The sequence below is a fragment of the Mucilaginibacter aquatilis genome (assembly GCF_009755275.1).
GTDB classification, from domain to species: domain Bacteria; phylum Bacteroidota; class Bacteroidia; order Sphingobacteriales; family Sphingobacteriaceae; genus Mucilaginibacter; species Mucilaginibacter aquatilis.
Genome location: NZ_WQLA01000008.1, coordinates 173,015 through 230,685 on the forward strand (window position 1 = coordinate 173,015; position 57,671 = coordinate 230,685).

Annotated in this window: 47 protein-coding genes (2 of these 47 running past the window's edge); 33 read left to right on the top strand and 14 right to left on the bottom strand. The window is 41.1% G+C overall.

The window, feature by feature from the left end; translation table 11 throughout:
• The 4 genes in view from GO816_RS18105 to GO816_RS18120 are tightly spaced (at most 37 nt apart) and all read left to right on the top strand, a layout consistent with a single transcriptional unit that may run on beyond the window.
• On the top strand, window positions 1-808 hold the 3' portion of the coding sequence (locus GO816_RS18105; RefSeq protein WP_157543368.1) for a glycosyltransferase family 4 protein. The gene continues 146 nt to the left of window position 1, outside the view; only the last 808 of its 954 coding nucleotides appear in the window; its start codon lies beyond the left edge, outside the window; it ends in the stop codon at window positions 806-808.
• A gap of 10 nt (window positions 809-818) precedes the next feature.
• On the top strand, window positions 819-2,111 hold the full coding sequence (locus GO816_RS18110; RefSeq protein WP_157543369.1) for a glycosyltransferase family 4 protein: 1,293 nt from the start codon (window positions 819-821) through the stop codon (window positions 2,109-2,111).
• 37 nt (window positions 2,112-2,148) lie between these two features.
• The gene (locus tag GO816_RS18115) at window positions 2,149-2,715 is read left to right on the top strand and encodes a D-glycero-alpha-D-manno-heptose-1,7-bisphosphate 7-phosphatase (RefSeq protein WP_157543370.1); all 567 of its coding nucleotides are present in this window, start codon (window positions 2,149-2,151) and stop codon (window positions 2,713-2,715) included.
• On the top strand, window positions 2,712-3,797 hold the full coding sequence (locus GO816_RS18120) for a glycosyltransferase family 9 protein (protein WP_157543371.1): 1,086 nt from the start codon (window positions 2,712-2,714) through the stop codon (window positions 3,795-3,797). The genes GO816_RS18115 and GO816_RS18120 overlap by 4 nt, the downstream gene beginning before the upstream one ends.
• Window positions 3,798-3,799: 2 nt before the next feature.
• Here GO816_RS18120 and GO816_RS18125 read toward each other — a convergent pair whose 3' ends face one another.
• The gene (locus tag GO816_RS18125; RefSeq protein WP_157543372.1) at window positions 3,800-5,512 is read right to left on the bottom strand and encodes an amino acid permease; all 1,713 of its coding nucleotides are present in this window, start codon (window positions 5,510-5,512) and stop codon (window positions 3,800-3,802) included.
• Between the two features lie 77 nt (window positions 5,513-5,589).
• Between GO816_RS18125 and GO816_RS18130 the strand changes: the two genes are divergently transcribed.
• The gene (locus tag GO816_RS18130) at window positions 5,590-6,249 is read left to right on the top strand and encodes a phosphatase PAP2 family protein (protein ID WP_157543373.1); all 660 of its coding nucleotides are present in this window, start codon (window positions 5,590-5,592) and stop codon (window positions 6,247-6,249) included.
• Window positions 6,250-6,314: 65 nt separating this feature from the next.
• Here the strand turns inward: GO816_RS18130 and GO816_RS18135 are convergent, their stop codons facing one another.
• Entirely contained in the window at window positions 6,315-8,261 is a 1,947-nt protein-coding gene (locus tag GO816_RS18135; protein ID WP_317163664.1) for a KUP/HAK/KT family potassium transporter, read from the bottom strand.
• Window positions 8,262-8,456: 195 nt separating this feature from the next.
• Between GO816_RS18135 and GO816_RS18140 the strand changes: the two genes are divergently transcribed.
• The 17 genes from GO816_RS18140 to GO816_RS18220 all read left to right on the top strand — a co-directional run bounded on the left by GO816_RS18140 (window position 8,457) and on the right by GO816_RS18220 (window position 23,673).
• The gene (locus GO816_RS18140; protein ID WP_157543374.1) at window positions 8,457-8,960 is read left to right on the top strand and encodes a T9SS type A sorting domain-containing protein; all 504 of its coding nucleotides are present in this window, start codon (window positions 8,457-8,459) and stop codon (window positions 8,958-8,960) included.
• A gap of 438 nt (window positions 8,961-9,398) precedes the next feature.
• Window positions 9,399-10,010 carry a fumarylacetoacetate hydrolase family protein gene (locus tag GO816_RS18145; RefSeq protein WP_157543375.1) on the top strand — a complete coding sequence of 204 codons (612 nt, stop codon included), beginning with the start codon at window positions 9,399-9,401 and terminating at the stop codon, window positions 10,008-10,010.
• A gap of 6 nt (window positions 10,011-10,016) precedes the next feature.
• Window positions 10,017-11,729: a peptidoglycan DD-metalloendopeptidase family protein gene (locus GO816_RS18150; RefSeq protein WP_157543376.1), complete on the top strand. Its 1,713-nt coding sequence runs from the start codon at window positions 10,017-10,019 to the stop codon at window positions 11,727-11,729.
• Window positions 11,730-11,746: 17 nt separating this feature from the next.
• Window positions 11,747-12,211, top strand: a complete 465-nt coding sequence (bcp, locus tag GO816_RS18155) for a thioredoxin-dependent thiol peroxidase (protein WP_157543377.1) — start codon at window positions 11,747-11,749, stop codon at window positions 12,209-12,211.
• Between the two features lie 103 nt (window positions 12,212-12,314).
• Window positions 12,315-12,869 carry an RNA polymerase sigma factor gene (locus GO816_RS18160; protein WP_157543378.1) on the top strand — a complete coding sequence of 185 codons (555 nt, stop codon included), beginning with the start codon at window positions 12,315-12,317 and terminating at the stop codon, window positions 12,867-12,869.
• 52 nt (window positions 12,870-12,921) lie between these two features.
• On the top strand, window positions 12,922-13,863 hold the full coding sequence (locus tag GO816_RS18165; protein ID WP_157543379.1) for a hypothetical protein: 942 nt from the start codon (window positions 12,922-12,924) through the stop codon (window positions 13,861-13,863).
• 9 nt (window positions 13,864-13,872) lie between these two features.
• Window positions 13,873-14,313: a hypothetical protein gene (locus tag GO816_RS18170; protein WP_157543380.1), complete on the top strand. Its 441-nt coding sequence runs from the start codon at window positions 13,873-13,875 to the stop codon at window positions 14,311-14,313.
• Between the two features lie 179 nt (window positions 14,314-14,492).
• A complete protein-coding gene (locus GO816_RS18175; protein WP_157543381.1) occupies window positions 14,493-15,230 on the top strand; it encodes a nucleotidyltransferase in 738 nt (245 codons plus the stop codon).
• 6 nt (window positions 15,231-15,236) lie between these two features.
• Entirely contained in the window at window positions 15,237-15,977 is a 741-nt protein-coding gene (locus tag GO816_RS18180) for a metallophosphoesterase family protein (protein ID WP_157543382.1), read from the top strand.
• Between the two features lie 57 nt (window positions 15,978-16,034).
• Window positions 16,035-16,346, top strand: coding sequence for a YMGG-like glycine zipper-containing protein (locus GO816_RS18185; protein WP_157543383.1), 312 nt, complete (start codon window positions 16,035-16,037; stop codon window positions 16,344-16,346).
• A gap of 190 nt (window positions 16,347-16,536) precedes the next feature.
• The gene (locus tag GO816_RS18190) at window positions 16,537-17,787 is read left to right on the top strand and encodes a BamA/TamA family outer membrane protein (RefSeq protein WP_157543384.1); all 1,251 of its coding nucleotides are present in this window, start codon (window positions 16,537-16,539) and stop codon (window positions 17,785-17,787) included.
• A 166-nt stretch (window positions 17,788-17,953) separates the two neighbouring features.
• Entirely contained in the window at window positions 17,954-18,631 is a 678-nt protein-coding gene (gene fsa / locus GO816_RS18195) for a fructose-6-phosphate aldolase (protein WP_157543385.1), read from the top strand.
• A gap of 104 nt (window positions 18,632-18,735) precedes the next feature.
• On the top strand, window positions 18,736-19,581 hold the full coding sequence (locus GO816_RS18200) for a transketolase (protein WP_157543386.1): 846 nt from the start codon (window positions 18,736-18,738) through the stop codon (window positions 19,579-19,581).
• A gap of 95 nt (window positions 19,582-19,676) precedes the next feature.
• On the top strand, window positions 19,677-20,633 hold the full coding sequence (locus GO816_RS18205) for a transketolase family protein (RefSeq protein WP_295767091.1): 957 nt from the start codon (window positions 19,677-19,679) through the stop codon (window positions 20,631-20,633).
• A gap of 168 nt (window positions 20,634-20,801) precedes the next feature.
• Window positions 20,802-21,836 (top strand): LacI family DNA-binding transcriptional regulator, encoded by a 1,035-nt coding sequence (locus tag GO816_RS18210; RefSeq protein ID WP_157543387.1) that lies wholly within the window; start codon window positions 20,802-20,804, stop codon window positions 21,834-21,836.
• 39 nt (window positions 21,837-21,875) lie between these two features.
• A complete protein-coding gene (locus GO816_RS18215; protein WP_157543388.1) occupies window positions 21,876-23,021 on the top strand; it encodes an MFS transporter in 1,146 nt (381 codons plus the stop codon).
• Window positions 23,022-23,220: 199 nt separating this feature from the next.
• Window positions 23,221-23,673 (top strand): RrF2 family transcriptional regulator, encoded by a 453-nt coding sequence (locus GO816_RS18220; RefSeq protein WP_157543389.1) that lies wholly within the window; start codon window positions 23,221-23,223, stop codon window positions 23,671-23,673.
• On the opposite strand, the gene GO816_RS18225 is transcribed toward GO816_RS18220, so the two are convergent.
• Entirely contained in the window at window positions 23,674-24,552 is an 879-nt protein-coding gene (locus GO816_RS18225; RefSeq protein ID WP_157543390.1) for a polyphosphate kinase 2 family protein, read from the bottom strand. It lies immediately after the preceding gene.
• A 107-nt stretch (window positions 24,553-24,659) separates the two neighbouring features.
• Here GO816_RS18225 and GO816_RS18230 point away from each other — a divergent pair, with 107 nt between their 5' ends.
• From GO816_RS18230 to GO816_RS18240, 3 genes are all read left to right on the top strand, one after another.
• Window positions 24,660-26,963 (top strand): penicillin-binding protein 1A, encoded by a 2,304-nt coding sequence (locus GO816_RS18230; protein ID WP_157543391.1) that lies wholly within the window; start codon window positions 24,660-24,662, stop codon window positions 26,961-26,963.
• 73 nt (window positions 26,964-27,036) lie between these two features.
• A complete protein-coding gene (locus GO816_RS18235) occupies window positions 27,037-30,264 on the top strand; it encodes a DPP IV N-terminal domain-containing protein (RefSeq protein ID WP_157543392.1) in 3,228 nt (1,075 codons plus the stop codon).
• A 93-nt stretch (window positions 30,265-30,357) separates the two neighbouring features.
• Complete coding sequence (locus GO816_RS18240) at window positions 30,358-30,972, top strand: fasciclin domain-containing protein (protein ID WP_157543393.1); 615 nt, start codon at window positions 30,358-30,360, stop codon at window positions 30,970-30,972.
• 27 nt (window positions 30,973-30,999) lie between these two features.
• Here the strand turns inward: GO816_RS18240 and GO816_RS18245 are convergent, their stop codons facing one another.
• Entirely contained in the window at window positions 31,000-31,353 is a 354-nt protein-coding gene (locus tag GO816_RS18245) for a GIY-YIG nuclease family protein (protein WP_157543394.1), read from the bottom strand.
• Window positions 31,354-31,437: 84 nt separating this feature from the next.
• Between GO816_RS18245 and GO816_RS18250 the strand changes: the two genes are divergently transcribed.
• The 4 genes from GO816_RS18250 to bioD all read left to right on the top strand — a co-directional run bounded on the left by GO816_RS18250 (window position 31,438) and on the right by bioD (window position 34,437).
• Complete coding sequence (locus tag GO816_RS18250) at window positions 31,438-32,211, top strand: XRE family transcriptional regulator (RefSeq protein ID WP_157543395.1); 774 nt, start codon at window positions 31,438-31,440, stop codon at window positions 32,209-32,211.
• Window positions 32,212-32,273: 62 nt separating this feature from the next.
• On the top strand, window positions 32,274-32,657 hold the full coding sequence (locus tag GO816_RS18255; protein ID WP_157543396.1) for a hypothetical protein: 384 nt from the start codon (window positions 32,274-32,276) through the stop codon (window positions 32,655-32,657).
• 57 nt (window positions 32,658-32,714) lie between these two features.
• The gene (locus GO816_RS18260) at window positions 32,715-33,839 is read left to right on the top strand and encodes an aminotransferase class I/II-fold pyridoxal phosphate-dependent enzyme (RefSeq protein WP_157543397.1); all 1,125 of its coding nucleotides are present in this window, start codon (window positions 32,715-32,717) and stop codon (window positions 33,837-33,839) included.
• The gene (gene bioD / locus GO816_RS18265; RefSeq protein ID WP_157543398.1) at window positions 33,829-34,437 is read left to right on the top strand and encodes a dethiobiotin synthase; all 609 of its coding nucleotides are present in this window, start codon (window positions 33,829-33,831) and stop codon (window positions 34,435-34,437) included. The genes GO816_RS18260 and bioD overlap by 11 nt, the downstream gene beginning before the upstream one ends.
• 85 nt (window positions 34,438-34,522) lie before the next feature.
• On the opposite strand, the gene GO816_RS18270 is transcribed toward bioD, so the two are convergent.
• From GO816_RS18270 to argS, 3 genes are all read right to left on the bottom strand, one after another.
• Window positions 34,523-36,007, bottom strand: coding sequence for a RagB/SusD family nutrient uptake outer membrane protein (locus tag GO816_RS18270; RefSeq protein ID WP_157543399.1), 1,485 nt, complete (start codon window positions 36,005-36,007; stop codon window positions 34,523-34,525).
• 11 nt (window positions 36,008-36,018) lie between these two features.
• A complete protein-coding gene (locus GO816_RS18275; RefSeq protein WP_157543400.1) occupies window positions 36,019-39,249 on the bottom strand; it encodes a SusC/RagA family TonB-linked outer membrane protein in 3,231 nt (1,076 codons plus the stop codon).
• Between the two features lie 297 nt (window positions 39,250-39,546).
• The gene (gene argS, locus GO816_RS18280; RefSeq protein ID WP_157543401.1) at window positions 39,547-41,313 is read right to left on the bottom strand and encodes an arginine--tRNA ligase; all 1,767 of its coding nucleotides are present in this window, start codon (window positions 41,311-41,313) and stop codon (window positions 39,547-39,549) included.
• An 84-nt stretch (window positions 41,314-41,397) separates the two neighbouring features.
• On the opposite strand from argS, the gene GO816_RS18285 reads away from it, so the two are divergent.
• Window positions 41,398-42,846: an arginine deiminase family protein gene (locus tag GO816_RS18285; RefSeq protein WP_157543402.1), complete on the top strand. Its 1,449-nt coding sequence runs from the start codon at window positions 41,398-41,400 to the stop codon at window positions 42,844-42,846.
• A 4-nt stretch (window positions 42,847-42,850) separates the two neighbouring features.
• Here the strand turns inward: GO816_RS18285 and GO816_RS18290 are convergent, their stop codons facing one another.
• Window positions 42,851-44,632: a chloride channel protein gene (locus GO816_RS18290; protein ID WP_157543403.1), complete on the bottom strand. Its 1,782-nt coding sequence runs from the start codon at window positions 44,630-44,632 to the stop codon at window positions 42,851-42,853.
• A 62-nt stretch (window positions 44,633-44,694) separates the two neighbouring features.
• Here GO816_RS18290 and GO816_RS18295 point away from each other — a divergent pair, with 62 nt between their 5' ends.
• The 3 genes from GO816_RS18295 (at window position 44,695) to GO816_RS18305 (ending at window position 49,842) form a co-directional block, all read left to right on the top strand.
• Window positions 44,695-45,870, top strand: a complete 1,176-nt coding sequence (locus GO816_RS18295; protein WP_157543475.1) for an AIR synthase related protein — start codon at window positions 44,695-44,697, stop codon at window positions 45,868-45,870.
• A 138-nt stretch (window positions 45,871-46,008) separates the two neighbouring features.
• A complete protein-coding gene (locus GO816_RS18300) occupies window positions 46,009-46,575 on the top strand; it encodes a DUF4251 domain-containing protein (protein WP_157543404.1) in 567 nt (188 codons plus the stop codon).
• A gap of 198 nt (window positions 46,576-46,773) precedes the next feature.
• The gene (locus tag GO816_RS18305; RefSeq protein WP_157543405.1) at window positions 46,774-49,842 is read left to right on the top strand and encodes an FAD-binding and (Fe-S)-binding domain-containing protein; all 3,069 of its coding nucleotides are present in this window, start codon (window positions 46,774-46,776) and stop codon (window positions 49,840-49,842) included.
• 46 nt (window positions 49,843-49,888) lie between these two features.
• Here the strand turns inward: GO816_RS18305 and GO816_RS18310 are convergent, their stop codons facing one another.
• From GO816_RS18310 to GO816_RS18335, 6 genes are all read right to left on the bottom strand, one after another.
• On the bottom strand, window positions 49,889-50,584 hold the full coding sequence (locus GO816_RS18310; RefSeq protein WP_157543406.1) for an arylesterase: 696 nt from the start codon (window positions 50,582-50,584) through the stop codon (window positions 49,889-49,891).
• Between the two features lie 13 nt (window positions 50,585-50,597).
• Window positions 50,598-53,165 (bottom strand): ABC transporter permease, encoded by a 2,568-nt coding sequence (locus GO816_RS18315; RefSeq protein ID WP_198171574.1) that lies wholly within the window; start codon window positions 53,163-53,165, stop codon window positions 50,598-50,600.
• Window positions 53,162-53,854 carry an ABC transporter ATP-binding protein gene (locus GO816_RS18320; protein ID WP_317163665.1) on the bottom strand — a complete coding sequence of 231 codons (693 nt, stop codon included), beginning with the start codon at window positions 53,852-53,854 and terminating at the stop codon, window positions 53,162-53,164. Before GO816_RS18320 ends, GO816_RS18315 begins: the two co-directional genes overlap by 4 nt.
• 176 nt (window positions 53,855-54,030) lie before the next feature.
• Window positions 54,031-55,701, bottom strand: a complete 1,671-nt coding sequence (locus GO816_RS18325; protein ID WP_157543407.1) for a sodium:solute symporter family transporter — start codon at window positions 55,699-55,701, stop codon at window positions 54,031-54,033.
• Between the two features lie 48 nt (window positions 55,702-55,749).
• Entirely contained in the window at window positions 55,750-57,078 is a 1,329-nt protein-coding gene (gene xylA, locus GO816_RS18330) for a xylose isomerase (protein ID WP_157543408.1), read from the bottom strand.
• A gap of 108 nt (window positions 57,079-57,186) precedes the next feature.
• Window positions 57,187-57,671 carry the final stretch of a xylulokinase gene (locus GO816_RS18335; RefSeq protein ID WP_157543409.1) on the bottom strand. It continues 1,009 nt past the right edge of the window, so only the last 485 of its 1,494 coding nucleotides appear in the window; its start codon lies off the right edge, out of view — the gene reads right to left on this strand; it ends in the stop codon at window positions 57,187-57,189.

Genomic DNA, 57,671 nt, shown 5'->3' on the forward strand with positions numbered 1-57,671 from the left:
CGAAATTCCGGCTGATGAAGTAAAAAATCACGAATTTGACTGTATACTATATCAAACCAATCAGAATTACTTAAAAGATCAATATGAAATTTTAAGTGACGAACAACGGGAATTACCTAAGGTTTATATAGAGCATGATCCTCCGCGCCAGCATCCTACTGACACTAAACATATTTTAGATACCACTGATGTTACTCTTGTGCACGTTACGCATTTTAACCGTTTAATGTGGGACAGTAACCAAACTCCTACGCGCGTAATAGAACATGGCGTAACAACATCACCAATAAGCTACAAAGGTGATATTGCCCGCGGCATAGTAGTAATTAATAATTTGCCAAGCCGTGGCCGCCTGTTAGGTCTTGATGTTTTTATGGAAGCACGGGAATACGTACCGCTTGACTTGGTGGGGATGAATACCGGAGACCTTGGCCTGGGCGAAGTTTTACACCCGGAGTTACCTGAATTTCAAAGCAGGTACCGCTTTTTCTTCAACCCTATACGCTACACAAGCCTTGGTTTAGCTATTTGCGAAGCCATGATGATGGGAATCCCTGTAGTTGGTTTAGCCACAACCGAACTATCGGCCGTAATTGACAACGGCTTTTCGGGATTTATACATACAGATATAAACTACCTCATCGATAAAATGAATTTGTTAATTGCCGATCCTGAACTTGCCCGCGAAATTGGAAACAATGGACGTGAAGTAGCATTAAAACGCTTCAACATTGAAAGGTTTACCAACGATTGGGAACAATTATTTGCCGAAGTAACTCAAAAAAATAAAAATGTTTTATCGGCATAATTAATTGCTTATGAAATTACAGCACAAAAAAATCGCCTTTATCAGCGAACATGCTTCTCCGTTAGCAAGCTTAGGAGGTGTTGATACAGGCGGTCAGAATGTTTATGTTGCCCAGCTTGCAAAGCATTTGGCAGCGCAGGGTTATCTTGTTGATATTTATACGCGCCAGGAAAGTACGACAACTCCTGAAGTTGTTAACTGGGTGCGCGGTGTTAGGGTAATTCACGTTACGGCAGGCCCTGCAGCGGTAATTGCAAAAGAAGAAATTTTGCAATACATGGATGAGTTTAAAGACAATATGATTGCCTTTATCATTAATCAGCAACTACATTATTCGCTGGTACATGCCAACTTCTTTATGTCGGCTTTGGTGGCTATGGGCATAAAAAAAGAATTGGATATTCCTTTTGTTGTTACTTTTCATGCATTGGGCCATGTACGCAAAATTCATCAGGCCGAAAAGGATAAGTTTCCTGAGGAGCGATTATCAATTGAAGAACAGGCAGTTTTGGAAGCCGATCATATAATTGCCGAATGTCCGCAGGATATGGATGACCTGATGCAATACTACAACGCACCTGTCAACAAAATGAGCATCGTTCCATGCGGTTTCAGCTCGCAGGAGTTTTATCAAATCGATAAAGAATGTGCGCGCAAAATTACCGGTCTTCCACAAAATGAACATATCATTTTACAGTTGGGACGTATGGTTCCACGTAAAGGCGTTGATAACGTTATACAGGCTCTATCGAAGTTAAAGAATGCCTCAAAACCGGTTAAACTGGTGATAGTTGGTGGCGAATCTGATCAGCTTACCGAAAGTGAAAGCCCGGAGTATGCGCGTTTGATGAATATAGTTCGCGATTTGAATTTGCAAGATTCAGTAATTTTTACCGGGCGTAAAAATCGCGATCAGTTGAAATATTATTACGCCGCTGCAGATGTATTTATTACCACGCCATGGTATGAACCGTTTGGTATCACCCCACTGGAATCAATGGCCTGCGGCACTCCCGTAATTGGTTCGGATGTAGGTGGCATTAAATATAGCGTAGCCGATGGAGAAACCGGTTGGCTGGTTCCTCCGCATGATCCGCAAGCATTGGCATCAAAACTTGCTGAGGTTTTAAATGATGAATCACTGCTTTACAACGCAGGAGCTAAAGCAGTGCAACGGGTAAATGACTTATTTACCTGGGCAGAGGTTGCCAAGCAAATTAACAGCTTATACAAAAAGTTGCAACCGGCTATTTTACGCCGCCATATTGTTGTGCCTCAGAGCAAAAGCCAGGCAGCTGCTTAGTGAAATATACTATTTAAAAACCTACGCTTAATCCTAAATGAATAAAGCCATTTTTTTAGATAAAGACGGCACGTTAATACCTGATATCCCTTACAACGTTAACCCCATCCTTATCACCATAAGTAATGATACCATTGAAGGCCTGCAGCGTTTAAGGGATGATGGATACTTATTTGTAATCATTTCCAATCAATCGGGCGTGGCGCGTGGGTTATTTGCCGAAGCAGAATTAAATGGTGTTTATTCGCGTTTACAAGAACTGCTTCAACCGTTTAGCTTGGCTTTATCCGGCTTTTACTATTGCCCTCATGAGGCGGTAAGCGAGGCAAATTCAGCATTTGCAACAGCATGTACTTGCCGAAAACCCGAGCCTGGTCTTTTAATTAAAGCTGCCGGTGAGTTAAATATTGATTTGACAGAATCATGGATGATTGGCGATATACTAAACGATGTTGAAGCGGGGAACAGAGCAGGCTGCAGAACGGTTTTGATTAACAACGGTAACGAAACCGAATGGCTGGCAGGGCCAATGAGATCGCCAAGCTTTGTATGCAGTTCAATAAACCAAGCTGCTAATGATATACTCACTACCCAACTTGCATGAAGTGGCAAAACTGTAAGAAAATACTGGTGATTCGCCCCGACAATATGGGCGACCTTATTATGAGCGGACCTGCCATTCGGGCGCTTAAAGAAACATTCAACGCTCATATCACTGTGTTAACTTCGGGCATGGCTAAAAATATTATCGCCCATATGCCCGAAATTGATGACTCCATAATTTTCGATCTGCCTTGGGTAAAAACAGCTGATACGCCACAGCCCGAAATGCTCAATGAGGTAGTAGCAACCATAAAACAAGGTAATTTTGATGCTGCTGTAATTTTTACCGTACTTAGTCAAAATCCGCTACCAACCGCTATGCTGGCTTACCTTGCCGGCATACCTCAGGTACTGGCCTATTGCCGCGAAAATCCTTACCAGCTAATTAATTGCTGGGTACCCGATAAAGAACCCTATGACGGTATTAAGCACCAGGTTCAACGTGATTTAGATTTAGTTGCGCATGTTGGTGCTTACACAAACAACAATGTTTTAAGTCTACTGAGCGATCACAATTTTTCTGATCTCACTCAAAAGCTGCAAGCCTATAACATCGAACTTCAAAAGCCTTGGGTAATATTGCATGCAGGCGTTAGCGAGCTTAAGCGTCAATATCCTCTGCATGAGTGGGCATTAGTGGGCAAAGAACTGGTAGAATTAGGATATCAGGTTTTACTGACAGGTGCATCGTCAGAAAAAGCGATGACCGATGATCTGCAAGAGTCTATTGGAGCAGGTTCATTTTCTGTAGCTGGTTTGTTGCCGCTAAATGAGTTCATTTGCCTTGTTGAACATTCACCGCTATTAATATCTGTTAATACAGGAACCATACATATTGCAGCCGCGTTTAAAACGCCTACCATAGTACTATACGCACAAACTAACCCGCAGCATACTCCATGGAATACGCCTGCAGCTATTTTAGAATTCAGCGTTCCTCAACACCTTAAAAGCAAAAATGAAGTAATCAGATTTTTAGATCGGAAGCTTTACAGCCAGCCGGTTCCATTACCTTCACCTGCGCAAATTCTTGATGCAGCCCGACAATTACTTCCCAAACAAGTAGAAAAGGCTTCGCTGTAAACTTATAGTGCTGCCTGATTAAGCTCTTTACCTAAACGGCTGTTTTTGTAGCTGTAGCTGAAATAAATAACCAGACCTATTATCAACCATACCAAAAAACGTAACCAGTTGGTGTAGCCCAACTCAGTCATGAGGTAAAAGCAGCTTAACAAACCCAGTACCGGGATAAGCGACAGATTTTTAACAAACGCAAGTACGGTTAATGTAGCCGATAAGATGATGAACAACGCGAATGGAAATTGTTCGTGCCTATTTTCGACCCTAAAAACTGCAAGCATAGGTTTCCAAAAGAATACAATGCCGGCAATAAACAAAACAGGCACAATCCATTTAGCATTTATGTAGGGTATTCTGAATTTGCCTGCACCTGCCTCATTTTTTGGCAATAGTAGCACACCGCCGCAAACCAGTACAAATGCAAACAAAGTACCGATGCTTGTTAAATCGGTAACCTCAGTAAGATTCATAAATAACGCTGGTACCGCCACAACAATACCAGTAATAATAGTGGCAAAAGATGGCGTTTGATAAACTGGATGGATGCGTGAAAATGCTTTCGGCAGCAAACCATCGCGGCTCATGCTCATCCAAATACGTGGCTGCCCCATTTGAAATATTAGCAGCACGCTTGCAGTAGCAATTACCGCACTTACCGAAATTACATAGCTTATTTTATTAAGGCCAACTTTGGCAAATACAAATGCAAGCGGATCGCCTACCTGTAAGTCTTTATAGCTAACCATGCCTGTTAATACCAGCGCAATAAGCACGTAAAGTATGGTACAAATAATTAAAGAATAAATCATACCCTTAGGCAAGTCGCGCTGAGGATCTTTACATTCTTCGGCTGTTGTTGATATGGCATCAAAACCTATGTAGGCAAAAAACACCCCTGAAACACCTTTCATCACTCCTTTAAAGCCGTTAGGCATAAACGGATGCCAGTTTTCAGGAGTTATATAAAAAAAGCCTAATACAATTACGGCCAGTACAACGCCTATTTTTAAAAGCACCATGGCGTTGGTAACCTTTTTTGTTTCGCGTATGCCAATGTAAACCAAATAGGTTATCAGCACTACAATAATTAAAGCTGGAATATTGGCAATAAGCTTTATGCCTCCAATTGAAGGAGCACTTGCCCAGGCCAATGCCCCGGTTTTAATTTGATCGGTTAGCTCGGCTACCTTACCACCTGCGGTAAGCTCTGCAAGCTTTTCGTGCGCCTTAAAAGCCGAAAAGTAATCCATTGTTAAATATTCGGGCATATGAATATTAAAGCCTTCCAGCAGGTTTACAAAATAACCACTCCATGAGATTGCCACTGCAATGTTACCAATGGCATACTCCATAAGTAAATCCCAGCCAATTATCCAGGCAATAAGCTCACCAAACGACGCGTAGGCATATGTGTAGGCACTTCCCGCAACTGGTATACGTGAGGCAAACTCAGCGTAACACATTGCCGAAAAACCACATGTTATAGCAGTAAGTACAAAAAGTATGGCTACACCGGGTCCGCCATGAAATGATGCTTCGCCAATTGTTGAGAATATTCCCGCGCCAACAACTGCGGCTATACCCATAAGGGTTAAATCTTTAGTACGAAGTTCTTTTTTAAGGTGGGTTCCGCCGGTATGTTCACTGTCACTAAAACCGCTCTGCACGTCGGCCAGAATTCTGTCAAGGGATTTTTTTCGAAATATACTTTTCGACATTGGAATGTTTAAACGTTAGCAGTATCAAACATAACCATTTTTTAACGTTAATACAGATATTGTATTTAATTTGTACCATGAACACCCGCATTACCGACGTTTTACGACAGATAAGATTATTCTTTTTACCATACCTTATCATCCTTATTGCTTGCCTTGTAATTAAACTTTCATATACCCGTGAGGCTATTTACTTTGCCGTTAACACACGCCACAGCAATTGGGGCGACTGGCTGTTTCCGTACGTTACCGATTTTGGCGAAGGATACATGGTAGTGACGCTCACGCTTGTAATGCTGCTTTTCAGCTACCGTAAAACGCTGTTGCTGATAACCAGCTTTGCTGTAAGCGGTATTACGGTACAAGTTATAAAGCACATAGTACAAGCCCCCCGCCCCGTTGTTTACTTTGAAAAAGAGCTTGCCGACATACATTTTGTAAAAGGGATTTCTTTACTTCATAGTAACAGCTTTCCATCGGGCCATACGGTTACGGCATTTTCGGCAGCAGTGGTGCTTTCATATTTTGCGGTCAACAAACGCTGGGGATTTATATTTTTACTAATGGCTATTGCCGTGGCCTATTCAAGAATGTACTTAAGCCAGCACTTTTTTGAAGACGTTACAGCAGGTTCAATAGTGGGTACTATATCAACAATTATTTGGATTACATTTATGGATAATCGCCCGTTTATGCACTCACAAGCCATGAGCAAAGGCTTACTTAAGCGCAAGTAAAGACACAAAAAAAGGCTGCCATGCATTAAGCACGGCAGCCTTCCTTATAAAGTTTAAACAACCGCTTAACTAACGCGATTAATAACAACCGTTTCCGGATCGGTAAGCATAAGTGGCACCTTTTCAAGTGTAACGAAGCTTAGGTCTAAACCAAAACCGCGCTCTTCAGATATACTCACTTTTTTCAGTTGCGCATATACCGCCATTATAACCCTTTCGTAAAACGATAAACTATGAGAACGTGACAACACCTTCTCAATTACCACAAAACGGAAGTCGCCTACGATTTTTCTCTTATTCAATGATTTGTAACGGCTGGTAATATCAACTTCGCCCTTTTTAACCAAATCCTCAACCACCTTACGGAAGAGTAAATTTATCTGCTGTTCTACTCTAAAGCCAAGTTTAAAGTCGATTCTTATTAACTTGTTAGGCACTAAAAAGTCTACCTCGTAATCGCGGGTGTATGGCTCGTCCATTACGTCAACGTGTACCAACCAGTAAACGTCTGCTCTTTTAGGTTGCTTTTGAAGTATGGAGTATATAATTTTCGATTCAACCTCAGAATTAAAGTTTGCACTGGTTAAGTAAACTAACTGCGATGAATATTTAGGTACTGTATCATCGTCACTCAACTCTTTAAGAATGTCGTAATAGTCTTCAATTTCAACAAACTTAACATAGCGGTTGCGTATGCGCCTTGCTGTATGCCAGCTCCACATTACGCCAAACAATAGTAAGCCAATGCTGAGCGTAAACCAGCCGCCATCAACAAACTTGCGCAAGTTTCCATATAAAAATATGCCTTCTACAAGTAAATAAATAGCTAAAAACAGGTTAATTAAATAACCTGGTACTTTACGTCGTTTTAAGAACTTAGAAACCAAAATGGTTGTCATTAACATAGCAACGGTAATGCTCAAACCATAAGCAGCCTCCATTTCGGCCGAGTGTTGAAACAGTAATACCACGCCAATACAACCGGCACACATAATCCAGTTAATGCTGGGTACGTACAGTTGTCCCTTTTGTTCAGATGGGTAATTGATTTTAACCTTAGGCCAAAGATTAAGCCTTACAGCCTCAGATATAAGTGTGTATGAGCCTGATATAAGTGCCTGGCTGGCAATAATTGCAGCAACCGTAGCTATACCAATCCCAAATATCAAAAATTGCTGCGGCATAATCTGATAAAACGGATTAAGCTTATTCAAATCAAGTATTTGGCCGTCGTGCTGCATTAGCCAAACTGCCTGACCCAGGTAATTTAGTATTAAGCAGGTTTTTACGTAAATCCAGCTTATTCGGATATTGGAGCGGCCGCAATGTCCAAGATCAGAATATAACGCTTCGGCACCTGTTGTACACAAAAACACGGCACCCAAAATGGTAAACGCCGCCGGATCTGTGCTTAACAAATGATACGCATAGTACGGGTTAAGTGCCTTAAACACCCAGGGCATTTGCGTTATGTATATTATACCTAATACGCCCATCATGGTAAACCATAAAAACATGATAGGCCCAAAAGCCTTGCCTACCAATGATGTACCAAACTGCTGTATGAAAAACAAGCCGGCTATAATTGCTATAACCACGCTCATTGTTGGCAAATTAGGATAAACAGTGTGCAAGCCCTCAATGGCCGATGATATGGTAATTGGTGGTGTGATTATGCCATCGGCAAGTAGCGCACAGCCCCCTAACACCGCAGGAACAATAAGCCATTTGGCCCTTCGCCTCACCAGCGAAAAGAGCGAAAATATTCCGCCCTCCCCTTTATTATCTGCCTGCAGCGTTATAACTACATATTTAATGGTCGTTTGCAGCGTAAGCGTCCAGAAAATACACGAAACACCTCCAAGAACAAGTGCTTCGGAAATGCGGTGGCCGCCTACAATAGCCTTGAATACGTAAAGGGGAGAGGTACCAATATCGCCGTATATAATACCTAAACTGATAAGCAGCCCAGCAGCTGTGAGCTTTTGCAGATCTTTATGATGTGATGACACTTTTAAAGTATAAATTTTACTGAAAAAAGAAAACGGTCATTCTACACTTAACCATTTGAATGCCTGTATAAACAAGTAATTATATTACCAAACCCGTATAATTCAATTTTGTTAAAAATTGTTAAAATTATAATATGTACTTTGTACACTGTAACGGGTTACTGTTTTATTAGTACCTTTGTATCAAATGTAAATATGGGGCAAAGATATACTTTTAATTATTTATGGATAACATTAATTGCAGCAGCAATATCCATAAACTTTGCCTTTACTTTAGGGTTGGGTAGCCATGCCAAAGCCGATACCATTTACGCACGTAAAACTAGGTCGGCTAAAAACTCCTATTTAAAAAACGGCTTAACGCCGGGCAGCATGCCCCAAATTAAGCCATCGCCATACAGTAATATAAAGCCAACCATTCCGGTTAGTACTGATAAGCTTTTAAACAACGTTCAAATTTTTCCAACAACGGTTGTTGATCAAATTAATGTTAAGTACATGGTTTCGCGCAATGTAAACGTAACCATTAAAATTGTTGATGTTTTAGGGAACAATGTTGCAACCTTGTTTTCAGACAGGGTTGAATCGGGCGAAAAAAAATTCACCTCGCCTTTACCCGGCAACCTTACCAGCGGCTTTTACTTTTTAAGAGTAATGGTTGGTACCGAATCGGTTATACGCCGTATAACTGTTCTTTAATCGCCTTTTCTTATCTGCTTTCCAGGGTGTTTTGAAACCTTGACGGATTTATGTAAAGCACATATCTTTTTGCAAAGCATGCGCTGCAAAAATAACGTCGTATTGGAAGAAAAAACAATAATGACTTAATCCACTTTGCGCGGGCAACGCGGTAACTAAACGGCTTTTTGCACTTAGGGCAACACAATACTTTTGCAGCCATAAAACACAATATTTATTAATCAACAATAAGGGAGCACCAATATACAATTATATTGTCCCAATAATGCGCATTTAGCATATTTAACAAGTATTTAACCTTAACCAAACGTTTGTTTCATCAACTCTAAAGCGTATTTTAACATATAATTAAATACAAGTAAACATATACCTGAGCTTTAAAATAATATTGGGCCGTAAATTGTATTATTTCATAGATTTGATTTTTACTCAAACACTATGAAAATTATAGCCATTGGCCGCAACTACGCCGAACATGCTAAAGAGCTGAATAACCCGGTACCTACTACCCCGGTTATTTTTATGAAGCCTGATACTGCCATTTTAAAAGATAACAAGCCTTTTTATTTACCTGAGTTTTCTAATGATGTGCATCATGAAATAGAACTGGTGCTTAAAATTAGCAAGGAAGGTAAATACATTAATGAAAAGTTTGCAGCCGACTATTTCGAAGAAATTGGTTTAGGTATTGATTTTACCGCTCGTGATATACAGGCACGCCACAAAGAGAAGGGTTTACCGTGGGAGCTTGCCAAGGGTTTTGATCATTCGGCCCCTATCAGTAACTTTTTGCCTAAAGCTCAATTTACTGATCTGTACAACTTAAACCTCAAACTTGACATTAACGGGCAAACGCGCCAGGATGGTAATACTAAAGATCTTTTATTTTCATTTGAACGCTTAATAGCGTTTGTGTCACAATACATTACGCTAAAAAAGGGCGACTTAATTTTTACCGGAACACCTGAAGGTGTATCGGCCGTAAAACAAGGTGACCACTTAGAGGGTTATCTCGACGGACAAAAATTACTCGATTTTCACGTAAAATAATTCTTGATGCTAAAAAAGCTATTTTGCCTGCTCGGATGTCTTGCCTCTTTACAAAGCATCCGGGCGCAAGAGGTTGTACAAACTAAAACTTATCAAAAAGGCGTTTTTCAATATCCGCTTGATTTGACACCCAGCACTGCCGGTTCTTTTGGTGAATTACGCGCCAATCACTTTCATTCCGGGCTCGATTTCAGAACTAATCGTCAAATCGGGTTTCCGGTGCATGCGGCCATGTATGGTTACGTATCAAGGTTGCGGGTACAATTAGGTGGTTTTGGTAACGCTGTATACCTTACCCATCCAAACGGGTTTACCAGTGTATATGCTCACCTTGATCACCTTACCCCCGAGCTTGCTGCTGCTGTACGCAAATATCAGTACGAGCATCAAAGCTTTGAGGTTGACTTTAAGTTGCAGCCTTTTCAGTTTCCGGTAACCAAGGGTCAACTTATTGCTATATCAGGCAATACTGGTGCTTCGGGCGGTCCGCATCTCCATTTTGAAATCCGCGACTCATTGACCGAGGAAACTATCAACCCTCAACTATTCGGGCTAACCATAGCTGATAACATTCCGCCAAGCATAAGCGGTATTAGCGTTTATCATTTGAATGGGAAACCTTTTAGTGAAAATACGTTCAGGGAGCCTTATGCTGTAACCGGTGCTTCGGGTAACTATCGCCTTACCAAATTACAAACGCTAAACTTAAGCGGCGAGATAGGTTTTGGGCTAACGGCTAATGATCTCAATAATTCCTCAGCAAACCGTAATGGAATTTACTCAGTTGAGCTTAAGCTTGACGGACGCACTGTGTACACTTTTGCCGTGGAACGCTTTGCATTTGATCAAACCCACGCTATAAATGGCTATATTGATTATCCGCAGTTCATCCAATACAAACGCTGGATCCAAAAGTGCTTTATTCCACCCGGAAGCCGTATTACGCTTTATCCTCAAAACGAAAACCGGGGAATCATCAATTTCCGTGATACGCTATTGCACGATGTGGAATACCTGGTTAAAGACGTTGCAGGTAACACTTCAACACTTAAACTAAAGGTGCAGTCGAGCATCCCCAAGGATAAGCCCGTGACAACTTACTCAGGGACTAAATTTTCATACAACCAACGTAATGAATTCAATAACGCGGCGGTTAAGGTGGTAGTTGAGCCGGGCAACCTTTATGATGACCTGGATTTTAAGTACAGCACCCTGCCACAAAAGCCGGGAATGTACTCGGCAATACATCGTATACATAACCGCCTCACTCCTATTCATGATCACATTAATCTATGGATTAAGCCCGATGCTTCAATTGGCTCGCTGGCTAACAAAGCAGTTATTGTAAACACTATGCGGGGCAGCTTAGGCGGAAAGTTTGAAGATGGCTACGTAAAGGCACAACCAGCCGTATTTGGTGATTATTATATTAAGATTGATACCACCGCACCGCGTATAGTTCCAATAAACATTAGTAACGGAGCCAATTTAGCAGCAGCGAAAAGCATTTCGCTGCGTGCCAGTGATGATTTGTCTGGCTTAAAATCGGTAGTTGCAAAAATTGACGGCAAGTGGATTTTACTTACCCAGGATTACCGCACACGTATATACAAATATACTTTTGATGAAAGCCTAAGTGCAGGCAAACATGAGTTTGAAGTAACGGTTACCGATGCCAAAGACAACGTTTCACAATATAGAGCTACATTTAATAAATAACATTTACACTGTACAATATGTCGAGTTTAAAACAAGGCGATAAAGCCCCTGAATTTTCAGCTAAAGACCAAAATGGTAACACGGTATCTTTAGGCAATTACAAAGGAAAAACTGTCATTTTATATTTTTATCCGAAAGATGACACCCCTGGTTGCACTGCCGAATCATGCGATTTCAGAGACAATTATGAATACCTTAGTTCGCAAGGATATGAGGTTATTGGTGTAAGCGTTGACGATGAAAAATCTCATAAAAAGTTTGAAACTAAATACAGCTTACCATTTACACTCATTGCCGATACCGAACAGAAAATTGTAAACGACTATGGCGTATGGGTTGAAAAAAACATGTACGGTAAAAAGTATATGGGCACCCAGCGTACTACATTTATTATAAACCCCGAAGGTGTAATAAGCCACGTTATTGAAAAGGTGGATACAAAGAACTCGTCACAACAGGTGCTTGACCTGTTGAAAGCATAGTGAGGTTAATTAAAACATTTTTATAACTTAGCTTTATTGTAAAATAAAGTGCTTTGGTATTAAACCTATCACTTTAGCATCCATCCAACAGATATATATTTAAATGTCAGCATCCGTTAGTGATACCGAGATACTCGCCAAGTTTCAGGACGAACGTACCCGAAATGAGGCTTTCAATTTGCTGCTTAAAAAGTATCAGCAAAAAATATACTGGCATGTTCGCCGCATGGTTATAGATCATGACGATGCAGATGACCTGGTGCAAGATGTATTCATAAAAATATGGAAAAACCTGCCAGGTTTCAGGAACGATGCCCAACTGTACACCTGGATGTACCGGATTGCCACTAACGAGTGCATTACATTTTTAAATAAGAAGAAACAAAAGAATAACATCCCGTTGGATGACGTGTCGTATGAGTTGTCAGAGTCATTGGCCGACAGCACTTACCTCAGCGGCGACAAAGTGCAGCTTAAGCTACAACAAGCGTTGCTCACCCTGCCCGATAAACAACGGCTGGTATTTAACATGAAATACTACGATGATATGAAGTATGAAGAAATTTCAGAAATACTTGGTACAAGTGTAGGAGCTTTAAAGGCTTCTTTCCATTTGGCAGTAAAAAAAATCGAAGCATTCTTATTATCAAACGATTAATTTTTCATTTATACATTAAACCTTTTAGTTTCATTTTAATCTAATGAGGGATATGGAAATCGATATAGAACATAAAGACCTGCCGGAAGACAACTCCTGGCGCCAAAAGCTGCCTCAACCAGGCAATGCTTTTGATGTGCCTGCAGGGTACTTTAATGATTTGAGCGAGCGGATCATATCGGGTGTACATTTAGAACAATTTAAGCAGAGCGATATTAGCGGTGGTTTTACAATTCCGGAAAATTACTTCACAGCTTTAGGCGATAATATTGTAAGCCGTATTGCAATTGAGGAAACGCTTACTGGTACAACAAATGCATTTGCTGTACCGGCAAATTACTTTGATGAACTTGCAGTTAATATTCAAAGTCGCATTACTATTGAAGAAGCTACAGATGCAAGCCAAGAAGCGTTTACCGTACCGCAAGGCTATTTTGAAAAACTAAACAGTAATATTCAAAGTCGTTTAGTAATTGAAGAGGCTTTTGCTGGTGAAAATGAAGGCTTTGAGGTACCACAAGGTTACTTTGAAAATTTAAGCGACAGCATTTTAAGCCGCATTGCTTTAGAAGAAGCTACCGAGCCTCAACATAATGCTTTTGAAGTTCCTGCCGGATATTTTGACACTTTACAGCAAAGCATAATAAGCCAAACTACCGGCGAGAGTGAAGCTAAAGTTATTCAAATGCCATCTAGGCCGGTTGGTGTAGTTCGCAAGCTGGTATCAACTGCAGCATTTAAATATGCCTCAGCTGCTTGTTTTGCCATTATAGCGGGTGCTGCACTATATTTTAGCGACGCGCCTTTGTTAAAATCACACGGACAGTCGTACCTGCATCAAGAACTTTCAGAGATACCTTCTGATGATATCAGAAACTTTTTGGAAACACAAACCGAAGCTACCGAAACAGAGCATAGAGTAATTGCCGACGGCACGCAGATAGACAGTAACGCTTTAAGAGCGGCCATACAGGATTATGTTGATTTGCAATAATTAATTAAGATGAAGTTACTATTGAAATATTTATTGTTTACGTTGATGATTTTTGCCGGTTATGAGGTGTTTAGCCAGCCACCGGCATCTTTCAGAAGCACATCGGCGCCATCAAAAAAACTCAACCTCATACGCGAGGGATATATTGAAACTCAAATTAAGCTGAGTAATGATGAGAAAGCCAAGTTTTGGCCGGTTTATCGTGAGTATAAAGAAGAAGTAAATTCTATACGTAAAGCCAAACTGCAAAACCGCCTTAACAAGTCAAAAGATCAGATTCAGAAAGACCTGGAATACGATCAGCAATTGGTTGATGCCAAAAAACATTATACAAAGGAGTTTTTAAAAATATTGCCCCCTGATAAAGTTAACCGCGTTTTTCAAAGTGAGCGTGAATTTACCGAAGAATTGATAAAGCAATTAGGTGAACGCGGAACACCCGATAAATAAGCTTAGTTATTAAGTTATAAAAAGCGATTTGTGAAGCCACAAGTCGCTTTTTTGTTTATCAAAACAATTCAATTTGAGCAAATAGGGTATTAACTGTAAAACACTAAGTATTGTATTAAGGTTATGTTAAAGAGAATGCAGTATTCAATAGCGCAGTACTGTTTAACAAATACCTAGAAATGAGAATTAACGACGATGAAGATTGCATAGCATTTTACCAGGAAGCTCTTGACCATTTAAGAGACAGCGGCATAGAATATATGCTTGGCGGTGCATTTGCCATATTTCATTACACAGGAATTTACCGCGATACAAAAGACCTTGATGTATACTGCAAATCAGTTGATTGCCCGCGGATAATGAAATACTTTGGCGATTTAGGATATGAAACCCAATTTACTGACGCACGCTGGTTGGCCAAAATTTTCAAAGGCGAATACTTCATCGATTTAATATTTGATACCGTAAACAACATTTGCAAAGTTGACGATACCTGGATAGAGCGTGCAGTTGATGCGAGCTTTTTTGACAGGGATGTAAAACTGCTCGGTCCTGAGGAGTTAATATGGAGTAAAATATACGTACAAAACCGCGAAAGGTATGATGGAGCAGATTTGAACCACTTACTGGTACAGTACGGAAAAAATTTAGACTGGCACCATTTACTTTTCAGGCTCGATCAGCACTGGCAGTTGCTTTTAGGTCAGCTGATTAATTTTCAATTTGTTTACCCCGCCGATTATCAAAACATAATACCACGCTGGCTTTATGATGAATTGCTACGCCGCGCGGCCGAACAGTTTGACTTGCCTTCACCCGAAGAGAAAGTTTGTCGTGGCCCAATGATTGACCAAACACAATACAGTGTCGATGTAAAAGATTGGGACTATAAATCATACACCATTAAAACCGTTTAATGAATTATGGACGATAAAAAAGTAACCCGCATAGCTGCCGTTGGAGACATACATGTTAAAGAAACTGACAAAGGAAAATGGGTAAGTTACTTTAAAGAAGTATCGGCTAATGCAGATGTACTGATTATTTGCGGTGATTTGACTGATACAGGTGATGAAGACGAAGCGGCTATACTGGCGGCTGAACTACATGCCTGCACCATACCGGTAGTTTGCGTGCTTGGCAACCATGATTACGAAAAAGGCCGACATAAACTTATAAGGCAAGCTATACAAAGTACAAACGTACACGTACTTGATGGAGAAGCTATTGTAATTGGTGGTGTTGGTTTTGCGGGTGTAAAAGGTTTTGGCGGTGGTTTTGATCGTTACCTGCTTACCATGTTTGGCGAAGACGCCAACAAGGCTTATGTTCAGGAAGCTGTAGATGAAGCATTACACTTAGAGCGTGCGCTAAACAAACTCGATAGTGAGTTTCAGGTTAATAAAAAGATAGCCGTTTTACATTATTCGCCTATTAAAGCTACAGTAGTTGGCGAGCCGCCTGAAATTTATCCATTCCTGGGTTCATCACGTTTAGCCGAGCCGCTGATCAGAAACAATGTAACTGCCGCTTTTCATGGCCATGCTCATGCAGGTACGCTTGAAGGTTCAATAAGTAACAGTGACATCAAGGTTTTTAACGTTGCTAAACAGGTGTTAAGCAAAGCCGGTTACCAATGCCCCTACTACTTACTTGAGGTGTAACAAGTAAAGTTGGCTTACAATTTGTAAAGTAATGCATAAACACAACTATACACTACCATGAAGAAGACGCTATTTTTATTCAGCCTTATACTAACAATAATCATTAGTGCTACCAATTCATCATTTGCTCAAAAGCGCAAAAAAGGGATGAGTTCACAAGCTAAAGGTGCTATTATTGGCGGCGCAGGTGGCGCTGTAGCAGGAGGACTAATTGGGGGCAACGCTAAAGGAGCAATAATAGGCGGAGCTGTTGGTGCCGGTGGCGGTTACATAATAGGCAATGAAAGCCGCAGGGCAAAAGAAAAGCGTGCAAGAGCCAACCGCAAAGCATATCGTAGCAAAAAAAATTATCATCCCGGAAGACTATAGTCCATTCAGGTTTGAACGAGCAAAAAGGTGTAATGCAGCTGCATTGCACCTTTTTTGGTTATAAGGTTGCTCTTATATAACTTTTAGTTACTCATTCACGTTAAACATTTAATGTCATACTATTGCAATATTGGCTTATAATTTGTTAATTACAATTTGCAATACTGACTCGTTACTTGCTTAAATATTGATGGCCCTAAATAAATTATTGATTCTATGGATACTGTTGCTTGCTCCGGCTTTACTGGTAGCTCAAGACACTAGTACTATAGTATCAACCTTTAAGCAAAAAAACATTGACACAACGGGTCAAAAAGATTTGATTGACGTTTTCAGAACTGTGTTTAAACCAAAAACTAAACGCAATGATATAAAGCTTGATCAAAAAGAGGACAAAGTGTATTTCTCATTTTTACCCACAGCATCAGCATTGCCGAGCGGTGGAGGAAAAATGTTTGTTACCTCTACCACAGCCAGCTTTTACATGGGTAACGAGCAAACTACCAATATTTCAAATATCAGCTTTACTCCATACTTTAACCTCAACGGCAGGTTTGGCTTACCATTACGCTCAAGTGTTTGGCTAAACGATAACAAATGGTACATAGCGGGCGACACGCGTTTTTTGGTTTATCCGCAAGACACCTGGGGTCTTGGCGGCGGCACCCCCGAAAGTGCGCGTATGCGCGTTGATTACAAGTATATTCGTTTTTATCAAAGTTTACTTAGGCGCATTAAACCTTATTTTTTTGCAGGCGTAGGTTATAATCTCGATTACCACATGCGCATAAAAACCAATCATGATGCGCCCGAACTTGACGATGCATCAGGCTACATATTTGGAACTGCGCAAGGTCAAAACTCATTTTCATCAGGTGTAACTCTTAATTTACTGTATGACACCCGCAATAATTCAATCAATCCTCTACCCGGCTGTTATGCTAATTTAGTTTATCGCTACAATTCAACCTTACTTGGCAGCACCAGGCCGTGGTCATCACTTTATGCCGACGTAAGAAAGTACATTGCACTTGATGAAACCAAACCATCGCGCCAAAACACCCTTGCTTTCTGGACTTATTTCTGGACAACGTTAGACCGTGGCACTCCTTATCTTAGTTTGCCGGCTGTGGGTTGGGATTTTTATAATACATCAGGCCGGGGTTTGGAACAAAACCGTTATCGCGGACAAGCATTATGGTACACCGAAGCTGAGTATCGTCGCAGCATTACACGTAACGGCTTGCTTGGCTTTGTGCTATTTGCAAACGTAACTACCGTGAATGAGCCTGATACCCGGCAGTTCAACTACTTTCACCCGGCGGCGGGTGGCGGTTTACGCATTAAGGTTAACAAGGCCTCAAATACCAATATTGCCATTGACTATGGCATGAGTAAAGGTTTCTCATCAATACGTTTTGGATTGGGTGAAGCTTTCTAAAATGTTCATGATTATGTGGAAATACAAACAACACACTACGCAATCGATTGCAGAAAATATTTAGGTAACGCCAAAAATTAATTGCATTTTTACGCCGCATTCTTTAGCTTTAACAAATTTAAAATAAGTGTTATTCTGACATTTAATTCAATACATACCATTAATTATGAAGTTTTTTATCGACACGGCCAACCTGTCTCAAATTAGCGAAGCCCATGACATGGGGATTTTAGACGGTGTAACCACTAACCCATCACTCATGGCTAAAGAAGGTATTACCGGCCATGAAAATGTAATTGCTCATTATAAAGCTATATGCGATATTACCGATGGTGATGTTAGCGCAGAAGTAATTGCAACTACCTATGATGAAATGGTTGCCGAAGGTTTGGCTTTGGCCGAGCTGCACGAACGCATTGTTGTAAAAGTGCCCATGATTAAAGATGGTGTTAAAGCCATTAAATACTTTACCCAGCAAGGTATTAAAACTAATTGCACACTGGTATTTTCGGCTGGTCAGGCGTTATTGGCTGCTAAAGCTGGTGCTACATACGTATCACCGTTTATTGGCCGTTTAGATGACGTATCAACAGATGGTTTAACTTTGATTGAAGATATCCGTTTGATATATGATAACTACGGGTACGAAACTCAAATTCTTGCAGCATCAGTTCGTCATGCTATGCACATCATTAATTGTGCTAAAATTGGTGCCGATGTTATCACCGGCCCACTTAGTGCTATAACTGCTTTGTTAAAACACCCGTTAACTGACAACGGCCTGGCTCAGTTCCTGGCAGATCATGCTAAAGCTGCTGCAGCGGGCGTTGAGCCGGTTAAATAACTTTGAGTTTATGGTTCATAGTCAATAGTTCATGGCAGCTCAGGCCCCGGCTATAAACTATGAACCATCAACTATAAACTAACATCAATCAACTAATACTAAAAATGACACAAGATATTTCAGAGCTTAAAAATATTGCCTCACAAGTACGCCGCGATGTTGTGCGCATGGTGCACGGCTGTCAAAGCGGCCACCCGGGAGGCTCACTAGGCTGTACCGATTATTTGGTAGCCTTATATTTTTCAATCATGAAAAACGATCCGTCTTTTAACATGGATGGCGTTGGCGAAGACCTTTTCTTTTTATCAAACGGACATATATCTCCTGTTTTCTATTCGGTACTGGCCCACGCCAGTTACTTTGACAAAGCAGAATTAGGAACTTTTCGTAAGTTAGATTCAAGGCTGCAAGGCCACCCTACTACGCACGAAGGTTTGCCAGGCATTCGCATGGCATCCGGGTCATTAGGCCAGGGCCTATCGGTTGGTATTGGTGCTGCGTTGAGTAAAAAACTTAACGGTGATGACCGCCTGGTGTTCACCCTTCATGGTGATGGCGAATTGCAGGAAGGTCAAATTTGGGAAGCAGCAATGTTTGCTCCACATAATCGTGTTGACAACCTTATTGCTACAGTTGACGTTAATGGTCAGCAAATTGATGGCCCTACCAAAGTAGTATTATCATTAGGCGACCTGCGCGCTAAGTTTGAAGCGTTTGGTTGGGAAGTTATGGAAATGCAGGGAAATGACATGGCCTTGGTTGTTGAAGGACTGCAAAAAGCTATTGGCCTTAGCGGTAAAGGCAAACCGGTAATGATATTAATGCAAACCGAAATGGGTGCCGGCGTTGATTTCATGATGGGCAGCCACAAATGGCACGGCGTTGCACCTAACGATGCCCAGTTACAGCAGGCGTTAGATCAATTGCAGGAAACTTTAGGAGACTATTAAGAATAGAGCCAGGAGTGGAAAATAAAGTTTTCAATTCCTGATTCTTGTTTCCAACAAAAATTAACTGAATAACTCAATCACTTAATAATAAAACAGTGACCAAGTATACATATACAGAGAAAAAAGATACGCGTTCGGGCTTTGGAGCAGGTTTGCTTGAGGCTGGTAAACGCAACCCTAAAGTTGTTGCCCTATGTGCCGATTTGGTAGGCTCACTTAAAATGCAGGATTTTATCAATGCATTCCCTGAACGTTTTGTACAGGTAGGTATTGCCGAAGCTAACATGATGGGTATTGCAGCCGGTATGACAATTGGCGGCCATGTTCCATTCACCGGTACTTTTGCTAACTTTTCAACCGGCCGCGTTTACGATCAAATTCGTCAATCAATAGCCTATTCTGATAAAAACGTTAAAATTTGTGCTTCACACGCCGGTTTAACCTTGGGCGAAGATGGTGCAACCCACCAGATACTGGAAGATTTGGGTATGATGAAAATGCTTCCGGGCATGACCGTTATTAACCCTTGTGATTATAACCAAACCAAAGCAGCTACAATTGCCATTGCCGAGCATCATGGCCCGGTTTACTTGCGTTTCGGTCGCCCGGTAGTTCCTATTTTCACCCCTGCCGATCAGGTTTTTGAAATTGGCAAGGCCTGGATGGTTAGCGAAGGTACTGATGTTACCATTATTGCAACCGGCCACCTGGTTTGGGAGGCTATACAAGCAGGTGAGCAACTGGAAGCTATGGGTATTTCAGCTGAGATTATTAACATACACACCATCAAACCTTTGGATGAAGAAGCCATTTTAAAATCAGTTAGCAAAACACGTTGCGTGGTAACAGCCGAAGAGCACAACCGCTTAGGTGGTTTAGGTGATTCGGTTGCACAGGTATTAATCAAAAACCTGCCGGCACCACAAGAGTACGTAGCAGTTAATGATTCATTTGGCGAATCAGGTACACCAGAGCAACTGATGCAAAAATATAAGCTTAATGCACCTGCCATTGTTGAGGCAGCACAAAAGGCTATACAGCGTAAAGGATAAACAAATCCGCTATCCTAAAACAGAAAAAGCTGCCTTCATGGCGGCTTTTTCTGTTTTACAGTATATCAACCACCAGGCCTACAATACGTATGCATCCAGCAAACCGTAAATTTATTATACAACTATAAACGCTACATTTACATTATCAATAACAATGGATTTAATGAAATGAGTATCCCTGATAAAGAAATTACGATATACGACATTGCCAAAGCTTTAAATATTTCAGCGGCTACTGTAAGCCGTGCGTTAATGGATCACCCCTCGGTAAATATTAATACCAAAGCGAAGGTGCAGGAGGCGGCAAAAAGCATGGGATACCGCTCAAACCAAATGGCCAGTAACCTGCGTAAGCGTAAAAGTAATATCATTGGCATTATAGTAGGTAACCTCAACAGCAGCTTCATGTCAAACGTTATTGCCGGTGCTGAGAAAGTGCTCAGTGAGGCAGGCTATAATCTAATCATCAGTCAATCCCTTGATAATGTTAGCAAAGAAATTAACATAGCGCAGGCTATGTACAATAACCGGGTTGATGGGTTGCTGGTATCTTTAGCTTATGAAACGGAGAATGCCGACCATTTTGAAAGTTTTGTAAAACGCGGAATACCGCTGGTATATTTTGACCGTGTTTGGCCGCACCCTAAATGCCCGGGTATTGAGATAGACAATGTAAAGGCTGCTTATGATATTACCGAGCACTTAATTACACAGGGCTGTAAACGCATTGCGCATATTACTGCATTTAAAATAAGTAGTGTAGCAGCCGATAGGTTTACCGGCTATAAAAAGGCATTGGAAGATTATAATATACCTTTTAATGAAAGCTTAGTTATTAAGACAGACCTTACCATGAATGCTGGGATTGATGCCGCCCATCAAATAATGAATATGGAAGAGCGGCCTGATGCTGTTTTTGTTACTAATGATGCCTGCGCCGTAGGCTGCATGCAGGAGACGAAAAAATTTGGCATACGCATACCTCAGGATATTGCCTTTGCCGGGTTTAACAACGATACTGAAGCAAGTATAATTGAACCAAATTTAACAACCGTAAATTACAGGGGCGATATAATGGGCGAAGAGGCTGCCCGTATTCTTATTGACCGCATAAACAACGCGTCAGCAGCTGCTCAACCTGCAAAAAAAATCATGCAAAAATCCGAAATAATAATCCGGGATTCATCAGTTAAAAGGAAGTAAAGGCCAAAGAAGCCGCTTTAATGCTTATTTTTGCGGCGCATGGCAGAGTTCGTCAACAAATCGCCTCGTGATTTACGCATAGGGTGTGCAGTCTTCTTTTTTATTTCAGGTTTTGGTTATTCATCATGGGCGTCGCGTATACCAAGTGTACAGCATGATTTGCATTTGAATGAAGCTCAGTTAGGTTCATTACTTTTTGCACTTCCAATTGGCCTCATGGCAACTATGCCCGTTACCGGCCGACTGCTTAGCCACTACACCAGCCGCAGTATAATGATGTTTGGCGCGTTGCTATTTAACGCCGTACTGCTGTTTTTGGGGCTTGCCACTACAGTTTGGCAATTTGCCGTAATATTGTTTGCACTTGGCTCAGGCCGAAATTTGCTTAATTTATCTGTTAACGCACAATCCGTAGGTGTACAATCACTCTATCCAAAGTCTATAATCACAACCTTTCATGGTATTTGGAGCATGGCCGGTTTTGCGGGTGCTGCCGTTGGATATATAATGGTAAGCTTTAATATCGGTTTACTTTATCATCTTGGCGCTGTAAGTTTACTGCTTTGTGCGGCTTCAATATATTACTATCCATCAACATTTCACCAGAAACCAAAGCCTGTTGAACGTAAACCATTTTTAATACTGCCCGATAAGCACATGCTTAAGTTTGCAGTTATCTGCTTTGCCTGCATGGCTTGCGAAAACACCATGTACGATTGGAGTGCCATTTACTTTGAAAAAGCCATTAACACAGGCAAGGCCACGGCAACAGCCGCTTTTGTAGGCTACATGGTTGCCATGACCATAGCGCGTTTTGTTGGCGATAAGGTTGTTACGCGCATTGGCATCAAAAACATGCTTAACTATAGTGGTTGGTTTATATTTGCCGGGCTGCTGCTTGCCGTATTAGTCCCTTACGCTATACCTGCCGCTATAGGCTTTATGCTTGTGGGCCTTGGGGTTGCCTGTGTTGTACCGCTGGTTTTTAGCATTGCAGGTAAATCGGCCACGTTAAGTAGCGGGGCCGCTATAGCTTCTATTTCTACTATAGGTTATTTCGGTTTCTTACTTGTACCGCCATTTGTTGGCTACGTTGCACAAGCGGTTGGCCTGCGCTGGTCTTTTGGCTTTATAGCCATATTAGGCGGTTTAATTGTAATCATGGTACAAAAAATTAAAGAATAATATTTTGTTTGGCAAATAATCCATAATTTTAGTAGATCTTGCTGCTATTTTGATGTATATCAATCGTCTTATAAAATGTTTAGGAGACTACTGTATTCATACATGGCTTTAAGGTGATATTTAAACCAAAGATTTGCTTGCAACGGTCAATTTTTTATTTGGCTGCATTTTTTCCTATAATTGTACCTCACTTTTAACTATGCTATCTAAGAAAACCAAGTATGCCATTAAGGCGCTGATTGTTTTGGGAAAAAACAAAGACAATCCGCCGATGCAGATTGCCCAGATAGCAGAGCTGGAAAAAATACCCAAAAAGTTTCTTGAGGTTATACTGCTTGAATTACGCAAAGCTGGCTTTTTGTACAGTAAAAAAGGAGCTGGTGGCGGCTACGCCATAAACAAAGACCCTAAAGACATATTTTTGGTAAGTATACTTCGCATTACCGATGGGCCCATTGCAATGGTACCATGCGTGAGCCTTAACTTTTATCACCGTTGCGAAGAATGCCACAATGAGTCGACCTGCGGTATCAGAAGTATGTTTATGGACATCAGAGATGCGACGCTAAAAATACTTTCTGAAACCAGCATCGCCGACTTAATCACCAAAGAGGTTTCCCTTGGTGACTCTGCATTAATAGATCTTAATTAATTATTCGCCCATTAGTTGTTCCTTGCTTTGTTGCAAACGGTCGGCTTCGTCCTTTGGCAACACCGGGTATTGCAAGTCTAAGCTTTTTAGCGTTTCCACAATTACGCTTGATATAGCTATGCGTGAAAACCACTTTTTATCAGCCGGTATAATATACCATGGAGCATCATCATTGGCAGTTTCGCTTATGGCTTGTTCATAGGCCTCCATGTAATCCTTCCAGTATCCCCGCTCTTTTATATCAGCCGCACTGAATTTCCAGTTCTTTGACGGATCGTCGATACGTTGCAAAAACCTCTTTTTCTGTTCCTTTTTTGATAGGTGCAGAAAGAATTTAATAACTACAGTTCCGTTGTTATGCAGGTTTCGTTCAAAGGCTCTTATGCCCTTATAACGCTCGTTCCAAAACTTATCGTCAATATCCTCAACCTTATGTATATCAGGCAAATTCTCTTTCAGAACATTTTCTGGATGTACCTTGCTAACCAGTACATTTTCATAATGCGACCGGTTGTGAATGCCTATACGACCGCGCTCGGGTAAAGCTTTACTGTGGCGCCATAAAAAATCATGGTTGTACTCCTCAGTACTTGGCTGCTTAAAACTATAAACCTGGCACCCTTGCGGATTTATGCCCGACATCGTGTGCTTTATAGCTCCATCTTTACCGGCTGCATCCATAGCCTGAAATATAAGCAGCAGGCTGTATTTATTGGCTGCGTATAGCTTATCCTGTAAATCGGCTGTTTCTTTAACCAACGCTTTTAAAATTGCTTTTGCATCTTCTTTTTTTACATCAGCAGTATAATCTGTATCGAAATTGTTAAGAGAAATTTTCTTATTACCGGTAATTTTAAAATTGTTAGTTATATTTTGCATGATTAAAATAGCTTTGTGCGATGTTAGCATAAAATTTACAACACATATTACCGTTATTGGTATTGTTTGGTGGCTTTATGTTACTATATAACTTACAATTTTAGCCAATGTTTAAACGTGTCCGCAATCCTATACTGCGTTACCTTCTGATATTTATATATTTCGTCATTATATTCTTCTGCTCCATAGAGTTAAACCTGTTCGGAATATTTGGCTACTCGCCAAGTTTACAGGATATTAAAGACCCTACCCTATCATTATCATCAGAAGTTTATACCGCCGACGGGAAACTGCTTGCCAAGTTTTACAAGGAGAACCGCTCGCCTATCGAGTACAAAGATCTCTCGCCAAATCTTATCCATGCCCTTGTTGCTACTGAAGACGTTAGATTTTACAAACATGGCGGTGTTGACTATTATGGCTTTTTTACCAGCTTAATATCTACTGCCACGGGCGACAGGCGCGGCGCCAGTACTATAACGCAACAACTCGCCAAAAACCTTTTTAAAACCCGTAAACGCAAGGCTCAAGGTTTCATCAGGCATATTCCGCTGGTACGTACCGTGGCCTTTAAGTTTAAGGAGTGGCTTACCGCATTTAAAATTGAACACCTTTATAACAAGCAACAAATACTTACCATGTATTTTAACACGGTAACATTTGGTAACAACTCGTTTGGTATAAAAACCGCTACTTTAAAGTATTTTAACAAAAACCCTCAGCAAGTTAATGCTGCCGAAGCCGCACTGTTAATTGGTATGCTTAAGGCAACATCAACCTACAACCCTATACGTTATCCTGGTAAAGCGGTTGAACGCCGCAACGTAGTGTTAGGGCAAATGGAAAAATACGGCTACCTGAAAAAGGCTGAGTATGATGTTAACATTAAACAGCCAATAGGGCTTGATTTAAGCCACATTGAAGAGGTGGGGCAGAGTGACTCTTACTTACGCAGGGCGGTTGAAAAGTGGCTTGATAAGTGGCTAAAAGAAAACGACTACGATTTGTATGAAGACGGATTAAAAATTTATACCACTATTGATTCAAAGTTACAGGGTTTTGCAGAGGAGGCTGTCGCCGAAAAAATGAAAATGCTGCAGCGCAGGTTTTATAATGTATGGCGGGGCAAAAATCCATGGCGCGATTCAAAGGGCAATGAAATACCCGACTTTTTATGGAAAGCCAAGCAAAAGTTGCCTATTTACAGCTTGTTGAAGAAGAAATATAACGGTGATACAGTTGAGATAAACAAATACTTTGATAAGCCTAAACAAATGAAAGTTTTTACCTGGAAAGGTGAACGCGATACTACCTTTTCAACAACTGACTCAATTATTTATTATACCAAGTTACTAAATACCGGCATGATGACTATTGAGCCATCCACCGGGAAAATAAAAGTTTGGATTGGCGGAATTGACAACAAGTACTTTAAGTACGATCACGTTAACCAGGCCAAAAGACAAGCCGGCTCAACGTTCAAGCCTTTTGCTTATTTAACTGCAATTGATAACGGCCACTCACCTTGCGATAAGTTCACCGATAAACCGGTATCAATTTCATATGATGATAACGGCAAGCCTGAAGTTTGGGAACCTAAAAACGCTGACTTTCATTTCTCATACCGTGAAATGTCTTTACGCTGGGCCATGGGAAAATCGGTAAACTCAATTACCGCACAAATTACGCAGGAAGTTGGCTGGGATAAGGTGGTTGAATACGCTCACAAGTGCGGTATCGAAAGTCCTCTGAAAGCCGTTCCTTCAGTATCTTTAGGATCAAATGACGTATCAGTTTACGAAATGGTCAGGGCTTACAGTACATTCTTGAATAAAGGTGAAAGAATTGATCCGCTTTTAGTTACAAAAATTACTGATCATAATGATAACGTTATAAAGGAATTCGGACTTAAAAGCACACGCGTTATCAGTGAGGAAACAGCCTGGCTAATGCTGTATATGTTCCGCGGTGGCATGGAAGAACCGGGCGGCACCTCACAAGCACTATGGGAATATCCAATTTTGTGGAAAAAAGCCAGTAATCAAATTGGAGGCAAAACCGGAACCTCATCTGATTATGTGGACGGATGGTACATGGGTATAACCAAAGATTTAATAACAGGAATTTGGGTTGGTGCCGATGACCGTAGTGTACACTTTAATTCATCTGAAACAGGTGAAGGATCACATACTGCGCTACCTATTTTTGGTTCATTTATGGAAAAGGTTTATTCTGATCCTACATCGGGCTACACCTATGGTCCTTTTCCTAAACCTTGGTCTAAAATAACTAAAACTTACATGTGTCCGTCACCACGTATAAGGGTTGATACCTCATCAGTAAGTGATAGCACAAGCGCACCGGCCGATAGCGGTATTATTGCACCGCCTGATACCACTGCGCAACAATAATTGCTAACCATTACGCAATTTGCCGTAATTTGAATAAATTTAACCTGTTCTTTTACAGTTATAACCGTTGTATATGAGTAAATTATACTTTGTGGTAAGCAAAGTTAAAAAGGTTTGCCTTCTGCTTGTTTTCGTTCTGAGTATTGTGTTCATGAGCCAACCGGCCCAGGCTCAGTATTTTGGGCAAAATAAGGTTCGATATAAAAATTTGAAGTTCAAAGTATTCAAAACTCCCCACTTTGAAATTTACTACTACATGAAAAACGATAGCTTGCTCAAGCGTTTTGCGCAGGAAAGTGAGCTATGGTATACCCTGCATCAACAGGTTTTCAGAGATACCTTCAAACGCCCTAACCCTATTATATTATATGCCGACCATCCCGATTTTCAACAAACAACGGCTATTGATGGTGATATAGGAGTAGGTACAGGCGGTGTTACCGAAGGATTAAAAAACCGTGTGGTTATGCCTATTATGGAGACCAACCACACTACCCGCCATGTATTGGGCCATGAGTTGGTACACGCATTTCAGTACCACATACTTTTGGAGAGTGACACAACCGGCCAAAACAATATTAACAACCTGCCACTATGGATGATTGAAGGTATGGCTGAGTATTTATCGTTAGGTAAAAAGGATGCATATACAGCAATGTGGATGCGCGATGCCTACTTGAATAACGACATACCTACCATACGCGATTTGACGGAAAGCGGCAAGTATTTTCCATATAGATATGGTGAAGCTTTTTGGTCATATTTAGGTTCAACCTATGGCGATACCATTATCGTTCCTTTTTTCAAAAATGTTGCCCGTTTTGGGTTGGAGTATGGTATACGGCGTACGTTTGGATATGATGATAAAACACTATCTAACTTATGGAAAAACTCCATAGTAAATATGTACAAGCCATATTTGAAAGATACAACACAGTTTTTGGCCGGAACGAAGGTGATTGACAACAAAAATTCTGGTGAAATGAACGTCGCGCCATCGGTTAGTCCTGATGGAAAGTACATGACGTTCCTTTCTGAAAAAGATTTGTTTTCGATTGATTTATTTCTGGCCGACGCTAAAACCGGTAAAATTATACGGCGACTCACCAGCAAAACGTCTAATACGCATATAGATGAATTCAACTTTATCGAATCGGCAGGAACGTGGTCGCCTGATGGTAAAAAGTTTGCGTTCAGCGTTTTCAGCGGTGGAAGAAACCGTATGCTTGTTGTATCGGTACCAAGCGGAAAAGTTCTTCAAAATATTTCAATGGGGCGTGTGGGTCAATTCAGTAACCTTACCTGGTCGCCTGATGGTAATTTAATAGCCTTTCAGGGTCTTGCTAATGGGCAGAGTGATTTGTATATGTATAACTTCAACAGTAAAGAAGTTACACAGCTAACCAACGATAAGTTTTCAGATTATCAGCCAGCATTTTCGCGCGATGGTAAGAAGATAATTTTCACCAGCGATCGCACCACTTATGATGTTTCAACAACGCAAGCCATAACTTTTAACCTGGCCGAGCTCGACTTGGCATCACGCAAAGTTTCTGATCTTAAAATTTTTGATGGTGCCAACAACATGAATCCGCAATACTCGGGCGATGGGAAACAAATTTATTTTCTCTCTAACCGAGATGGATTCCGCAACCTTTACAGGCTAACATCAGCCACCGGAAATGTTGAGCAAATGACTCATTTGTTCACCGGTATATCAGGCATAACCGAATTTTCACCTGCTTTAAGCGTATCTGCAAATGATGATGTATTGTACTCCTATTATCGTGCGCAAAAGTATACCCTTTATAACGCAAAGGCCAGCGACTTTAAAAATGTAAAAACCGTTGCTGCCAATGAAACTAATTTTGAAGCAGCACTATTGCCACCACCGCGTGCCGTTGGTGTTGATTTGATAAACTCCAACCTTAACAATTTCTTGTCGTACCAGCGTATTGCTATTGACTCTATACAAAACGTTCCGTATCGCCCGCAATTTAAACTCGATTACCTGGCCAGCAGCGGTGTTGGTGTTGGTGTGGGCATAGGTGGTGCAGGCAGTTATGGTGCAGGTTTATCAAGCGGCATACAGGGCATATTTAGTGATATATTGGGCAGAAACCAAATATATGCAGGCGCATCTGTTAATGGTGAAATATATGACTTTGGTGCACAGGCGCTATACATTAAGCAAACAGGCCGCTGGAACTTTGGCTTTGGCTTGTCGCACATACCCTACCAGCTTGCAACTTATAACATTGTACCAAGTAAGTTCACTTACCAGAATAACTCAGGACAGGACGTGACTGTTGACGCTGTTGAAGAACGGTTTGACATTATACGCATATTTCAGGATCAGGTAAGCGCGTTTACAGCTTATCCATTTTCAAAAACTACACGTGCCGAATTTGGTGGTGGCTTTTCGCATAACTCTTACATGGTTCATCGCTTTAGCACTTACTATCCAGATGGTGGTGGCATCTACCGCGACAGGCGCAGACGCGTATCATTAGATGATTATAACAATGATCAGTATAACAATGTAGGATACTTGCGGTCGTTTTCACTAGCCCAAATAAGCGCGGCTTTAGTTGGCGACAATTCATATTTTGGCATTGCATCGCCATTAAGCGGCTTCAGGTATCGCCTACAGGCTGAATATAACGTAGGCTCGTACCGCTTTTTTTCTCCAACGATTGACTTGCGTAAGTATGAGCGCTTAAAGCCTATAACACTGGCAGCACGCTTCAATTCATTCGGACGCTTTGGGCAGGAAACCGGCTTATACCCATACTACATTGGTTACCCTTTCCTTATAAGAGGTTATGAAAGTCAAACGTTTTACAACAACGCCACACAAGGATCAAATGGGTTTACTATTGATCAGTTATCAGGATCAAGAGTAGCGGTGTTCAACTTTGAAATCAGGTTACCGTTCACTGGTCCTGAAAAGCTATCGGCAATTAAATCGAAGTTTTTATTTAGCGAGTTGAACCTGTTTTTTGACGCAGGTTTAGCCTGGAACAGCGGCAACACCATTAAATTTCAAAAAGCACCTGACTTATTATATTACCAGCCCCGTGTTGATGATAACAACAGACCGGTGTTAGACAGTGAAGGAAAACCTATCCTTGATGGGGTTTACAACACCAACCAACGGGTTCCGGCGTTAAGTGCTGGTGTATCATTAAGAGTGAACCTCTTTGGTGCGCTTATATTAGAACCGTACTATGCAATTCCATTCAACCGTACCGATGTTAAAAAACCGGTGTTTGGCCTTAACTTTACCCCCGGCTGGTAATCATGCTTAAATTATAACTTTGAAAGCGGTCTTAGGGTCGCTTTTTTTTACAAAACAAATTTTATAGCAATCAGTAATATAAATACCTACACTATGAAATACTTACTACTGCTTATAGCTACTATACTATCGGTTGCTGCCTCAGCGCAAACCATACCCACGCGCGGCTCTTCATACCAGGACTCGGTAAGGGCAAGCGCTGCTGAAGGAAAAGTGATAATGGTTAATGGGGAGCCTGTTAATAAGGCTATGGATTTCATAGAAAATTTAACAGCATCAAAATCAAACGCAATTTTTTTAAATGCGCTAAGAGTATCAGGGATGTACGGAACCTTAAAAAGCCGTGGGCCTCTTACCCTGCTGCTACCGGCCGATAGTGCTTTGAAGCAACAACTTGCAGCCCGGTTAGATACATTGTTGAAGCCAGCTCACAAATATGAACTGGTAAACCTTTTAAGCTATCATATATTACCCGGCCGTTACACAAGTAAAGACCTGATAAAACTTATAAAAGATACGCAGGGCACGGCTACAATTTTAACGCTTGCAGGCAGTAAATTAACAGCTACCATAAACGAAAACCGAAACCTTATTTTGACCGACAACTCCGGCGGCAAAAGCGTAATTAGTTTGTTCGACATTGAAGAAAGTAACGGCATTATGCATACGTTAAGCAAATGCCTTATCCCTCAAGACCGGGCTTTATAGTGGCCCTTAATTTATATTGTAGCTGTATTATACAGCAAAAGCACGCCTTCTGGCAGCAAGAGATGGTCTTAGCAAAGGTCTCACTCTGGTGTTTTCCATTTGTAAACCAATAGTTAAATCAATCCAATCGGGGTTTACTGCTCTTATCATCTTTTCTTTTTGCGCGCGGGTGAATGTGCTTAAAAGCTTAAAGCGTTCCATTGCCTGCTCTTCTGTGTTAATCTCTTCAAAATATACTAATCGATTTAATTGCTGCGCCTTGTCAAAAAAAAGCGTTGGCATCTCATCATAAAATTTAATTGTTTTTAATATATCGGTGCATAACCCAACATGAAGATTATTGCGATTCCTATCAGTAAGGATATAGATGAAGTGTTTCATTTGATAATATATTTTGCTAAATAGAAATTTGTTACTAATTTTATGAGCATAAATTTACTAACAAATTTAGTATTTCCAAATTTTATGTCAATAATTTCATCCAATATTAAATTCCTTAGAAAGAAGAAAGGTCTTACCCAACAGCAATTTGCCGACGAAATTGGCATTAAACGCTCCCTGGTTGGTGCCTACGAGGAAGACCGTGCCGACCCCAAATATGATTTACTAAAAAAAATAGCATTGTATTTTGAAGTCAGCGTAGATGATTTTATCAATGAAACTATTAACGAAAAATGGGCACCAAAGCCAAAGGGCAATCCGGCTAACCTGCGCGTTTTAAGTATTACAGTTGATAAGGATGAAAATGAGAATATTGAGATGGTACCGGTTAAAGCCAGCGCGGGTTACCTTAATGGCTACGCAGATCCGGAGTACGTATCAAATTTACCGAAGCTGTATTTACCTATGTTTAAACAAGGTACTTACCGTGCATTTGAAATAAAAGGCGACTCGATGCTGCCCTTGGTATCAGGCACTGTAATTATAGGTGAATATGTTGAAAACTGGGCAGATATAAAAGCTGGTGAAACCTATGTTGTATTATCAAAAAATGAAGGCGTGGTTTATAAACGCATTGGCAACAAATACCGCGACAACAAAAAGCTAAAGTTACTGTCTGATAACCCGGCTTACGAGCCATATGAAATTGGCGGAGAAGACATTTTAGAGATATGGAAAGCAAAAGCATTTCTATCTACACATTTGCCCATGCCTACACCTGAGCCCAGCATTGAAAACCTGACCAGCATGATGGCCGAAATGCAAAAATCCATTTCACGTTTGCAAAGCAACAATTAAGTTACAGGCTTGTTATTAAACTCATAGCCAATATCTTTATCAAAAAACTAAACAAACTTAAAATGAAAAAGATCTTTTTGATGTGCTTTTTCCTACTTGGAATTAGCGCTGTAAGCTTTGCCCAAGGTGGCGGAGGCAGAATGGGTGGCAATCCGGAAGAACAAGCTAAACGTTTACAAGCACAGCTTAAGCTTGATGATGCGCAAACCGCAAAAATTAAAGCAATTTACGAAGTGCAGGCAAAAAAACGTGATAGCCTAATGACGGCTACCAACGGTGACCGCCAGGCTATGATGCAGGCATGGCGCCCAATGATGGAAGCATCTAACGTTAAGATTAAAGAGGTATTAACTGCCGATCAGAAAGCAGCCTTTGAAAAATGGCAGGCTGAAAGAGCAAGCAGAATGCGCCAGGGCGGTGGCAACCCTCCCCCGGCACAAAAGTAATTTTAAAAAAAAGCGGCACTTAGCCGCTTTTTTTATTTTTGTATAAAATCAAAGCCATTGGGAGCAAACGCTTACATCGAGAAAAAATTACAGCAGCGGATTGAAAATCAATCATACAGAGAGCTAAAAGCTGAAAGTCATTTGATTGATTTTTCTTCAAATGACTACCTTGGTTTTGCAAGATCACCTCAACTAAAACAGCTTATAGCAGATGAACTTATCGCCCACCCAAATCACTTAAACGGTTCATCAGGCTCCAGACTACTATCGGGCAATACAACGTATTCCGAAGAACTTGAGCTCATGATTGCTGACTATCATAATGCTCATTCCGCTTTGCTTTTCAATTCAGGTTATGACGCCAATCTTGGGCTCCTGTCCTCAGTACCACAGCGTGGCGATACCGTAATACATGATGAGCTTGCACACGCATCAATCATAGATGGTGTAAGGCTTAGCCATGCCGACAGGCTTTCGTTCAGTCACAATGATATTCATGATCTTGAAAGAAAGCTCAGTAAAGCAAAAGGCACCATCTTTATTGTAGTTGAAAGTGTGTATTCAATGGATGGGGATATCGCTCCATTAAAACAACTATGTGAGCTTGCAGAAACGTATAAGGCCGAAGTAATAGTGGACGAAGCGCACGCAATTGGCGTTTTCGGTAAAGGCTTAATATCAAATTTGGGTCTCGAAACAGCAATTTTTGCACGAGTGATAACTTTTGGAAAGGCTATGGGCTGTCATGGAGCAGCAGTACTTGGAGACGCTGTTTTAAAACGTTACCTCGTCAATTTTGCAAGGTCTTTCATCTATACAACCGCAGCATCATTTCATCAGCTGGCAGCAATTAAAATGGCCTATAAGATGCTGGATTTAAACAGTGACGAGTTTTTGAAATTGCAGAAGAATATTGCGCTGTATAACGATCTTATTAACCAAGAAGATCCCAGTCAGAACCTGACTGAAAGCGCAATCAAAACAATAGTCATCGGTGGCAATGATGCCACGAGGCGAATGGCTGAGTTAATTCAGCAAAGCGGTTTTGACGTACGGCCTATTTTGAGTCCTACTGTAAAGGCCGGCACTGAAAGATTACGGATATGCCTGCATTCTTACAACACCAGCCATGAGATGACTACTTTAGTTCAACTAATACAACAATTACATAATGAAAAATAAAGCTCCGCTGTTTGTTACCGGCATTGGTACCGATGTTGGAAAAACAGTAGTATCGGCCATACTGGTCGAACACCTGAAAGCTGACTACTGGAAACCCATACAATCAGGCGACCTGGATAACAGTGACACCATGAAAGTTAAGGCACTAATATCAAACCCAGTTTCGAAATTTTACGAAGAAGCATATCGGCTAAATCAACCATTTTCGCCCCATAAATCGGCACGGTTAGATGGCCTAGAAATTGATCTTGAAAAAATAATTGTGCCAGCAACCGAAAATCAATTAATTATTGAAGGAGCCGGCGGGCTGATGGTGCCATTAAACAATAAACACTTTATTATTGATTTAATTCAAAAGTTCAATGCAGAAGTTATTTTGGTAGTTAAACATTATTTAGGAAGCATTAACCATACGCTGCTCTCACTAGAACTTCTTAAGGCAAGGGGTATACCTGTAAACAGAATTATATTTAACGGAGATAGAGATGAGGATAGTGAAAGTATAATTTTAAGTCATGTAGATGATGCGAAAGTTTACTATACGCCTTTAATTCAAAACATCTCTAACGAGGCTATAAAACTGATTGAATTTAAGTAATCGAAAGGTTCTCGTAACAATTTCGACTAAACGATGAAGGGCAATCTTAAAAAGATTGCCCTTCATTTTGTAAACAAAAAACGGTTTATGGGTTTTGCTCAACCAGAGTATTATTGTTAATCTCTGCTTGTGGAATTAACCATTCCCATCTCACATCTCCTGCCGGAACCTCGAATATACCTGCTAAAGTACCGTCATGGTTTGCACCGTTACGATTAAGAGGTAAATTTAAGCGCTTAAGATCAAGGAAACGGAAACCTTCACCCCAAAGCTCAACACGTCTTTGAGTAAGAATTTCGTTGATTAAAGCATCACCTGAATTTACAGACGTTACATAGCTTGCATCTCTTTGTTTAGCAACAGTAAATAGAGCAGTACGTGCTGCAGCGGTATTGCCTAAACGAGCTTGCGCTTCTGCTTCAATAAGGTACATCTCGCTTGAACGCATAAACGGCATATCTCCCCAGCTATTACTTGCACTGTTAGCCAAAAACTTACGGTTCATGTACGGATAGCGTGATCCACTTGGAGGAACAGGGTAAGATGTGTTAGCTGCCGTTGGATCCCATAATTGCTTTCTTACGTCTGTAGCTGAAATTTGATTATACAATGCTGAATTAATAGCCTTTGGATTTGAACGGATGTTGGTTGAGTTAAAGTTAACCGACATGTACGCAAAGAATGAATAAAAGAAGGTAGTTTGATCAGCAATGTGATTAATACCCCAAATCCACTCTTGATTGGCTAAGTTATTAAAGCCAGCTAAATAGTCAGCATTTGACATTAGCGGATAGCCGGTACGGGCAGCAACAGCCATTTGTGATGCTACAGCGTAGTTACCCTGAGTTAAAGCTACACGAGCTTTGATACCCTGCGCAACGTTCAGGTTAATGTGTGATTTTGTAGATCTCGCGGTTGCTCCGGTTAAAAAGCCAATGGCAGCATCTAAATCTGTATTTATTTGCGCATAAACTTGTGACACGGTTGAACGTGGAAGAGCTGCAACATCAGGGGTAATAAGCAAAGGCACACCCAATTGCGGGTTAGCAGTGTTCTGATCACCATTCCACCTTTTAGCAAATATTTGCACAAGCTTAAAGTGTGCATAAGCACGCATTGCCAATGCCTCACCTTTAATAACACGCTTCTCGGCTTCAGAACCGGTCGCTGCATCAATTTGGTCTAATATTTTATTGGCATTAGCAATAAGGCGGTAATGATAACGGTAAACAAAGTCTACCTGTCCTGCATTCACGGTCCGGTGAGTAATCCATCTGTAAACACTGTTAAACCAACCGTTACCGGCGTTGGTGTTAACAAGGTCCTCTCCCATCATATCCATATCAATCATTACCGACCCTTCACCACCTTCATCCTGGTTACTGTACTGGCTATACATGGCACGATAGATACCATTCATTGCCGACATAGCATTTTTAGTTGTTGTGAACAACAACCCGGGAGCTACCTGGTCGGTAGGTGCTGTATCTAAAAATTCTTTGTTACATGAAGGCAATATTGCAGAAGCAGCCATCAATGCACAAAAACTGTATATAAATCTCTTTTTCATTTTCTTCTGTATTATAAAGAAACATTTAAACCTAAACTAAGAATACGTTGTGGAACGTAAGCATTTGTTACAGTACCACCAACAGTTTGCGAAGCGTCCATGCCTTTACGTGAACCTATCATATAAAGGTTTTCGCCGCTGAAGAATATACGTGCATTTTTAACCTCAACTTTGCTGATAAGTGACTTAGGTAAGTTGTAAGTTATAGTTGCATTTCTGAACCATAAGTAAGATGCACTGGTTAACCAACGGCTTGAACCTGCATACAAGTTAGCAGCATTCGCCTGATCTAACCTTGGGATGCTGGTAATATCGCCAGGATTGTGCCAGCTGTTCAACGCGTCTTTGTGTATACCACCACCGTAGCTACCAACGCTCATCAAGCTTGCATAATTAGTATCATAAATTTTACCACCTAATTGGTAATTTACCAAGAAAGAGAATGTAAAATCTTTATAAGTGAACGTGTTAGTTACTGCACCTGAAAGATCAGGTAGTGCAGAGTCACCAGTGTAATCTAACAGAGCATCACTTTGGCTGGTAGTTACGCTTTCGCCGTTAACAGTACGTAAATTAGCAGCAGCAGTGCCTGGTTTAGGTACATATAAAGCAGCACCATCAGCAGGGTCTACACCTTTATAAATACGGGTGTAAAAATCATAGCGAGATCTTCCTTCTTCCAAACGAACAATACCGTCAACAATTGGAGCAGCATTAGGTAATTCTAACACTTTGTTTTTCAAACGGGTAAAGTTTGTATTAAGATTCCAGTTAAAGTTTTTAGATCTAACCACATCTCCTGATAAGCTTAACTCAAAACCACGGTTTGAAAAACGGCCAATGTTATCATATTGGTTAAGGTAACCGCTTGATCTTGGAAGCGGCACAAGGAACACCAAGTTGTTTGTACCTCTGTCAAAGTACTCAAATGTACCTTGTAGCCTGTTTTTGAATAAACCAAACTCAAGACCAATATCAGTCATGCGCTGAGTTTCCCATTTGATGTTAACGTTTCCTAAGGTAGTTGCTGCTATAAAGCCAGGCTCTAAAGCGTTGTTTGCAGGGTTATAAAAGGTTTGGTAACTATATAATCCAGGGATGTCTTTGTTACCTACTGTACCCCAGCTGCCACGAAGTTTTAACAAATCAACCCAGCTAACTGCTCTCATGAAATCTTCACGATCAATTCTCCAGCCGGCACCAAATGATGCAAAGGTACCCCAACGGTTCTCAGAAGAAAGTTTAGAAAGACCATCTCTTCTAACGCTGGCTTCTAATAAGTACTTATCATCATAGTTATAATTAAAGCGAGAGAAGTAACCTTCAATACGGAACCTGTCTTTATATGATGATACGTTACCTGTAGTAGTAAAGTTATTTAATTCAGAGTTGCCTGGTAAAACAACGTTTGTACGACCTGCAGTTAATTGATCTTCGAAAGTTGAATAGTTTTCATGACCAATTAAAGCAGTAATACCATGCTTATTTATGTTTTTAGTATAGGTTAAAGTTTGGAATAAGTTGTAAGTAGTATTCAGCGTACGTGTTCTGAAAGCACGACCGGCAGGAGCACCGTCACCTACTACTTCATTATCGTAAGAGTCGTCATACAAATTGCTGTAATCGGCTGCAATGTTTTGTGTGAACTTGAAATCTTTTAAGAAAGTTATCTCAGCATATGCACGCGCAGTTAACACGTTACGACGTAAATTGGCTTGATTCAATTCAGTCTCTTGAACAATGTGACGTCCAGGGCTAGCACCTGATGCACGACCTGGAACACCTAAAGCTGTTAATCCACCTAAATCATATATACGTTTACCGGTACCGTCAAGCAAGTATTCGCCAGTAGTTGGGTTATGGGCGTACACATTATAGATAGGAGCAATATTACGGCTGAAGTAGAATGGGTTAACGTATGAAGTACTACCGCTACCTACTAAGTTTTGCTCAGTAAAGTTGCCTGATAAGTTAGCACCTGTTTTTAACCATTTAACCGGCTGAATATTTGCGTTGATACGACCGGTGATTCTTCTGAAATCAGATTTACGTGCAAAACCGTTTTCTTGGGTGTAACCCAATGAAGAAAAGAAATCGCCTTTGTCAGTACCTGAACCATAGTTTACAGAGTAGTCTTTACGGTCACTGGTTCTTTGAGTGGCTTTTAACCAATCAAGATCATCATAACGCAGTTGAGCAGCAGGATTTAAAACACCGTTAACATCAACAAGTTGTGTACTTGGAACATTGAAAGGATTGTTGCTTGCAGCATATCTTCCGCTTAACACTAAAGAACCTAATACCTGAGATATATCTTGATAAGTACGGCCATTTAATGTTTGCAGGTTGTTTGCATTGCGAGTTCCTAAACCAGATGCGATAGTATTTGCCTGGTCGCGGGTTAGAGGATTACTTGCTGCGTAAACTAAACTGTTACGGTAAGTTTCCCAGGCTACAGGATAGTATTGGTAAGCATCTAAGCGGTCATACTCAGGAATGGCACGTGAAATAATAGCTTGTGTAGCTTTAACGCTTAACTGAGATGTACCTTTTTTACCTCTTTTAGTAGTAATCATAATTACACCGTTAGCAGCGCGTGCACCATATAAAGCAGTAGCACTTGCGTCTTTCAACACGGTCATGTTCTCAATATCTTCAGGGTTGATGTTTGATATCGCACCTTCATACTGAACACCATCAACTACATACATTGGGCCGTTGCCAGAGTTGAATGATCCAACACCGCGGATACGGATGGTTGGCGTGCTGCCCGGAACACCTGAAGATGGCAATACCTGCACACCTGGGGTAATACCGGCAATAGCATTCAAAGCATTTGATACTGGACGATTGCCTATATCTTTTGCTCCAATTGCAGCAGCGGAACCAGTGTAAGTATCCTTTTTAGCAGTACTGAATGGAAGTACAACAACTTCGCTCAGTTGGTTGGGAACTGCCGAAAGGGTAACGTTCATTCCGCTTGACGCAGCTACTTCTTTAGTAGCAAAACCAAGAAAAGAAAATACAAGTGTACCATTTTGAGGCACTTGAAGGGTAAAACGACCATCTGCACCTGTTTGAGTTCCAAACTTAGAGCCTTTGATGGTTACACTCACCCCTGCCAAAGGTAAGCCGTCATCATTTCCGGTCACTTTGCCGGAAATTGATTGATTTTGCGCATAAGCCTGTATAGAGCTTACGACAAACAAAACCCAGAAGAATTTGAGTAAAATTCTCTTCATTTGTTAATTGTTTGAGTTAATAAATAGTTTTCAAAAGTGAAAATTATAAATTCGATTCGATAAATCATAGAAATTTTGAAGATATTTTTAAAAAAAGTCCATTTTTTTGGAAATCGTAGAAATTTACACCCCATTTTACTCACGGACTGCCGATTTTGTGTAAGTAAATATCCAAATCATAAAGATTTAATTAAAAAAGCGGATAGTTAATACTATCCGCTTTCAAATTTGACAATAGAAAGTCTATTGTAATAAAAATGTGATACTAAACCTTAGGTAAATTAGGAAGTTTTCAAATTACATCCGTTCTGGAACCTCAATTCCTAACATTTGCATACTTTTTGACAGAATTTGTGCTGTTTTTTTTGATAATCCACCTCTGAAATAGACTAAATTTTGAGATTCGGCTTGTAATACTGAATGCTCATGATAAAATTTATTATATGTTTTAGCTAATTCATAAGCGTAATTAGCAACAGCAGACGGATTATATTCCTTAGCAGCTTGTAAAATCACGTCAGTAAACTGAGATTGTAAAATAATAAGGTCTCTTTCCTCGTTTTGCAATGAGGCTGGTAGCGAAATATCTGATCCAATATTCTGAATTTTACTGAGTACCGACTTTATCCGTGCATGAGTATACTGAATAAACGGACCAGTATGACCTTGAAAATCAACTGACTCATTTGGGTCAAATAACAAACGCTTTTTAGGATCAACTTTTAAAAGGAAGTATTTTAAAGCACCCATACCTATTATATAATACAAGTGTTGCTTATCAGCTTCTGCCAAATCACCTGTTTTACCTAGCGCTTCAGTTTGCTCTTTAGCAGTGCGCTCCATTTCGGCGATCAAGTCATCAGCATCAACCACTGTACCTTCTCTTGACTTCATTTTGCCGGATGGAAGATCAACCATGCCGTATGAAAGATGGTACAATCCGTTTGCCCAGGCTTTGCCAAGCTTTTGCAGAATCAGGAAAAGCACTTTAAAATGATAGTCTTGCTCGTTGCCTACAACATATATCGACTCATCCATTCCAAAGTCATCATACTTGAGTTGGGCAGTGCCTAAATCCTGCGTTATATATACTGATGTACCGTCGGCACGAAGAACTAATTTTTGGTCAAGACCGTCTTCAGTTAAATCAATCCATACCGAGCCATCTTCTTTTTTAAAGAACACGCCTTTTGCAAGTCCTTCCTCAATAATATCTTTACCTAGTAAATAGGTATTGCTTTCGTAATAGTATTTATCAAAATCAACGCCCAATTTTTTGTAGGTCTCGGTGAAGCCATCATAAACCCAGGTATTCATGGTCTTCCAAAGCTCAATTACCTCTTCATCGCCCGCCTCCCATTTTTGTAGCATTTGCTGAGCTTGTAAAATAAGTGGTGCCTGCTTTTTCGCTTCTTCCTCAGTTTTTCCTTCTTCTTTAAGCTGATCTATCTGCTTTTTATATTCTTTATCAAAAACCACATAGTACTTCCCTACCAAATGATCACCTTTCATTCCGGTTGATTCCGGCGTTTCACCGTCACCAAATAACTGCCAGGCTAACATTGACTTACATATATGTATACCCCTATCATTAACCAAATTGGTTTTGATCACCTCATAACCTGCAGCCTGTAATATTGCAGCTACTGAGTAACCTAACAAGTTGTTACGCACATGTCCCAAGTGTAATGGCTTGTTTGTATTTGGAGATGAATACTCCACCATCACCTTTTTACCGTTAGCCGGCAACGTTCCAAAGTTTTTATCTTCAGATATTCCTTTGAATACATTAAGCCAATAGCTATCAGCAATTGAAATATTCAAAAAACCTTTAATAATGTTAAATCCTGCTACCTCGGGTACGTTAGCTTGCAGGTACTCGCCAATTTCCTGGCCGGTTTGCTCAGGACCCTTGCGCGATACTTTGGTAAAGGGAAAGGTTACTATTGTTATCTGCCCTTCAAACTCTTTGCGGGTTTGTTGCAGGTTTACATCCTGTAGGGTTATAGTTGCGTTATATAAATGCTCAACAGCTTTTACGGTGGCGTTGGTAATAAAGTCCATCGCGCAAAATTAATTAAATTGGCTTAACCTCATGCCTATATTTAAATTCATTATATTGAATAACTTTGAAGCTTACAATTACTTATGGCACTAGTATCAAACAAACTAAATATCAATGTCACTTCTGAAATAGGAACGCTTAAAGCATTACTCATTCACAGTCCTGATAGTGGTTTGGGTAAGGTAGTGCCTTCAAAGGCGCAAGATTGGTTATTTGAAGACATTGTTCATTTGGATACCATGCGCAGCAATGAGTATGACTACTATATAAAACTGTTACTTTACTTTTTAGATGCCGGCAAAATAAAAGGCCGCCTTGCACAAATTGATTCTGCGGAAAGCGAACGGACCTTTTACAAACCCGATCACAAAGACTTTTACGCGTCAGATAAAGTTATAGAAATACAAACCCTGCTGGCTGACATTCTTCACGACAGTGTGATTCGTGAAAAGCTTACTGCATCTGTTTGTGCTATTGAAAGCTGCAATTACAGATTGCAGGAGAAATTAAACGGAATTTCGCCTGTTGAATTGGCAAAAATATTTATTTCGGGTGCGCTTGATAAGGACAATATGATATTTGCGCCCATACCCAATCTCATTTTCTCGCGCGATATTGGCATTACCATCAATAACTATATACTTATAAATAAACCGGCTAAAAAAGCCCGCTCACGCGAGACACTGCTTGCCAGATATATCTTGTTTAATCATCCCATTTTTGAAAATCATCGCAACAACATTTTAGAGATAGCCGATTCCATTCAGCATTTTTTACGCCCCGGCAAAGATCAGGATGAGAAAACTACATTAGAAGGTGGTGATGTGATGGTAGTTAGCCCAAATCACGTCATTATAGGCTGCAGTGAGCGCACATCGCTTAGCGGAGCTCAACAAGCCCTAAAGTTATTATTCGATCACAAAGTGATTGAGAAGGTAACTATACTTAAAATACCGCATAAGCGCGATTACATGCACATTGATACGGTGTTTACACAAGTAAAACGAGACACTTGGGTAATTTTAGGTTCACTCGCAAAAAACGAAAACAAAAAAGAATCGCAAGACCCCATCAATTATTTTGGAGAGAAAAAGCAAAAAGATAAAGTTGAAATAGTTCAATTTACCATTGGTAAAAGCAAACCACGCACTTTTGATAGTATTGAAATTTTACTTGACGACGTAAGTGTTAACGACTTAAAAAGCAATACCAAAACTAAGTTTATATACTCCGGCAATAACACTTTTCCTTTTGATGCACGTGAGCAATGGACCGACTCATGCAACCTGTTAGCATTGCGCGAGGGTGTGGTATTAGGTTATGATCGTAACGACAAAACGGTAGATGCATTTAAGCAAAACGGCTTCCAAATTGTAAAAGTAGCCGAACTGCTTCAAGATATGGAAAACGGAACCACAAACCCGCAGGAGATGCGGGATACACTAATATTGATGCCATCATCAGAGTTATCCCGCGCAAGAGGCGGTTTCCATTGCATGAGTTTACCTCTATTAAGAGATGAGCTAAAATAATGTACTAAGAGCGTGAAAATAAGTCGGCATCTTTATGTTGCTGGATAAACACCTGCCTGTATTGATTAAGTAATCCTGATTTTGATACAAAGCCAATAAATTTACCATTACGGATAACAGGCAACTGCCATACATCTAAATGGTCAAATACATTCATTACGCTGCTTACCGGCTGGTTATAGCTGATCAGCGCTGGTGGGTCAACCATTATATCTTCAACTTTTGCATCGGGCTGATTGGCTTTGAATAACTGCTTACGTATTTCGTCCATCCATATTACGCCCTCAAGCTCCTTATCATCATTTAAAACAGCAAAAATATTTGCAGTACCTGCTGATAATATATTATAAAGTTCGGCAACCGGCATATCTCGCCTAAGTGCTACATATTGACGGTTAACCAACGAATCGAGCCTCATAGTATTCAACATACTGAAATCCTGATCAGGGTGTATGTCCTTTTCATGTATAAGCGTATGCCAGTAAGCATTGTGCTTGTTAAACAACCTTGATATAATGTATGATATAGCCGAGACGATCATCAGTGGTATAAACAAAATATATCCACCAGTTATTTCGGCAATCAAAAATATAGCTGTTAACGGAGCATGCAACACGCCGCTTAAAGCCCCGGCCATGCCAACTGCTATAAAGTTACTGGTGTTTAAATGTATTAAACCTGTTTGATTTACACCGTAAGCTAATAGCAAGCCCAAAAATGCACCCGTAAACATGGTAGGTGCAAATGTACCGCCGTTACCACCAGAGCCCAATGTTATACCCGCCGCCACAATTTTAATAAGTACAAGTGCAGCAATAAACAGCAGCATTACCCACGGTTCAGATAACCAATCGGCATATAAAGATTCTTCTTTTAAAACATCAATGTTGCCATTCAATATAGCCTGCAGGTAATGATAACCTTCGCCCAAAAGCGGAGGGAATAATAATATCAGCACGCCTAACATAAGCCCGCCGGCCAGTGCACGAGTATATCTATTCAGTTTAGGTAGTATTCCTTTCTCTAAACCATGGCCAACTTTATTAATGTACACAGCAATCAAACCACTTAATACCCCAAGTATAGCATAAAATGGCAATGCCTTAACTAGCCATCCCTCGGTTACCAGGTGAAACAGCTGTTGTGAATTAAGCAACTTTGCTACTACAACCCCTGTAGCAGATGCTATAAGCAGTGGTATAAAGGTTGGAATGGTTATCTCCCCTATCAATATCTCTAACGCAAACAGCACCCCTGCTATTGGGCTGTTAAATACGGCAGCAATGCCCGCTGCCGAACCGGCTGCAAGTAAAACAGTTTTTTCGTACGTACTTAATTTGAAAAATCGCCCGGCGTTGGAACCAATGGCTGCACCGGTGACTACAATTGGCGCCTCCAAACCCGATGATCCACCAAAACCCACAGTTAGCGAACTGCTTACCAGATGTGCGTAAGCGTTATCATGCGGTACATTAGCCTGATGCCGCTTAATGTTCATAAGTATGTTACCAATACCCTTTTGCATCCTGTCGCGGTTTATAAAATGCTGGTAAGCTACGGTTATTAGTATGCCCAAGGCAGGCAGTAGCAAGTAGCTATAATGATACGGCACCTGTGATGCCAGGTTTCGGCTCAACTCTTCCATAAAGTGAACCAAAAACTTTAAAACTACCGCTGCCAAACCACCAAGTAACCCTACCAGCACACTGCAGTATATTAAAAAATTGCGTTGCGATGGCTGCCGGGTGCGCCAGTGGTTTACAATAACAAGTAGCTTTTTTATCATAGTTAAAGGATGCGAAGTAAGCAAAGTAACAAAATTTAAAACCCTAAGCCGTATATTTGACCATGATTTCTGAGCAAAGATACGATCAGCGCGGGGTATCAGCCTCTAAAGATGATGTGCACGCCGCTATCAAAAACATTGATAAAGGCCTTTATCCTAAAGCTTTTTGTAAAATAATACCCGATATATTAACCAACGACCCGGCGTACTGTAATATTATGCACGCCGATGGTGCAGGCACTAAGTCATCACTGGCTTACGTGTACTGGAAACAAACCGGCGACCTTTCTGTTTGGCGCGGTATAGCGCAGGATGCCATTATCATGAATCTTGATGATTTGCTTTGCGTTGGCGCTACAGATAACATCTTGCTGTCATCTACCATTGGCCGCAATAAAAACCTTATACCCGGCGAGGTTATTGCCGCCATTATAAACGGCACCGAAGAAATTTTGGAAGAGTTACGCAGTCACGGCATAGGGATTTACTCTACAGGAGGTGAAACCGCCGATGTGGGCGATTTGGTACGTACTGTAATAGTAGACTCTACCGTTACCTGCCGCTTAAAACGCGATGATGTAATATCAAACCGCATTAAACCCGGTAATGTGATTGTGGGCATGGCTTCATACGGTAAGGCCACTTACGAAAAAGAGTACAACGGCGGCATGGGCTCAAACGGCTTGACCTCTGCCCGTCATGATGTGTTTAACAAAACCGTAGCACAACAATTTCCTGAAAGTTTTGACCCTGCTGTTCCGGAAAGTCTTGTTTTTTCGGGCGGAAAAAACCTGACCGACTTAATTGATATTGGTAACGGGCAAACTGTTACCGCCGGCAAACTGGTGCTATCTCCAACCCGCACTTACGCACCGGTAATAAAAGCTATTTTAGATAAATACCGTAGCCAGATTGATGGCATGGTACATTGCAGTGGCGGTGCTCAAACCAAGGTACTTCACTTCGTTGATGATGTGCATGTTATCAAAGATAACCTGTTTCCTATCCCGCCGCTGTTTAAACTTATACAGCAGGAATCAGGCACTGAGTGGCAGGAAATGTATAAGGTATTCAATATGGGTCATCGTATGGAGGTTTACGTTTCTGAAGAAATTGCTGCCGACATTATCAACATCTCTCAAAGCTTCGGTATTGAAGCCCAAATTATAGGTCGTGTTGAGGAAGGCAAAAAGCAAGTAACTGTAAAATCAGAGTTTGGTGAATTTATTTACCATTAACATATTGTTTAAAATATAAGCTAAACGGAAGCTGCCTCTTAAACCAGGCAGCTTTTTTTGTGTCTAAACGTTTCAATTATCAAACAATACTGTTTGGATATGCTTATAATTTAACCAGTTACTTATAATATACCACATATGAAAACCTTAAAATATCTGATTTTTTTTACCGTTGCACTTGGCTTTGCCTTTACAAGTGAAGCGCAGGATTCTGACAGCACAAAGAAAGCAAAGCATGTACATAAAGACATGAAAGCAGAGGAGGTTAAACAACTGCTTGATAGCAAAAGCTTTGTTTTTAAAGCTGAATATGCAAACCCGCTGGGCGGGCCGTATACTACTCTTAACGGCAGAATGTTCAACCTTTCGCCTGATGGAACGGGCCACATTTACCTGAACTACAATTATGACGTACGTATAAAGCCAGATTCGGTAATTGCGTTCCTCCCTTATTTCGGGCGTGCAACCATGGCCGTTCCTTATGGCACCAACAGCGATAATGGCGTGCAGTTTACATCAACAAAATTTGAATACGGATCAAAAGTTGGCAAAAAGGGAAATACCACTATTACGATCAATCCGAAGGATGCAAGATACACTAACCGCATGATTTTGGATGTTACAACCAGCGGCCGTGCAACGCTGCAGGTGCTTAGCAATAACAAAAATTCTATCTCATATGACGGCTACATTGCCGAAAAGTAGTCGATCGAGCAATATTATTTACAAAGCCGCTGTTAAGTTTGTTAATAGCGGCTTTGTTGTTTAGCTAATCTTGCTACGCCTTATTTTAAACGATTATAAATTATTCAACAAGTGCTTTTGCACCTACAAATAATTGTATAATGCGTTACCTAATTATAATTAATCCTTACATCGTACCTAAATTGCTGGTATATAATTATGAAAGTTGAAGACGTACAGGCCCATGTAGCCAAAATAGATGTTAACATGCTCGAAATTGAGCTTCGGGCTGTGGTAAGCGGCGAAGTAAGGTTTGATAATGGTAGCCGTGCAACTTATTCTACCGATGGCTCCAACTACAGGCAAATTCCTATAGGCGTTGTTCTACCCAAAACGCGCGAAGACATCATCAATACTGTTGCCATTTGTAATAAATATAAAGCACCTGTATTATCTCGCGGTGGTGGCACCAGCTTAGCAGGCCAGTGCTGCAACATTGCGGTGGTAATGGATATGACCAAATACTTTAACAGCATTTTAAGTGTTGATAAAGAAAAAATGGAAGCCAAGGTAGAGTCAGGTATCGTACTTGATGAGTTACGCAAAGTAACTGAAAAAGAGGGCATAACATTTGGTCCTGATCCGGCTACGCATAATCATTGCGCGCTGGGCGGCATGTTGGGTAATAACTCATGTGGTACACACTCTATAATGGCTCAAAATGCCGGCCGGGGTTCGCGTACGTCTGATAATACCGAGCGCCTCACCGTGCTTACCTATGATGGGTTGGTACTTGATGTTGGTCCTACCACTGAGGAAGAGTTGGAACAGATCATTAGTGAGGGCGGTCGTAAAGGTGATATCTATAAACGATTAAAGGGCATACGCGATAAATATGCAGATTTGATACGTGCACGGTTCCCAAATATTCCAAGGCGCGTATCGGGTTATAATATTGATGAGCTTTTACCTGAAAACGGCTTTAATGTTGCGAGGGCACTTGTTGGTACCGAGGGTACGTGCGTAACCATATTAGATGCTACGCTTAATCTTATACCCCGCCCCAAATATCGGGCACTACTGGTTTTAGGTTATCCCACCATTTATGAAGCTGGGAAGCACTCCAGTCATATACGCGAAATGAAGCCTATTGCTATTGAGGCAATTGATGATAAGCTGATCATCTTTATGCATAAGAAGGGTTTGCGCGTAGATGATTTAACGCTTTTGCCCCCGGGCAAAGGATGGCTGCTGGTTGAATTTGACGGACATAGCCAGCAAGAAGCCGACAACAAGGCGGTTGAGGTAATGAAGCGTTTAGAGGCCGAGGGCGATTGTCCTCAAATGCAGTTATTTTATGATTTGGGTCAGGCTCAAAAAATATGGGAAATACGCAAAGCCGGCCTCGGTGCTACGGCATTTGTACCAGGCATGGCCGATACCTGGGAAGGCTGGGAAGACGCTGCAGTACACCCAGACCATGTAGGCCCATACCTCGAAGATTTTTATAAACTGATGGATAAGTACCAATATGACGGCGCTCTTTACGGCCACTTTGGCGATGGTTGCATGCATACACGCATCAACTTTGACTTTTCATCAGAAGAAGGATTAGAGAAGTACCGCAACTTTACTGTTGAGGCAACGGAACTTGTGCTGAAATATGGCGGTTCACTCTCGGGAGAGCATGGTGACGGACAATCACGTGCCGACCTTTTAGAAATGATGTTTGGTGAAGAGCTTATGCAGGCTTTTCGTGAGTTTAAAGAGATATGGGATCCGGAGTGGAAAATGAACCCCGGTAAGGTGATTGACCCATACGGACAAACAAGCAATTTACGCTTAGGCCCCGACTATAATCCGCCTAAACTAAAAACGCACTTCAGCTTTCCTGAAGATGGTGGCAGCTTTGCCCACGCCACCATACGGTGTGTTGGCGTAGGCGAATGCCGTAAACACGAAGGTGGCACCATGTGCCCGAGCTTTATGGCTACACGCGAAGAGCAGCATTCCACCCGTGGCCGTTCAAGGCTATTATTTGAGATGCTGGAAGGCGATGTGATTACCAAAGGCTGGAAAAGCGAAGAGGTTAAAGAAGCACTTGACCTTTGTCTGGCTTGTAAAGGCTGTAAAAGTGATTGCCCGGTAAACGTGGATATGGCAACTTACAAAGCCGAGTTTTTATCACATTATTATGAGGGCAAAATGCGCCCACGGTCGGCTTATGCCTTTGGCTGGATTTACTGGTGGACACGCCTTGCCTCATTAGCACCTGAGGTTGCAAACTTTTTTACCAGCAACCCGTTCACAGCAAAAATTGCAAAAAAAATGGCAGGGGTTACGCAGAAACGTGACATACCACAGTTTGCCAAATTCAATTTCAGAGACTGGTTTTATAAACAACCGCGTAAAAACATCAACAAAACCCAGGTGATTTTATGGGCCGATACCTTTAATAATTACTTCAAACCTGATACACTCGTTGCCGCTAAGGATGTACTTGAGGCTGCAGGTTTCAAAGTGATTGTGCCTAAGCAAATACTTTGCTGCGGCAGGCCTCTCTATGACTTTGGTATGCTTGACACCGCCAAGCGACTATTAAAAGATATTTTAAGCAGCCTAAAAGAGGAAATTAAGCAAGGTATACCTATTGTTGGACTGGAACCAAGCTGTGTAGCTGTATTCAGAGACGAAATGACCAGCCTACTGCCAGACCGTGATGATGCCAAGCGTTTGCGCAATCAGGTGTTTACAATATCTGAGTTTTTGGTTAAGTACGCGCCCGATTTTAAAGTACCGCAGTTAAATAAGAAGGCAATAGTGCACACACACTGCCATCACAAGGCTATTATGAAAACTGAGGCTGATAGCAAAACGTTAGACAAAACCGGTCTTGATTATGAGCATCTGAAAACAGGTTGCTGTGGCATGGCTGGTTACTTTGGCTACGAAGAAGGTGCTCATTATGATGTTGGCTTAGCCGTAGGCGAGCAGGTGTTGCTTCCATCAGTTCGTGAAGCTGCAAAAGAAACCCTGGTTATAACCGACGGGTTCAGCTGCCGTGAGCAAATAGAACAAGGCACCGACCGCGAGGCCCTGCACACTGCACAAGTACTGCAAATGGCGCTTAAGCAGCAAGGGCACAATAAAAACGAGGCTTACCCGGAGAAACCTTACACCGTTAAACCACATATACCACGAGGAACCTTAAAGCGGTATGCGTTACTGGGCGGTATTACCCTAGCTGTTGCTGCTACCGTAACTGCAATTATAAAGCTTAGAAAATAGCACTCGAAAATAAGGCTGAACAATGCATTTGTTCAGCCTTATTTTATTACAATACGTCTTTGAGGACGTTCCAAACATTATCTGCAACAATCTTAGCACCATCGGGGTTAGGGTGAATGCCATCATCCTGATTAAGTTTTGCTATTCCACCTACGTCTTCCAGTAAAAAAGGGATCAAGATCATCTTGTTCTTCTCGGCCAATTTGGTAAATACAGCCTTAAATCTGTTAGCATAATCGGCCCCCATACTTGGCGGAACTTGCATGCCTGCCATTACCAACTTAGCTTCGGGGTATTTCGCCTTCACCTTATCAATAATAAATTGCAGGTTACGGGTTGTTTCGCTTACCGGCATGCCACGCAAACCATCATTGGCACCTAATTCAAGTACAAAAACATCTATCTTTTGCTTTAAAACCCAATCAATTCTGGTTCGTCCGCCCGCGCTTGTTTCACCGCTATTACCTGCATTGATGACCGTATAAGGCAACTTTTCACTGTTTATCTTTTGCTGAATAAGGCTTGGATATGAATCCGTAGCCGGATCATCCAACCCGTAGCCAGCAGTTAAGCTGTCGCCAAAAAACAATACTGTTTTAGTGGGTTTGCTCTTCGCGCTATCATTCATACTGTCTGCAGTGGCTGTGGTATCAGCCTGTTTAGTGCTAGTGCCGCTTTCACAGGCTGTGAAGCTTAAAAGGCTTAAAGAAGTTAGTAAGGCAACAAACGTTTGCTTGCTCATAGATAAATATTATTTATGTCTCAGATCGTAATATTTCAAGCGGAGGGCGGTTAAGCACTCCCCTGCTGTTTAACAATCCAATAACAATTGTAAGGCCAATAGTTAACGCAAGTAAAATTGCAGCAGGCATCAGGCTTATATTAAACGGCACCTCAAAGGTATATTTAGCCAGCAGCCATCCACCTGCTATAGCCAGCAAAATTCCGGTTAAAGCCGATAAGGCCCCCAGGAAAAAATACTCTAATGCCGATATCCATAAAATTTGTGTGCGGCTGCCGCCTAAAGTTCTCAGCAATACACTTTCCTTTATACGTTGATACTTACTTATCCGTACAGATGCAATTAGCACTATCACACCGGTTGCTATACTGAAACCGCTCATAAAACGTATAACATATCCAATTTTATCCAATATTTCATCCAGCACTGTTAATACCAGGCCTAAATCAACAATTGATATGTTTGGATATTCTTTTACTACCGCGCCTTGATATTTTGCTGATACCTGAGCAGAGGGCACATGTGTAAGCAACACATGAAATTGCGGCGCCTGTTCCAACACACCGGTTGGGAAAACAACCTGGAAATTGGTTTGCACCTTATTCCAGTTTACCTTGCGCAGGTTAGCTACATAAGTATTTACTAAAGAACCTTGAACGTTGAAGGTAATTTTGTCATTCAGCTTCAAATCAAGGCGGTTAGCCATACGTTCATCTACTGAAACCGGAATATCACCTTTTTCCGGAGCTTCACCAGTCCATTTTCCAGACGCTATCTTCTCTGATGATATCAGTTGATTACGGTAAGTTACGCGGTACTCATAACCGAAGGCGCGCCTCTTATCATCGTAAGTGCTATCCTTTGGTAAACTACCGGCTGTTTTGCCGTTTATGTTATCAATACGTATGGTAACAATGGGCACCTGTTGTATAACAGGCAGCTTATACTTCTTAGTAATATCCAGCACCCCTTTTTCCTGTGGGGTTTGTATATCAAAAAGTACCATATTGGGCTGGTTACCGCTGGCAGATAGTGTTACCTGCTTAATTAAAAGGCTCTGAACAAATATTAGCAGGCAAATAAACGCCGTACTTAAACCAATTGATACCATTAATATTACGGTTTGATTGTTTGGCCTGTATAAGTTAGCAAAACCCTGCCGCACCAGGTAACTCCACGACGCCTTTACAATAAGCCGTATTACGCGCATGAGTAATACCGCCATTAAAGCCAATATTAAAAACGAAACTACAACTGCTACGGTAAAGGCGGCACTTCCCTGCCAGTTGCCCAATTGCAGATAGCTAAACACCGCTACAAAGGCTAAAACTAAAATATAAACAACCCACCGTAACGGATCAATCTTAGAAACTGACGATTCAAAAGCAGACCTTAACGTATTTAGCGGCGATATTTTACGTATGCTTACCAAAGGCAGCAGTGCAAACAGTATTGATATAATTACACCTAATACTACGCCCTGGGTTAACGCCGGCCAGGATACCGACACTGATATATCAAAAGGAATAAAGTCCTTTAACACCATTGGCAATAAATGCTGTACAAGCGTACCTAGTGCAGCACCTATAATTGAACCAATTAAGCCCAGGCAGGCAATTTGAATAAGAAATATTAGGAATGCCTCAGATGCCTTGACCCCTAAGCAACGCAACACCGCTATGGACGCCACTTTTTCGCGTATATAAATTTGTGTAGCGCTTGCTACCCCTATGCAACCAAGTAACAGGGCAATAAAACCAACTAATGAAAGAAATTTATTCAGGTCACTAAATACACGCCCTGTATTTTCTTTCCGGGTTTGTATGGTTTCATAGCGCAGGTTAGCTTTATCAAGCTTTTGCTTATCAAGTTTTTCGGCAAGTGCGTCAACATTAGTGGTATCATTAAACTTGTAATAAAAGCTATAGCCTATGCGGCTGCCTTTATCAACAAGTCCGGTTTCATCAAGGTACTGTAGCGGTATATATACAACAGGTGCCACACCTGCAGCAAGTCCGCTTTGACCGGGAGCCTGTTTTAAAACTCCTTTAATAGCAAATGCTGTCTTCCCTATCTTTAACGAGTCGTTCAAACTTGCTTTGTATTGCTCCATTAAAGAAGCATCAACCAGCGCGTATCTGCCTGTTCTGAACTCTTTTGATGCTGATTCAGGTGTTGCATCAATCGTACCATAGAAGGGAAAATCTCCCTGTAAAGCACGTATTTGTACCAACCTTGTTGCGTTACTCTTCACAAAGTAAACCATTGATGCAAAGTTGCGCTCTTGTGATCGCTCACTACCTAAAGTATCAAGCAGTTTTTGTATACCCTTTTCGGGAGCTTTGTTACCCGATATCACCAAGTCTGCTCCTAACAGGGTAGCCGCCTGCTTGTCAATATCTGCACGCAAATTGTAGCCAAAAGAATAAATGGCAACTAAAGCTGCTATACCTAAAGTGATTGATGATATAAAGAGAAGAAGTCGTGAGCGATTGCGCCTGCTATCGCGCCAGGCCATGGTAAACAGCCATTTAAAGTTAACCGTACGCCTCAAATCAACATCATTACTATGCTTGCTCATTGTAGGTTGTTGGTTTTATCGTCAGCAACTAATTTGCCTCCCTTAATACGTAATATGCGTTGCGTTTTACCGGCAAGCTCCAAATCATGTGTAACTACAACAAGTGTTGTACCTGCATCACGGTTAAGGTCAAAGAGTAATCTTTCTACCTTTTCGCCAGTTTCAGTATCAAGGTTACCGGTAGGTTCATCGGCAAATAGTATTTTAGGCTGATTGGAAAAAGCGCGCGCAATTGAAACGCGCTGCTGCTCCCCGCCTGATAATTGCGTTGGATAATGGTGGCTACGGCCCGATAATCCAACCTTATCCAGCAAGTCCATTGCGCGTGCTTTAATATTGCGCTCGCCGCGTAACTCCAAAGGCACCATCACATTCTCTAAAGCCGTTAGTGTAGGCAATAACTGAAAGTTTTGGAATATAAAGCCTACAAATTGATTACGCACCTGCGCACGTTTGTCTTCATTTAAATTATTTAAGTTGATACCGTTAAGTACAACACTCCCGGCACTTGAGCGGTCGAGACCCGCACAGAGGCCTAACAATGTTGTCTTTCCGCTGCCCGAGGGCCCTACTATGGCATTACTTGAGCCGGTTTCAATTGAAAAATTTATATCATCGAGTACGGTAAGGGTTTTACCGGCGCTGCCGTAACTTTTAGTTAGGTTGGTTATATCAAGAATGGTTTCCACTTATAGATTGTATTTTGAATTTAGATAGCCGTAAAGCGCACAAGTTACAACGCTTAAGCAGCGATATTGCTTCGTGACATTTTAAATACATTTGAGTTAGCCGGCAGGTGCAGGTGTAAAACAAAAGGGCGGTGTCTTTTTAAAGATACCGCCCTTTTGTAGTTGTTATAATTTTACTACCAAAGTAAAGAGTATAGCGCTACCAGGATGCCTACAATAAGCAATGAACCTATAGCAAATGATTTTGATGTTTTAAACATTGAAGTATCAACGTCAAGGCCATTCGTTTTAACACCTCTTGATGTTTCAATAGTACTAATAATCCACATACCAATAATACAAATGATAAATACGAAGCCCATACGGTCAAGGAATGGAATTTCATATCTACCGCTGTCTTTACCAACTACTGCAAAACCACTTGAGTACAGGAATGATAAGTCAACATATTTTGGAAGGAACTTAAATATTACTGAGAATATGAAGCCACCAATTGTTGCAAACAAAGCTGCATTTGATGTGGCTTTTTTCCAGAAGAAGCCCAAAATAAACATGGCGAAAATACCCGGAGATACGAAGCCTGTATATTCCTGAATAAAGGTGAAACCGCCTTTTTTATCAATACCTAAAAATGGAGAGATTACCACACCTAATATCATAGCTACTACAACGGTTATTTTACCCACCGATACCAGTTTATAGTCAGGAGTTTCGGGTTTTAACTTTTTAAAGATGTCTAAGGTAAAGATAGTAGCAATACTGTTAGCCTTACCAGCTAAAGATGCCACAACCGCAGCTGTTAACGCTGCAAATGAAAGCCCTTTAAAGCCCGCAGGAAGCAGATTTAATAAAATTGGATAAGCGTTATCAGCGTTCTCCTTTAAACTGCCTTGTGCGCCGGCATCAAACACTTGATCTTTATACAACACGTAAGCTGCAATACCTGGCAATACCACAATTAAAGGCATCATTAATTTCAAAAATGCCGCAAATAAAATACCGTTACGGGCAGTTTTAAGGTTTGCACCTAAAGCGCGCTGCGTAATGTATTGGTTACAGCCCCAGTAGTTTAAGTTTACTATCCACATACCACCCAACAACACGGTTAAGCCAGGTAAATCAATAAAGCTCGGGTTGTCTTTCTTCAATATCATGTGGAAGTGATCGTTCGCTTTTTCGCTCATGATCTTCAACCCATTCAATACACCTGTTGAACCACTGTGCTCGGCTACAAGACTAACTGCTATATAGGTAGTTACTAAACCACCCATTATTAAGAAGAATACCTGAATAACATCGGTAAAACCAATTACCTTCATACCACCCAAGGTAATGATAACGGCAAAGAACGCTAAGCCAATTAAACAAACCGTGAAGTTTATGCCAGAGATACCGTTAACGGCAATTGCACCCAGATATAAAATTGAGGTAAGGTTAACTATAACGTATAACAACAACCAAAACACCGCCATAATCATAGCTACGGTGCTATTATAACGTTGGTGCAGGAATTGCGGCATGGTAAAAATCTTATTCCGTAAGTAAACCGGAATAAAGAATATGGCTACAATTACAAGGGTAATAGCGGCCATCCATTCATACGCAGATACGGCCAAACCCATGGTGAAGCCGTTACCGCTCATAGCTACGAACTGCTCGGCTGAGATGTTAGAAGCAATTAAAGATGAACCTATAGCCCACCAGGTTAACGAGCCTTCGGCTAAGAAATAATCTTTTGAGGTAGCGTCGGCGTTGCGTTTACGACGATACACCCATAAGCCATAAGCGGCCACAATAACAAAGTAGACTGCGAATACGATCCAATCTCCTGCGATTAACTCTTTCATTTTTTAATGTATACTTGGATTTTTGGTTTTAACTGGCAACAAGTATACTTAAATAAACCTGTTAATCAAATTTTCGAGGTACTCCTGTTTTCCACTAATTAGGGCTGGTTCACCGTTATCGATTGCATAAGCTCTGAGATCTTCCAGAGTAAGTTTACCTTCTTCAAATTCCTTTCCTTTTCCGTCGTCAAACGATGAATAGCGCTCGCTACGCACCTTTTTGTAATCAGATTTTTGCAAAATATTGTCGGCAATAATCAACGCGCGGGCAAAAATATCTACTCCGCCTATGTGTGCATAAAACAAATCGGCAGCATCAGTTGAGTTACGACGTATTTTTGCGTCAAAGTTTATACCGCCCCCCTGTAAACCGCCGGCCTGCAACAACACCAGCATATACTCGGTAACTTCAGTAATATCGTTGGGGAACTGATCGGTATCCCAGCCGTTCTGATAATCGCCGCGGTTAGCATCTAATGAGCCTAATAAACCTGCATCAGCAGCTACCTGCATTTCGTGGGCAAATGTGTGCCCGGCCAAAGTAGCGTGATTAACTTCCAGGTTCAGTTTAAAATCGTTAAGCAGGTCGTATTTCTGCAAAAAACCAATTACAGTTGCTGCATCATAATCATACTGATGCTTGCTTGGTTCACATGGTTTCGGTTCGATGAAGAAAGTACCCTTAAACCCTTGTTTGCGGGCGTAATCTTTCGATGCGTGTAAAAACTTAGCCAAGTGTTCCTGCTCGCGTTTCATATCGGTGTTTAACAGGCTCATGTAGCCTTCTCGTCCACCCCAAAACACATAGTTCTCGCCACCTAAGGCAATGGTGGCATCTAAGGCTGCTTTTACCTGTGCTGCACCATGCGCCAATACATGAAAATCAGGATTGGTTGACGCGCCGTTCATGTAACGTTTGTGTGAAAACAGGTTAGAAGTGCCCCAAAGTAATTTTATTCCGCTGGCAGCTTGCTTCTCCTTAGCGTAATCAACCAATACCTGTAAACGGCGGTCGTTTTCGTTAATGTCGTTACCGTAGTCAACCATGTCAACATCATGAAAACAATAGTATGGTAAGCCCAACTTGGTAAAAAACTCAAATGCGGCATCCATTTTATCTTTAGCACGTTCAACAGCGTCGGCTTTTTCATCCCAAGCAAAGTTGTGGGTAGCACCACCAAATGGATCGCTTCCGTTACCATTAAAAGAATGCCAGTATGCTACGGCAAACTTTAGATGTTCTTTTAAGGTTTTTCCCGCAACCACCCGGTTTTCGTCATACCAGCGGTAGGCTAAAGGGTTATCACTTTCAGGGCCCTCAAATTTAATTTGCTCTATGCCTTTGAAATACTCTCTGTTTCCTGTTACTATGTTCATAAATTATTTAATTGCGGATATCAAAATTTCGACTCCGGATCTATTTAATCGATTGTGTTATCTTGTATTCTAATTCTATAATTCCAGCCGTTACTTTACAATCGCTTCTTACATAGGAGTCTCGGCAGTAAGCTGCTTGTTCAAAAGTAATTTCCACTCCTCGTAAATTTCGTCAATCTTGCTTTTAGGTTTAGGTTCAATCACCTGCAATTTTTCCATGCCCCTAAATGCTTCGGTTGACGATGAAAACATGCCCGCTCCTATACCCGCACCTAAAGCTGCGCCAACACTGCCATTGTTATTATAAAGCTCGACAGGTACGCCGGTTACGTTTACAAAGGTTTGGGCAAATAAGTCACTTAAAAAAAGGTTGGCTTTACCTGCGCGTATTACTGTAGGATTCATACCATTACTGCGCATAATATCCAAACCATAACGGAAAGCACATGCTATGCCCTCTTGCACTGCCCGGAATATATGCGGCTGCTGATGTAAATTCAAATCAATATGGTGTAAGTGAACGCCTACCAATTTATTGCAGAGCATACGCTCGGCACCATTACCAAATGGCAGTATACGTAACCCGCTGCTAC

What these genes read in the sequence shown, in the direction of transcription:
- bcp (WP_157543377.1), top strand. Translation starts at nt 11,747, where the DNA reads ATGTCGAGTTTAAAACAAGGCGATAAAGCCCCTGAATTTTCAGCTAAA.
- GO816_RS18235 (WP_157543392.1), top strand. Translation starts at nt 27,037, where the DNA reads ATGAGTAAATTATACTTTGTGGTAAGCAAAGTTAAAAAGGTTTGCCTT.
- GO816_RS18125 (WP_157543372.1), bottom strand. Translation starts at nt 5,512, where the DNA reads ATGTCGAAAAGTATATTTCGAAAAAAATCCCTTGACAGAATTCTGGCC.
- GO816_RS18115 (WP_157543370.1), top strand. Translation starts at nt 2,149, where the DNA reads ATGAATAAAGCCATTTTTTTAGATAAAGACGGCACGTTAATACCTGAT.
- xylA (WP_157543408.1), bottom strand. Translation starts at nt 57,078, where the DNA reads ATGAACATAGTAACAGGAAACAGAGAGTATTTCAAAGGCATAGAGCAA.
- GO816_RS18245 (WP_157543394.1), bottom strand. Translation starts at nt 31,353, where the DNA reads ATGAAACACTTCATCTATATCCTTACTGATAGGAATCGCAATAATCTT.
- bioD (WP_157543398.1), top strand. Translation starts at nt 33,829, where the DNA reads ATGAAAAATAAAGCTCCGCTGTTTGTTACCGGCATTGGTACCGATGTT.
- GO816_RS18200 (WP_157543386.1), top strand. Translation starts at nt 18,736, where the DNA reads ATGACACAAGATATTTCAGAGCTTAAAAATATTGCCTCACAAGTACGC.
- GO816_RS18315 (WP_198171574.1), bottom strand. Translation starts at nt 53,165, where the DNA reads ATGAGCAAGCATAGTAATGATGTTGATTTGAGGCGTACGGTTAACTTT.
- GO816_RS18145 (WP_157543375.1), top strand. Translation starts at nt 9,399, where the DNA reads ATGAAAATTATAGCCATTGGCCGCAACTACGCCGAACATGCTAAAGAG.
- GO816_RS18165 (WP_157543379.1), top strand. Translation starts at nt 12,922, where the DNA reads ATGGAAATCGATATAGAACATAAAGACCTGCCGGAAGACAACTCCTGG.
- GO816_RS18210 (WP_157543387.1), top strand. Translation starts at nt 20,802, where the DNA reads ATGAGTATCCCTGATAAAGAAATTACGATATACGACATTGCCAAAGCT.
- GO816_RS18240 (WP_157543393.1), top strand. Translation starts at nt 30,358, where the DNA reads ATGAAATACTTACTACTGCTTATAGCTACTATACTATCGGTTGCTGCC.
- GO816_RS18270 (WP_157543399.1), bottom strand. Translation starts at nt 36,007, where the DNA reads ATGAAAAAGAGATTTATATACAGTTTTTGTGCATTGATGGCTGCTTCT.
- GO816_RS18305 (WP_157543405.1), top strand. Translation starts at nt 46,774, where the DNA reads ATGAAAGTTGAAGACGTACAGGCCCATGTAGCCAAAATAGATGTTAAC.
- GO816_RS18290 (WP_157543403.1), bottom strand. Translation starts at nt 44,632, where the DNA reads ATGATAAAAAAGCTACTTGTTATTGTAAACCACTGGCGCACCCGGCAG.
- GO816_RS18160 (WP_157543378.1), top strand. Translation starts at nt 12,315, where the DNA reads ATGTCAGCATCCGTTAGTGATACCGAGATACTCGCCAAGTTTCAGGAC.
- GO816_RS18175 (WP_157543381.1), top strand. Translation starts at nt 14,493, where the DNA reads ATGAGAATTAACGACGATGAAGATTGCATAGCATTTTACCAGGAAGCT.
- GO816_RS18295 (WP_157543475.1), top strand. Translation starts at nt 44,695, where the DNA reads ATGATTTCTGAGCAAAGATACGATCAGCGCGGGGTATCAGCCTCTAAA.
- GO816_RS18140 (WP_157543374.1), top strand. Translation starts at nt 8,457, where the DNA reads ATGGGGCAAAGATATACTTTTAATTATTTATGGATAACATTAATTGCA.
- GO816_RS18275 (WP_157543400.1), bottom strand. Translation starts at nt 39,249, where the DNA reads ATGAAGAGAATTTTACTCAAATTCTTCTGGGTTTTGTTTGTCGTAAGC.
- argS (WP_157543401.1), bottom strand. Translation starts at nt 41,313, where the DNA reads ATGGACTTTATTACCAACGCCACCGTAAAAGCTGTTGAGCATTTATAT.
- GO816_RS18130 (WP_157543373.1), top strand. Translation starts at nt 5,590, where the DNA reads ATGAACACCCGCATTACCGACGTTTTACGACAGATAAGATTATTCTTT.
- GO816_RS18180 (WP_157543382.1), top strand. Translation starts at nt 15,237, where the DNA reads ATGGACGATAAAAAAGTAACCCGCATAGCTGCCGTTGGAGACATACAT.
- GO816_RS18250 (WP_157543395.1), top strand. Translation starts at nt 31,438, where the DNA reads ATGTCAATAATTTCATCCAATATTAAATTCCTTAGAAAGAAGAAAGGT.
- GO816_RS18185 (WP_157543383.1), top strand. Translation starts at nt 16,035, where the DNA reads ATGAAGAAGACGCTATTTTTATTCAGCCTTATACTAACAATAATCATT.
- fsa (WP_157543385.1), top strand. Translation starts at nt 17,954, where the DNA reads ATGAAGTTTTTTATCGACACGGCCAACCTGTCTCAAATTAGCGAAGCC.
- GO816_RS18110 (WP_157543369.1), top strand. Translation starts at nt 819, where the DNA reads ATGAAATTACAGCACAAAAAAATCGCCTTTATCAGCGAACATGCTTCT.
- GO816_RS18310 (WP_157543406.1), bottom strand. Translation starts at nt 50,584, where the DNA reads ATGAGCAAGCAAACGTTTGTTGCCTTACTAACTTCTTTAAGCCTTTTA.
- GO816_RS18215 (WP_157543388.1), top strand. Translation starts at nt 21,876, where the DNA reads ATGGCAGAGTTCGTCAACAAATCGCCTCGTGATTTACGCATAGGGTGT.
- GO816_RS18120 (WP_157543371.1), top strand. Translation starts at nt 2,712, where the DNA reads ATGAAGTGGCAAAACTGTAAGAAAATACTGGTGATTCGCCCCGACAAT.
- GO816_RS18190 (WP_157543384.1), top strand. Translation starts at nt 16,537, where the DNA reads ATGGCCCTAAATAAATTATTGATTCTATGGATACTGTTGCTTGCTCCG.
- GO816_RS18325 (WP_157543407.1), bottom strand. Translation starts at nt 55,701, where the DNA reads ATGAAAGAGTTAATCGCAGGAGATTGGATCGTATTCGCAGTCTACTTT.
- GO816_RS18255 (WP_157543396.1), top strand. Translation starts at nt 32,274, where the DNA reads ATGAAAAAGATCTTTTTGATGTGCTTTTTCCTACTTGGAATTAGCGCT.
- GO816_RS18230 (WP_157543391.1), top strand. Translation starts at nt 24,660, where the DNA reads ATGTTTAAACGTGTCCGCAATCCTATACTGCGTTACCTTCTGATATTT.
- GO816_RS18225 (WP_157543390.1), bottom strand. Translation starts at nt 24,552, where the DNA reads ATGCAAAATATAACTAACAATTTTAAAATTACCGGTAATAAGAAAATT.
- GO816_RS18220 (WP_157543389.1), top strand. Translation starts at nt 23,221, where the DNA reads ATGCTATCTAAGAAAACCAAGTATGCCATTAAGGCGCTGATTGTTTTG.
- GO816_RS18285 (WP_157543402.1), top strand. Translation starts at nt 41,398, where the DNA reads ATGGCACTAGTATCAAACAAACTAAATATCAATGTCACTTCTGAAATA.
- GO816_RS18300 (WP_157543404.1), top strand. Translation starts at nt 46,009, where the DNA reads ATGAAAACCTTAAAATATCTGATTTTTTTTACCGTTGCACTTGGCTTT.
- GO816_RS18170 (WP_157543380.1), top strand. Translation starts at nt 13,873, where the DNA reads ATGAAGTTACTATTGAAATATTTATTGTTTACGTTGATGATTTTTGCC.
- GO816_RS18150 (WP_157543376.1), top strand. Translation starts at nt 10,017, where the DNA reads ATGCTAAAAAAGCTATTTTGCCTGCTCGGATGTCTTGCCTCTTTACAA.